Genomic DNA, 57,671 nt, shown 5'->3' with positions numbered 1-57,671 from the left:
GTGCCACGTTGTCAAAAACCGATAATTCATCAATTAGGTTAAACGACTGAAATATAAAACCAATATGAAGGTTTCTAAGTTCAGCTTGCTGATCCATATCGAGGGTTTTTGTGTCGACTTCTTTAATGAAATAGTCGCCAGCAGTTGGGCTATCAAGTAGGCCTAATAATGACAGCAGTGTCGATTTACCACAGCCAGATGGGCCGCTAATGCAGATATAGTCACCTTGGTTAATATTCAGGCTGATGTCTTTTAATGCATAGGTTTCAACATTTTGGCCGCGATAAACTTTGGCGATTTTGTTTAATGAGATAAGCGTATTGGTTTTCATAAACTGTCCTGTTCGATTTTTATTGTTGCCAAATGCTGCCATTTAGAAAGGTCTGAAATGATCAGCTGTTCGCCCACGGTGGCACCGCTTAAAAGTTGAATTTGATTGTCACTGAGTGTACCAAATTCGATATTGGTTGGCGTTGCTAACTGGGTATTTGGATTAAGTTTAAACAGCGTGGCTTCGCTGTGTGCTTGTGCTTTTTGTGGCACGTTAATGGTTAATGCATCGGGAATAATGTTGCTAACCACATAGCCTTCAATGCTTAAATCGGGGCGGGCATTGGCAGGCAGAGTGCCTTGTAAATCAAGTTCGATAATAACTCGACCATCGGTAACGATAGGGTCAATTCGGGTGACTTTGGCATCAACTTCACCGTGGCTAGCTTGGCTAAAGGTATTTACTTTTGCTGCCATATTAAGTGCCACTTTTTCGGCATCAGCTTGCTTCACGCTTAGCTCTGCTTTGAGTGCTTTATTTGAGCCAACCACCGCAAGGCGGGTGCCCGGCACGAGGTTTTGGCCGAGTTCAACATTCAACTCTTGCAGCATGCCATCGATGCCTGCCGTTATTTGCAGCTGATCAAAAGCGTGCTGCTCAACTTGATAATTAAGCTCAAATTGGCTTAATAGTTCTTGCTGTATTTTGCTGCGTTGTAAGTGCATTTCTTTAAGCTGTGCAAGGCGTTGCTGCTCGATACTTACGCGCTCTGTAAGCTGTGCAACGTTTAGCATGCTTCGTTTGTAATCGAGGCTTGAAACAATTCCTTGCTCGATCAGTTTGCTTTCGGCATCGACTCTAAGCTCTGCGCTTTGCAGCTCACTTTTTAATATGGCGAGATTTGCTTGGCGCTCAAGTAGCTCACTTTGCTGATTAATTGTTTGCTCATTCACACTGGCTTTTTGGCGAGCAAGCTCTAGCCGAGCAACCGATAAACGCTGCGCTTGCTGTGGGTTTACTAGGCTTAAAATCACCGTGTCTTTTTTAACGATAGTGCCGGGATAAACGTGGATAGCTTCGACCATTGCAGTGTCGGTATTGGTTAAATAACGTTGATACTTTGGCTTTAAACGGCCAAAGCCACGTATTTTTACCACAAAATCGGCTTGTTCTACGGTTGCTATTTGCAGTTGGCTTGCAGCAACCACGGTTGGGGTCGCCCATTGATACGCCATTAAAGCGCCAAGAGCTGACACGCCAATAGCTGCACCAAAAAGCCATTTTTTAGCTTTTGATTGCTGAGGTTTGCGTTTTAGTGTGCTGTCTAAATCCATTGGCTATATTTCATTGTATTGTAGGTTTAGCAACACAAAAGCGAGGAACGTGCCAAGGTTTAATTTATTGGTTTTAAAGGTTTTGTTGTTTTTAGGTGAGATGGGTTTTCCCACTTTTGGGATTAATAAAATCAAAAGTGGGACAGATATAAAGTGCAGTCTACTGTAGTAACTTTGCAAGCTTAGCCAGCTGCTTTTTAGCATGTGTGTTATCAGGTTTAAGCTTTAACACATGGTTATAATTGGCGGTTGCTTGCTTGAGATCACCGAGGTACCAGTATGCCTCTGCTAAGCTATCAAAGGTATTGTAACTATGTGGGTAAAGGTGCGTATTTAGTTTAAAAATCGCTAACGCTTCATTGAGTTTGTCTTGGTTAATAAGCGAATAACCCCATAAGTTAATATCGCTTTCAGTAAATTGGATCTGCTCGTCTTTAGCTAATTGATCCGCAGCTGTAATTGCATTTTCATAGCCTTGCACTTCAAGAACTTGCCATAAGCGTTTAATATTTTTCGCTAAACCAAAGCCATTTTCTTGTTTCATTTCAGGGATATAAAAGCCCGCAATTTCATCTACAAATTGCGATGGCATTGCGCCAATCAAGTTGGTTAAGATTACTATCGACATATTATCTTCAGGGTAAACAAAGATACCTGCTCTGTTACCACCTATGGCAGCTAATGCCGGATGTTCTTCTCGTCCCATTACAGGCCAACCAAGACTGTAGCCATTTAAGCGCTGATTAAAGCCTTGAGTATGACCATTTTTTAGTCGAGTCGGGGTCCACATTTGTTGAATACTTTGTGCATTAATAAATTGATTTGTTTGTAATGCCACTAGCCAATTTGCTAGCTCAGTTGCTGTTGAGGCCATACCTGCGGCGGTTTGTAGCATTGGTGAGAAAATGGCTTCTCTTGAATTTATTAGTTCATTACCTTGCTTTTCGTATCGTCTAGCCGAGTGTTTTACAACATTGTTGAGATTGCCAAAGCCCGCTTCAAGTGTTCTGTTCATCTCAGTTTTTTGTAACTGGTTTTTTGCTATAAATTGCTGAAATGGCATCCCAGATAACTTATTAATTAACTTACCAATAATGACGTAGTTTGTTTGGTTATATTTAAAACGGGTGCCGGTTTCGAACTCTAATGGTTTGGTTTGTACTTGTTGCCATGCGTCATCGGGTCCTTGAGCTGAGATTAGATTGGCAATTTCATCTTTTATTATGTCAGGTAAGCCTGATGTATGGCTCATTAATTCTCTTGTTGTTATAGCGTGCCACTGAGTTGGCAGCTCGGGTAGGTAAGTGCCAATAGGCGCATTAAGGTCTAATTTCTTTTGCTCAACAAGCTGCATCAGTGCCACACCAACAAAGGCTTTAGTTGCGGAATTAATCACAAATAAAGTGTCGGCATCAACTGCAATATTATCTTCAATATTTGCAACTCCGTAGCTGGCAACTTTAATTACTTTATTATCTCGAACGACTGCAAGTTGTAGCCCGGGAATATTTCTTTTTTGCATTAACTCAACCAGCCATTGGTCAAGCTCATCTGCATGTGCAGAAAAGGCACTTAAAATAAGCGATAGAAGAGTAATCGTTGGAAGGATTAATTTTTTGCCAAGTTTTTTGCAAGCTGTGTACACGATGTTGTCCTTAGTGTTCATTTGTATCTATTATTTTTACTTAGATAGTTTTTGATGTGAGCACTAAAGCGAGGAATATGCCAATCTTTAAAGTATTGAAGTTAATGGCTTTTATTGTTTTTCTTGGTTTTAAAATTCCCATTTATGGGAATTTTAAATTAAAACTGGGAGTGAATGCTTAAATTAGCTTTCTTCGATTTTGCCAACTTGCGAAAGCTGATTAAACAAAATGCCCGCTTGGGTGCGGTTATAAACATTTAGTTTGCGTAAAATCGCTGACACATGTTGTTTGATTGTGGTTTCTTGAATCGACATTTCAAAGGCGATTTGTTTATTCAATAAACCGTCGGCAATCATCGCTAGTACGCGGTATTGCTGTGGAGTTAGTTTTTCAAGGTTGCGAGCAAATTCACTTTGTTCGTCGTTGATCACTACATCGGTTAAATCTACTTCAGGTGGTAACCAAGTGTCGCCGTTGAGTACATGACTAATAGCTTCGCTGATGACATCCAAAGAAGATGACTTAGGAATGTAGCCTGCAGCGCCAAGACTCATTGCTTGTTTTATTATGGCTGGTGTCTCATTGGCAGAGACCATAATCACTAAGATATCTGGGTAGTGGTTACGTAATTGCGAAAGGGCTTGTAGGCCATTTGCACCAGGGATGGTGAGGTCTAAAAATATCAGTTCAATCTCAGGGTGAGCGCTTAACAGTGCAAACAAACCATCAATGTCACTGGTTTCTTTGATATGTTCTTCTGGCACTGATGTCGCGGCAGCTTGACGCAATGCACTTCTAAATAACGGGTGATCATCGGCGATTATGGTGTTCACAGCTAAAGACATTCCCTCGATTCTCCAATGCGTTATGTTATAAGTGATTTTGCGTTTTGAAACAAGGTTTGCCTGAAGGTAAGTTTCAGACAAACCTTTCTCACACAAGGATTTAGGTTCTATTTTAGAAACGGTAACCAACAGTGAAGGCTACAGTGCGAGGGTCGCCGTAGTAACCGATCAGCGTATTATCACCACCTAAACCTGGGGTGTATTTGCTGGTATCTGTTGGGTCTGTTGGATCAGGCGCTACGAACTGGTAACCACCAATCATGTACTCTTCATCCGTTAAGTTTTTACCGTAAAGACCTGCAGTCCAGTGGCCATCAGTGCTGTACCAAGTGATACCCATATTAAAGATACCGTAAGCATCTTGCGTTAATAGGCTATCTTCTTCGAATAGTGCGTAGTCACCTCTGTGGTAGTAGTTACCATTGATAACAAAGTCACCCATTTCTGTGTACATACGGTATGTTGCACCCAGATTAAAGGTTAAGTCAGGTGTGTTTGATACACTAAAGCGATCTGATTTATCGAATGCTTCACCCGTTTCTGGGTTGTAGTCAATTACGTTATCAAAGCTACTATCGATGTAACCTACTGACGCATCAAAACTGAGTGACTCTGTTGCAACATAGTTAAGCTCAAGCTCAATACCATCTGATGTTGACTCACCAATGTTACCTAAGCGTTGGTTTAGATCTGATGCGCTGTCGCCCGGTAATACCGAAATATATTGACGGTCTTTATGATCAAGGGTGAATAGCGTTACGTTTGCACGTAAGTTGTTGTTCCACTCACTCTTCATGCCGATTTCGAATGAATCAACGATTTCTGGTTTTGCTGCTGGCTCTGCAGTAGTTGCACGTGGGTTGAAAGTACCTGACTTAAAGCCTTGCGCATAACTTGCAAAGAACATGATGTCGTTTGAATATTGGTATTCAACACCTGCACGCGGTGTGAAACGTGACCACTCTTCTTCATCATCGAGCACCGTTGGTACAAGTTGGCCTTCTGGTCGAGTGTAACCTGGCACCCAACCTGACTCTGGATAAACAATGTCAAAGATGAGGCCGTTGTTAACCTGTGCTTCTTTTTTATCTTTGGTGTAACGCGCGCCAAGTGTCATTGACCATTTATCGGTTAAATCAATCGAGCCTTGAATATAGGCTGCTTTACTGTTTGAGTTACTACAACCGCTTACTTCACGAGTCAGGCCTGGTGCACCTAGGCTTTGACCTAAGATACCTAAAATAGCCTCAAATTGACCACATGATTCACCATCATAATAGTAAAGGCCTGATACAAGCTTGTAGTTATCCCCTTGATGATTTAGCTGTAACTCGTGAGTGGTTTGCTCATCATCGTAAATAGCCGGTACATCGAAAATTGGCAACGAGGTATTGTCAAAGTCGATATTTGTTGGAGAGTAACTTTCGCGGCTTGAACCTATGTATTTAATACTTGTGCTATCACTCATATCCCAACGTGCAGTCAGGCTGTAGCCTTCAAGTTCAACTTTGTTCCATGTAGGCAAGCTGGTGTATGAGTCATACACGCTGTTTGGCACTGGCGCATCAGTTAGTAGACTAGGCAGTAAACGATAGCCGCCTTTCGCGTTAGATTTATCTTCTGTTTTATCCCACGCTAAGCGGAAGAAAAGGTCATCGGTCGGTGTGTACTCTAAGGTAACACGAGCTGCGGTTACGTCTTTGTTGTAGTTTTCGCGGTCTTGGTTATCAAGAGCCGATGTTAAAAACTCACCAAAGCCATCACGATTTAGCGTTGCAAAACCAAACCCTACGTAAAGCTTTTCGTCAACAATCGGTAATTGGCCGGTAATTTTTAAATCTTTTTGGTTATAGCTACCTACAGTGCCTTGAATGTTTAACGTCGCATCACCGCTCATTTCTTTGGTGACGTATTTAATTGCACCACCAATGGTATTTTTACCGTAAAGCGTCCCTTGTGGACCACGTAATACTTCGATTTGTTGCACATCAAGAAGGTCAAGTACGGCACCTTGAGGGCGAGCAAGGTAGACATCATCAATATAGATACCTACACCCGGCTCATAACCCCAAAGTGGATCTTGCTGACCTACACCACGAATAAACGCGGTAATAGTAGAGTTTGTACCACGGCTTGCTTGCAAGGTGGTATTTGGCGAGAACTGCTGAACTTCGGTCATAACGACGATGCCGTTTTCTGCCAGTTCTTCAGCACCCACTGAAGTGACTGCGACAGGAACTTCTTGCAAGTTTTCAACAGTTTTACGTGCTGTTACCTGAATGCGTTCAAGTTCCCCTTTTTTTGCTGCAGGTTCGGCTTGTTCTGCCGCTTGAGCACTGACACCTGCCAAAGCAAGTGATACAGCCAGAGTAAGTGGCGCGACTTTTGGGTTAAGCTTTATCATGTTGTATTCCTTGTTATTGTTGTCATTAGTCTTATGGCCACTCACATTGATGTTGCCGAAGACTTAATAAGATTTGCCCGTGTCACCTGTCAGTTAATGTAGAAGATAGTTGCAAAAATTGAATTAGTACCATAGTGCTATACCCGCCACAGCCCTTTATTTATCAAGCAATTAAGCTATTTTTAAAGCAGATAGTACCTTAGTGTTATGTATTTTTTGAACGCTTAGGGTAAGACTGAAGGCATTATTCCGATGTCACCTCATCTGTGTAATAACAATAATTATAGGAATGTCTATGCTGAGCATGATAGGACTGTTAGGCGGTTTGATACTGCTGATCATTTTAACGCTGCGTGGGGTAAATTTATTTATCGCTGCGCCAATCTGTGCACTATTAGTTGCACTTAGTAGTGGCATGGCCATTTTCCCTGTATCGGCAGATACAAACTTTATTAACGCCTATATGGATGGCTTTGCAGGCTTCTTAAGTGCGTGGTTCTTTATGTTCTTACTGGGGTCGTTATTCGGTAAGTTCATGGAAGACACCGGTGCTGCTGACAGTGTTGCAAGTTACATTGTGGGTAAACTAGGTATGAAGCACGCCGTTCTTGCGGTTGTGATTGCCTGTGCAGTTTTAACCTACGGTGGCGTGAGCGTCTTTATCGTTGCGTTTTCTGTTTATCCAATGGCATTAAGTCTGTTTAAAGATGCAAACTTACCGCGCCGCTTTATTCCAGCAACGCTGGCATTTGGTTCGGTGACCTTTACCATGACCTCAGCAGGTTCGCCAGAAATTCAAAACTGGATCCCGGTTAAGCACCTTGGCACATCGCCTTATGCAGCATGGGAAGTGAGCTTAGTGGTGGCTATATTCATGGCGACAGCAGGTTACTTTTGGTTAAACAAGATGATCAAAAAGGCCGTTGCTAACGGCGAGACCTTTGAAGCGCGTGATGATGACCCTGTCATTATTGAGCGTCGTCGTCCGCATCCAATTACGGGTGTGATCCCGCTGATCGTGGTGCTACTTTTATCATTTACGCTACATGATGTACTACAGCAAACAGCGCTTATTGTTGCCTTACTTGGTGGTGTACTGAGTATTGTGATTATTAACTTCAAGCATTTTCACGATATGGGTAACGCGATTAATGTTGGTACAACTGGCGCTTTAGTGGCAATCGGTAATACCGCTGCTGTGGTTGGCTTTGGCGCTGTGGCGAAAGTATCACCAGCATTTACCGCCGCTGTCGATGTGATGACCCATATGCCGGGGAATGAGTTGGTTGGTGCTGCGGTTGCGGTCAGTGTAATTGCTGGCTTAACAGGCTCTGCTTCAGGCGGGCAAGCCATTGCATTACCTCTTGTCGCACCGGGTTATTTAGACATGGGTGTAAACCCTGAACAACTGCACCGAGTAGTGGCAATTAGCTCTGGAGCCCTCGATACCTTGCCGCATAATGGTTATGTGGTCACTACAATACGCGCTATCTGTAAAGAAACGCATCAACGAGCGTATTGGTCAATGGCAGCGCTGACTGCGGTTATTCCGCTTATCGGTGTCGCATTGGCACTCGGACTCTTTATTTTCTTTTAAGGAACAGCAATGAAAACCAAATTAATAATTTTGCTATGGCTAGTTGTATTTAGTAGCACTGCGTTTGGCGCTGCCAACAATGCCGACACCATGCTGGTGGAAAAACAGCATTTTACGACAAAAGATTTTACCACTGTGTCTGGTGTGACTTTAGAGCAAGTGGACATTGGTTGGGAAAGTTACGGAAAACTAAACGCCAATAAAGATAACGTGATTTTAATAACCCATTACTTCTCTGGTACTTCTCATGCCGCAGGTAAATATAAAGCGGATGATGCCTTACCGGGTTATTGGGATGCGATTATCGGCCCAGGTAAAGCTATCGATACCAATAAATATTATGTGATTAGCTCAGATACTTTAGTGAATGCCAACTGGCATGATCCGAATGTCATCACTACAGGCCCTGCGTCAACTAATCCAAAAACAGGTAAACCATATGGTTTAGATTTTCCTGTGGTTACGATTACTGACTTTGTGAATGTGCAAAAGCGCTTACTCGACAGCCTAGGTATCACTAAGTTACATGCTGTGATGGGTGCATCAATGGGGTCGTTTCAAGCACTTGAGTGGGCAACACGTTACCCAGATAAAGTAGAGCGTTTAATTCATGTGATTGGCGCTGCAACCATGGATGCATGGACAGTCGCTGCACTTGAAAAATGGGCGTTACCAATTCGTTTAGATAAAAATTGGCAGCAAGGTAATTACTACGGCAAAGAGCGCCCATTAGATGGCTTAGCAGCAACCATGCTTAATATTACGCAAGATGCGATGCATCCAATTATTTATAACGCGAGCTTCCCTGACTTTAATGTATTGGATGAAGGTGCGTTAAAAGACATTCGCACCTTGCCTAAGTTAAACCAAGTACTCGCTCAGCGCGCAATGGCACGAGCTAAAACGCAAGATGCCAACCATGTACTTTATTTGGTCCGGGCATCACAACTATTTACCGCTGGTATGCAAAGCGATTTAACAACGGCACTTAAAAATGTCTCTGCCAAAACATTATTACTACCCGCAACGAACGACTTACTGCTTCGCCCTGAAAACATGCGCACCGTGTTTGACACAATGAAAGCAGCAGGTAAAGACGTTGAGATTTCAGAAATTGAAGGGGGCTGGGGACACCTTGATGGCATTTTCTCAATCGCCCCGAAAGCGCAGCTTATCATTGAGTTTTTAGAGGAGTAGCCCGATGAGCAAAACAGTTTTAATTACCGGTGCAGCAAGTGGTATTGGTCTCTATGTTGCCCAGCAACTGGCGATGCAAGGTCACACTATTATTGTGACTGATTTAAATCAGCAAGCAGCACAACAAGCGGCAGCAGGCATTGTTGAACAAGGCGGCAGCGCCGAAGGGTATGCACTAAATGTGGCAGATAGTGATGCAATAGAGCAGTTTTTCACTGAGCTTAATCAGCCAATTGATGTACTTATTAATAATGCGGGTATTCAGCACGTTGCGAAGCTTGAAGATTTTCCGGCTGATAAATGGCAGTTCTTACAGCAAGTTATGCTGGTTGGCCCGGCGATGATGACTAAGGCGGTACTCCCTCGCATGCGTGAGCAAGATTTTGGTCGCATCATTAATATTGGTTCAATCCATGCGATGGTGGCATCTAAATATAAGTCGGCTTATATCGCTGCAAAACATGGCTTAATCGGCTTTGCTAAAACCATGGCACTCGAAACTGGCGATGCCAATATCACGATTAATACCGTGTGCCCAGCCTATGTAAAAACGCCGCTTGTGGAGCAACAAATAGCCTCGCAAGCCAAAGAACATGGCATTTCTGAGCAACAAGTGATCGACACGATTATGCTAGCACCGATGCCGAAAAAAGCATTTATCGGCTTAGATGAGATCCTGCATACCGTTAGTTTTTTAATGGCCGATGCAGCACGCAATATTACCGCCCAAGCAATCGCCATTGATGGCGGTTGGACTGCACAATAGGAGGAGCCAATGGCAGGTTTTGATAAAGTAGTTACAAGTTATAGCGAAGCGATGGCTGGCCTTGAAGATGGCATGACAGTGATAGCCGGTGGTTTTGGTTTATGCGGTATTCCTGAAGGACTGATTGCGCAAATTAAACATCAAGGCACCCGTGGTTTAACCGTGGTATCGAATAACTGTGGTGTTGATGGTTTTGGTTTAGGGGTGCTACTTGAGGATAAGCAAATCAGCAAGATGGTTGCCTCTTACGTTGGTGAAAACGCGCTATTTGAGCAGCAGCTATTAAATGGTGAACTAGAAGTTGAGCTCACACCGCAAGGCACCTTAGCTGAAAAAATGCGTGCTGGCGGTGCGGGCATTCCTGCATTTTATACCGCAACTGGCGTGGGTACTCCTGTGGCTGACGGTAAAGAAACCCGCAATATTAATGGTCGTGACTATTTATTGGAGCCAAGCATTACTGGCGACTTTGCGATAGTTAAAGCGTGGAAAGCAGATCGCTACGGTAACTGCATTTATCGTCATACGGCGATGAACTTTAACCCAATGGCAGCAACCGCTGGCAAAATTACGGTTCTTGAAGTTGAAGAAATTGTTGAGCCAGGGGAGCTAGAGCCAAGCCAAATTCACACGCCGGGTATCTATATTGACCGGGTGATTAAAGGTGAATTTGAAAAGCGCATCGAGAAAGTTACCACTAAGCAAGAGAATCAATAAGGAGCACGCTGATGGCATTATCACGAGAACAAATCGCTAAACGCGTGGCGATGGAACTACAGGATGGTTACTACGTTAACTTAGGTATAGGTATTCCAACCTTGGTCGCTAATTATGTCCCTGATGGCATCGAAGTGATGCTGCAATCTGAAAATGGTTTACTCGGTATGGGGCCATACCCAAGTGCAGACCAAGTTGATGCTGATATGATCAACGCAGGTAAAGAAACGGTCACCGCTGCAACGGGGGCGGCTATTTTTAGCTCTGCTGAAAGCTTTGCCATGATCCGTGGTGGCCACGTTGATTTAACCGTGCTGGGTGCGTTTGAAGTTGACCAAAACGGCAACATTGCCAGTTGGATGATCCCGAAAAAGCTGGTTAAAGGCATGGGCGGTGCGATGGATTTAGTGGCTGGCGCTAAAAACATTATTTGTACTATGACCCATGCTAATAAGCATGGCGAATCAAAACTGCTGACCGAATGTAGTTTGCCGTTAACGGGTGTTGGTTGTATCAATAAAGTGATCACCGATTTGGCACTTTTAGAAATTAAAGACGGTGCATTTCATTTATTAGAGCGTGCCCCAGGAGTCTCGGTTGATGAGATTATTGCTAAGACACAGGGCAAGCTGATTGTCTCTGGTGACATTCCTGAGATGACCTTTAGCTAGTTTTGCAACTTTTAAGCAGCTAATTTGCCTAGATTTTATACTAAACCCCAATAATGTGCTTTTTGTTCATGAATTTTATGAGCAAAAAGCCATTTATCACCATCAATGCAACTTACCCCCTAAACATTTCGTTAATCTATCGTTAACACTATGCTCCAAACCAGATCGCCGATTGCAGTAGGCCGATCAACGACAACAAATAATTATAATCTGGTGTGGAGTAATTCATGAAAGCTAGTAACACACAGCTCGCTTTAGCCGTTGCAGCGGCGTTAGCAAGTACATCAGCATTCGCACAAAGCGACACTGAAAAACTACAACAACAACTCGATGCACTTCAAAAAGAAGTGGATTCATTAAAAACATCTAGCGGCTTCAACTTAGAATTTGGGGGTCGCGTACAACTTGATTACAACTATTTCGACGGTGCTTACAATGCCAACAATGATGGCGCAGGAGGCAGCGACTTCTTCCCACGTCGTATCCGTACTTATGTTGAAAGTGAACATGGCAACTGGGATCACAAATTACTACTCGAATTTTCTGAAGGCACGGCTGAAATCGTCTTAGCGCGGGTACGTTATGCATTCGACAACGGCTTAAAAATAAAAGCCGGTAAAATCCGTGAAGACATGTCGCTCAATGCGCTAACTAGTTCTAAACACATAAATACCATTGAGCGCAGCACCCTTGCTAATACCTTCTCGCCTTTCTTCCGCTGGGGTATCTCGGCTTATCAATACTTCAAAGACTCAGGCTTACGTTACGCGGTGGGTGTTTACAAAAACGACGCGTTTGGTGCATCGGGCCATGACGAAGATGATAAACTAACATTGGCTATAACAGGTCGCTTAACTTGGTCAAGTGCAGCGCCGGGTGATGTGATTCATATAGGTGCTTGGCACTCTTATCGTGATATGGGCGGCAATGACTTAAGCGCTCGTTTTGCCCGTGGTGAAGTGCGTGAAACCAATGTTCGCTTAGTGGATTACGCAGTCGGTGGTAAAACCGCAGCGCTAAATAGCATGTCACAAAGCGGTCTTGAATTTGCCTACCAAGCGAATGCATTCACTTTAGAGGCTGAATATGCCAGCCGTTACCTCGATACGGTTGATAGTAGCAACGAACTTGATGGTGAGCGTTTTGATGGCTTTCATGTTTCGGCGAGTTATTTCTTAGGCGGTGAGCAGCGCCGTTACAAAGCAGGTTCAGCGTTATTTGTACAACCAAAAGGGATTAAAGATGCATGGGAGCTTGTTGCCCGTGTGTCACAAATGAATGCCAGCAGCAAACAACAAGGTACCGACGTAACCACTTATACATTAGGCACATCATATTACCTAAGCAGCGATATTAAATTTATGGGCAACCTGATTTACAGCGATGTTGACGGTGCCGGTGCTTCTACGCTGGTTGGTGATGAAGATTCAGGTATGGGCATCAGTGCTCGTATGCAGTACTTATTTTAGGAGTCGTGCATTATGACTATGTTTAAATCATTAAAAAGATCTGTTTTAGCAGCTTCATTATTAGTAGCCAGCCCACTGGCATTAGCAAACTTACACTTTTTGGTACCGGGTGGCCCAGGCGGCGGTTGGGATACCACAGCACGTGGTGTTGGTGAAGCAATGGTAAAAGCGGGCATTGAAGATAATGCATCGTTTCAGAATATGTCGGGCGGCGGGGGGGGCCGTGCAATTGCTTACTTGATTGAGTCGGGCACTAAAAAAGGCGATATGTTGATGGTTAACTCAACGCCTATCGTACTGCGTGCATTATCAGGCAAAATTCCTTACAGCTATCGCGATTTAACACCAGTTGCCAGCATGATTGCTGATTATGGTGCATTTGTGGTGCGCAATGACTCGCCATTTAAAACATGGCAAGACGTTATTGATGCAATGAAAAAAGACCCAGGCTCTGTAAAAGTAGCAGGTGGCTCTGCGCGCGGCAGCATGGATCACTTAGTGGCTGCACAAGCGGTTAAAGCGGCGGGGCTTGATGGTCGTCGATTACGTTACATTCCTTATGATGCTGGTGGTAAAGCGAAGGCAGGTTTATTGTCGGGCGAGGTCAACTTACTTTCAACAGGCTTAAGTGAAGCACTCGAAGTCGCAAATGGTGGTCAGGCACGTATTTTAGCGGTTACTTCTGCCGATAAATTGCCTGATTACCCAGCAATTCCAACCTTAAAGTCGCTAGGTTACGACATGGAATTCGTAAACTGGCGCGGCTTTTTTGCAACCCCAGACTTACCAGCAGACAAACTAGCCCAGTACACAGAAAAGCTACGTAAGTTGCAACAAACCCCTGAGTGGGAAGCGGTTCGTGCCCGCAATGGTTGGCTAAATCTATTTCAAGAAAAAGATGCGTTTATTAAATCGCTTGAGCAGCAAGAAGCGCAATTACGCGTTGTAATGAAAGAGCTTGGTTTTATCCGAGGCTAAGGTTAGACAATGTTAAACCGTGAACTAATAGGACCAAGTTTATTCTTGGTCCTCTTTACCCTCTACGCCCTTGTGGCTTGGCAAATTCCACTTATGCCATTTGAAGAGTACGAAAGCGTTACTTCTGCAACCTTACCAAAAGTGTATGCAGTATTCGGGATCGTGGTGTGCGTGCTATCGATCGGTGCCAACTTATTAAAGCAAGCGCCAACAGAAAAAGCAGAGCTACTCAGTAAGGGCAACTTACTACGTACTTTTGCATTGTTGGTGTTGATGGTTGCTTATAGCGCCATGCTTGAACCGTTCGGCTTTTTAATTGCCACCAGTGCCTTTTTAATTGCTGGCTTTTTTATTATGGGTGAGCGCCGTAAGACGGTGTTGTTGTTTGCTTCTGTACCTGTGGCTGTGGTTTTTTGGTTTTTAATGACACAAGTACTGGGCATTTACTTAGTACCTGGCAATTTGTGGAGTTAAGTTATGCTTGATGGAATTATGTTAGGTTTGTCGACCGTACTCGACTGGAACAACTTGTTATATGTGATTATTGGCTGCTTTGTTGGCACGTTCATCGGTATGCTACCTGGGCTTGGTCCAATTACTGCGATTGCGTTGATGATCCCGATCACTTACAGCATTGGTGCTGATTCGGGCATGATTTTAATGGCGGGTGTTTACTACGGGGCTATATTCGGTGGCTCTACTTCTTCTATTTTAATTAATGCGCCGGGCGTGGCGGGGACGGTAGCGTCATCATTTGATGGCTACCCGCTAGCAAAACAGGGTAAGGCAGGTAAAGCCCTTGCTATTGCAGCTTATTCATCCTTTATAGGCGGTACGATTGGCGCCATTTTATTGATGGTGGCAGCGCCATTATTAGCGAAAGTGTCATTAAGCTTTCAATCGCCTGATTATGTTGTACTGATGTTTTTAGGCTTAACGGCCATTGCCGCATTCTCTAATAAAGGGCAATTTTTAAAAGCTATGATGATGACGGTATTTGGTTTAATGCTGGCTACAATTGGTATTGATCCCTCTTCAGGTACCGAGCGCTTTACCTTTGGCCAAGCTGATTTATTAGATGGAATTAGCTTTTTATTGGTGGCAATGGCAACGTTCGCGCTGGCAGAGGCACTGATTAATGTGGCGCGCCCTGAAGCTGAACCTGATAAAAAAATTGATGATCCTGATACGCCAAAAATCGGTTCAACAAAACTAACCAAAGAAGAAGTAAAAGATATGGCTCCTGTGGTTGGCCGTTCATCTTTACTTGGTTTTATTGTCGGTGTTTTACCGGGCGCAGGGGCAACGATTGCCAGCTTTATGGCCTATGCCACTGAACGCAACCTTGCTCCAAAGGCACTAAAAGATAAGTTTGGTAAGGGCTCGATGCGTGGCTTAGCCGCACCTGAGTCAGCTAATAATGCAGCTTGTACGGGCTCATTTGTACCATTACTGACTTTAGGTATTCCGGGCTCTGGTACCACAGCAATTATGCTAGGTGCATTAATTGCCTACGGTATTCAGCCGGGCCCTATGTTAATGCAAGAAAACCCAAGCGTGTTTTGGGCAGTCATTGTCAGTATGTATTTTGGCAATATTGTACTGCTGATTTTGAATCTGCCGTTGATCCCGTATTTCGCTAAAGTGCTGGCGATGCCTAAATCTGTGCTGACAGTGATGATTCTATTCTTCAGCTTAATTGGTGTGTATTTAGTGTCATTTAACACCTTTGATTTATTTATGATGGTGGGCTTTGCGCTGGTGGCCTTGGTGCTTAGATTGTTAGCATTCCCGATGGCGCCTTTATTACTTGGCTTTATCCTCGGTGATATGATTGAGCGAAACTTCCGCCGTGCCATGATGATTTCAGATGGCTCGCTGAGCTTTTTATGGGACCGCCCATTAACACTGAGTATTTTTGTGATTTCGATTTTAGTGTTGTTGTTCCCACTGAAAGACTATATTGTCCAACGTCGTAAAGACAAAGCAGCTACGCAAGCAGAGCAACATGCGTAGAACAAGGCACTGATATGAGATACACCAATAAGCTAAACCCATTTCAGCATATGGTTAAAAAACCTAAGCGCTTAGAAACGCGACTCATCATTTGGGTTACCGGTCTATGTGTTTTGCAAGCTGTGTTGTTTGGCGCTTTGGTGTATCAGATCACTGCAGAAAGCTTGCATAGCCACATGGGTGATAAAGCACTTTCGCTCGCAACCAGCATTGCCTCACGAGATGACGTGCAAAATGCATTACAAACCAAGCAAGGGCTTGATGAGTTAAATACGCAAATAGAGCATATTCGTGAACTCACCGCAGCGAGCTTTATTGTTATCGGTGATAGGAATACCCGCCGTATTGTTCATCCCGACTCTGACAAGCTGGGTAAGCCTATGGTGGGTGGTGATAGTAAAGCGGCGCTACGTGGTGAGCGGTATGTCTCGATTGCAAAAGGGAGTTTGGGCGAATCTATCCGTGGCAAAGTACCCGTGCTTTCAGAGCAGGGCGAAGTTATCGGCTTGGTTTCGGTTGGCTTTTTAGTGCAATCAATTGAACCGCTTATTCGTGCTCGTAGTGCTGAAATCATGCTTTGGGGCTTGTTGTTAGTTGGTTTAAGTATTTTGGCTGCGGTGTATATCGGTCAACGGGTACGTAATGCTATTTTTGGTTTACAGCCTGACGAAATAGCACGGTTGTTCTCTGAGCAAGATGCTATTTTGAATACCGTTCGTAGTGGCATTATCGCCCTCGATCCTGAAGGTAACGTACGTAACTTAAACCAGCGCGCTTGCGAAATCCTCGGTAAACCGACCAGCTGTATCCATCAGCCACTTAAGCTTGAAGATTTGCTTCCTGAACATGCTGAATTTTTAATGCATAACCAACAGCGTCCGATTGTTGGTTTTGAATTATTTGCCGCCGATAAACGCATTGTGTTGTCGCGATATGCATTGCAAGTGCAAGGTGAGGCTGATGGTATTTTGCTGAGTATGCGCCCTGCGGATGAGCTTGAATATTTATCGCAGCAATTAACCAAAGTACAAGCTTTTGCTGAGTTATTACGAGTGCAAACTCATGATTACTCAAACAAGCTAAACTTAATTGGTGCGTTAATTCAAATGGGGCAAACAGAGCAGGCCATTGAGTTAATTGGTCAAGAAAGCAAAGGCTCGCAAGCGCAGATCCATCACTTACTCGAAAGGATCCAAGATCCAGTGCTAGCTGGTTTACTGGTCGGTAAATACCACAAAGCCCGTGAACTTAATGTAATCCTTGAGCTTAATCCAGACAGCTTACTAGGATCGATCACCCGTAAAGATATGCTAGAGCGGGTTGTCTCGATACTTGGCAATTTGATTGATAACGCAATTGAAGCTGCTATTAGAGCCAGTGATACACGTACCCCTAAGGTTCGTGTTACGGTTGACGAAACCAGTAAAACATTATTGTTTGATGTTGAAGACAGTGGCTTTGGTTTAGGCGATGACAAGGATGTAGTATTTACACCACAATACAGCTCTAAGTCAGGGGCTGAACATGGTATTGGCCTTTATTTGGTTAAAACCAACTTAGATTCGTGTCGTGGTAGTTTAGAAATAGGTGAGTCTGATCTCATGGGTGCACGTTTAAGTGTCTACATTCCAAAATAATAAAAACGATCAGCCTATAAATAAAAGGTAAAGAACATGACTTACTCGGTTGTCATTGTTGAAGACGAAGTAGAAGTTGCCCAGTTATTGGCGCAATACTTATTACTTCCTCATGGCGTTGCTGGCCAACAAGGGGCACGGCAAACACTGCGTCAGGGGCAATATCAGGTTGTGGGTATTGCAGGCAATCTTGCCACAGCGAAAGCACTGTTATCGGCAATTAATGCTGATTTAATTTTGCTAGATATTCATTTACCTGATGGCAATGGTCTTGATTTACTCAATGAACTACGCCGCGAAGAAATGAAAAGCGAAGTAATGCTGTTAACTGCAGCAAAAGAAGTAGAAACTCTTGAAAAGGCTATGCAGCTTGGTGCCTGTGATTTCTTGGTTAAACCATTAATGCTAAATCGCTTAGATCAAGCGCTGGCAAGATTTGAAGCGAGACAACAATGTTTGTTGGGTGCTGATGAAGTTACCCAGTCAATGGTTGATACTTTATTTGGATCGCAAGAACAATTAAAAGCGCCAGTTAGGTTACCAAAAGGGGTGGATCAGCTCACTTTGCAAAAGATCTTAAAGGCTTTTAAAGCGAATATTGGCACGGCTTTTACTGCTCAGCAAATGGGTGATTTAGTGGGGGTTAGTCGCTCAACAGCCCGACGTTATCTGGAATATCTGCTTGAGGCTGAGCAAGTCAGTGCTGATCAAAGCTACGGAAGTATTGGCCGACCCGAGCGCTGTTACAAAATGACAAACAGCTAATTGCATCATTTATCGGGTAAATTACCGTTCAATTAACGATTTTAGTCATATAAATTCATTAATCGGCACGATAAAAAGTGCCGCTTATCCTGAGCATAGAAAAATTTTATAAAATTGATTGCATTTTAAGCGACTTCGATGGTGATGTTCGCTTTAAGTAATGCTATACTCCCGCCGAATAATTTTTCGACTTTATTAAGAGTAAAATAATGGCAGATTTATCGAAGTACAGAAATATTGGTATTTTCGCCCACGTTGACGCGGGTAAAACTACCACCACTGAGCGTATCCTTAAGCTTACGGGTAAAATTCATAAGACTGGTGAGGTACACGACGGTGAGTCTACGACTGACTTCATGGAACAAGAAGCTGAGCGCGGTATTACAATCCAATCAGCAGCTGTAACTTGTGAGTGGAAAGGCCACCGCTTAAACGTTATCGATACTCCGGGACACGTTGACTTCACAGTAGAAGTATACCGTTCACTTAAAGTATTAGACGGTGGTATCGGTGTATTCTGTGGTTCTGGTGGTGTTGAGCCACAGTCAGAAACTAACTGGCGTTATGCGAACGAATCAGAAGTTGCACGTGTAATCTTCGTAAACAAACTAGACCGTATGGGTGCTGACTTCTACCGTGTAGTTGGTCAAGTTGAAAAAGTACTTGGTGCTAACCCACTAGTTATGACTTTACCAATTGGTATCGAAGACCAATTCTGTGGTGTTGTAGACGTACTTGAGAAAAAAGCATACGTTTGGGACGAGACAGGTCTTCCTGAAAACTACGAAGTACAAGACGTTCCAGCTGACATGGTAGACAAAGTTGAAGAGTACCATGAGATGTTAGTTGAGTCTGCTGTTGAGCAAGACGACGACCTAATGGAAGCGTACATGGAAGGTGAAATGCCTTCACTAGAGCAAATCAAAGCGTGTATCCGTAAAGGTACTCGTGACCTTGCTTTCTTCCCAACTTTCTGTGGTTCTGCATTCAAAAACAAAGGTATGCAATTAGTACTAGACGCGGTTGTAGATTACCTACCTGCGCCTACAGAAGTTGATCCACAGCCTCTAACTGATCCTGAAACAGGTGAGCCTACTGGTGAAGTTGCAACTGTTGATGCAGATGCGCCACTTAAAGCGTTAGCGTTCAAGATCATGGACGACCGTTTCGGTGCACTTACGTTCATCCGTATCTACGCTGGTCGTATGAAAAAAGGTGATACAGTACTTAACTCTGCAACTGGTAAAACAGAGCGTATCGGCCGTATGGTTGAGATGCAAGCTGACGAGCGTACTGAGCTTACTGAAGCACAAGCGGGTGACATCATCGCTGTTGTTGGTATGAAGAACGTTCAAACTGGTCACACTCTATGTGATCCTAAGCACGAATGTACTCTTGAAGCGATGATCTTCCCTGATCCAGTTATCTCAATCGCTGTTGCTCCTAAAGACAAAGGCGGTAACGAGAAGATGGGTATCGCGATCGGTAAGATGGTTGCAGAAGATCCTTCATTCCAAGTTGAAACTGACGAAGATTCAGGCGAAACCATCCTTAAAGGTATGGGTGAGCTTCACTTAGATATCAAAGTAGATATCCTTAAGCGTACTTACGGCGTAGACCTAATCGTTGGTCAACCTCAGGTTGCTTACCGTGAAACTATCACGAAAGAAATCGAAGATAGCTACACGCACAAGAAACAATCTGGTGGTTCTGGTCAATTCGGTAAGATCGATTACCGCATCAAGCCAGGTGAGCCTAACTCAGGTTTCACATTCACGTCTTCAGTTGTTGGTGGTAACGTTCCTAAGGAATTCTGGCCTGCAGTTGAGAAAGGCTTCGCATCAATGATGCAAGAAGGTGTTCTAGCTGGCTTCCCAGTGTTAGACGTTGAAGTTGAACTTTTCGACGGTGCTTTCCACGCAGTTGACTCATCAGCAATCGCGTTCGAAATCGCTGCTAAAGGCGCTTTCCGTCAGTCTATCCCTAAAGCGGGCGCACAACTTCTTGAGCCAATCATGAAAGTTGACGTGTTCACTCCAGAAGACAACGTGGGTGACGTAATCGGTGACCTTAACCGTCGTCGTGGTATGATCAAAGACCAAGAAGCAGGCGCAATGGGCGTTCGCATCAAGGGTGAAGTACCACTTTCAGAAATGTTCGGTTACATCGGTCACTTACGTACTATCACGTCTGGTCGTGGTCAGTTCTCTATGGAGTTCTCACACTACGCACCATGTCCACAGAACGTAGCTGAAACTGTAATCGCTGCAGAAAAAGAGAAAAAAGCTGCTAAGTAATTAGCCTTTTAACTTCTTTAAAAAAACCCGCACTTGTTGCGGGTTTTTTATTTCCTCAAAATCGATCACTTAATTAAGTGTACTGGTATTAACCTTTTATTCAGTCCTTCTTGATTATTGTATCCACCGCAACTCATCCTTTAGTTATTATTTTTGTTTTTCGTTGATTCTAAAGTGTGGGTTGGTGTTTTTTAATATTATTTTCATACAAAATTAATGTTGAGATAAAAGACAGTACTTTTAGGGAGTTGCACTCTAAAAGTAGAAAGACGCAGGCTAAGTCGTTTTTATTCGCTTGTGTACCTATTTTGACCTGTGTAGAATTGCAAAATCAACCTGTTTTTTAGTTATTTTGTATTAATTTTCACCTTTTAACTATCAATTAAAGATTTATACTCATGAAAACGATTAAGTTAGGTCCGAATTGGATTTTACAAGGAAGCACGATCGCACTGGCTATACTTATTGCATTGATAAGCAGTTTTTTTGATGCTTCGTTATTAATTTTTATATTACCTGTGTTGCTTTTTTTTCCGGTATTGAGCTTGTTAGGGATGCGTTTTTTGTATTGTTACAATGCGGGAATATGCTATTCATTGGGCATAGGCAAGCGTTATATCAATGCTGAAGACATCAAGGGTGTAGAGTTTAAATCAACGACCTTTATGACAATATTTAAGGTTTTTCTTGAGAATGGTAAAACATATAGCTTTTTTAATTGGCAAATCGATGAGCAGCAACAGAGCGCAATAACAGCTCTCTACCAACCAGATGAGCAACGTAAAGAAGCAATTTAAGCATCCTGTTACTCCATTAAAAAATTAAAAAGGCCGCAAAAGCGGCCTTTTTAGTTATTGATTTTGCAGTCTATTTTTTCATACGACGGCGTAATACAAATGGTAAAGAAAGTAAGCTTAACCAAGCAAATGAACCTGAATCATTATCTTTCGGCTGTTCTTCAACTTCGTCAGGAGTATCATCTGCTTCATCGTTAGTGATATTGATGTTAAGTTGCTGCTCTTGTGACAAGTTACCCGCACTATCTTCAGCACGAACCATGAGTGTTAATGTATCTTGTTGTTCGTAATCAAGTACTTTAGCTACAGTGATTTCACCTGTTGCGCTGATTGCGATTGCATCAGCATGCTCACCAGTAATATTAAAGCTTACAACAGGTGTGTAATCAGCATCACCATCAGAGAATACAAGTTGTCCAATAACAGTACCTACCTCGCTATTTTCAACAATATTAAACGTTTGGTTTGCCTCGATTACTGGCGCCTGCTCTGCAGGAATAGGCTCTGCAGATTTAATATCAACAATCACAGGATCATGGTCTGATGCACGGTATGCGTTATCAGCATAAAGACCAGCTTGCTGTGTTGAAGACTTAAATTCAAGGTTATAGTCTAGGCTGATTGGTTCGTCCGCATTAATGTGCCAATCTGTCGCCGCAACGACTTTGCCAAGTAATGACTCAGATACTAGTGCGTGGTCAAGGCTACCAATTCTGCCAGAGAAGCTATAAGAGTAACCTAAGGTGTCGCCGTCTAATTCAGCAACTGCACTCTTAAGGCCTTTATCTGCAAATGCACGGATTGGATCTTCCATTGCATAAGCGTTCATATCACCTACTAAGATGATGTCTTCATCTTCAATGTCAGTTGGGTAAGTCGCTAACCAATCGGCATACGCATTGGCACCTGCAACACGGATTTCATTCCAACATGCTTGGCCATCACCTAAGTCAGCATTGTTGCCCTCAGCGCTGCCACAGCCACCTTTAGATTTTAAGTGTGCAACTGCAACCGTGAAGATTTCTTCGCTTTCAAGCGATTGGAAGCTTTGTGCAATTGGCGGGCGATTGCTGTAATCGAAAGGTGCTACTGTGGTATGAGCAGCCTTACCAACTTCAGTTACTTTATTTGAGCGATAAATCAGTGCTGTTGTGATTGCATCAGTACCAATTTGATCAACTTCAAAGTCCACAAAAGCGTAACTATTTTCTGTATCTTCATCATTGAGTGCTGCAACGAGGGTGGCGATAGCACTGTTTTCACCGAAACCATCGTTTTCGATTTCCATTAAACCGATTACATCCGCCTGAATAGCAGTGATTGCGCTAACGATTTTCGCTTGCTGACGAATAAACTCTTCTTCGCTGTCTGCTCCACGGCTTGTTGGGAAGCCACCGCCTTGACCGTCGCCATTAAAGTAGTTTAATACGTTAAAGCTAGCTACTCGTAAATCAGCACCTTCTGCAAGCTCTGGTGCATCTGTACGCGGGTTTGATGCAATAAACTCAGGTTGTACTGTCGGGTGAATACGGTAACGGTCGAAGCTGTAGCCCATCACACCGGTAATAGTATTAACATTGTCACCTAAACGTAATGTGTTATAGGCATCAAGACCAGTGCCAGGATAGGCAATTGGGTCAAGATTTTGTTTTGTTGAACCATCATCAAGTAAGATTTGTTTTTTCAGGTTTTCAGTTTCAACAGCATTGGCTGCATCGCCTGGCAGCGCAACTTGAGTACCTTGGTATAAACGTTCAGTACCTAAGTCAACTTCACCATAGCGACCAAGACCGTAGTTGTTATTAACCACGAGAGGTTGCGCTATGGTAACTAACATACCTTCGTAAGCTTCAAGGTCTGCAACGTTGGCAACTGGCAGAGTGATAGCGGTTGCATCGGTAGATAAACCTGTCGCACAGATCTCTACTTGGCTAACATCGCCTAGCTGTGTTGCGCTGAAGTATTCAGCCACGCTACCTTTAACACGTACGTGGTCACCAACAGCAACGTCGGTATCTGCGAAATAAACGAATACACCTTCAGAGGTAAGTGGGTTTGTATCAACATCAGCAGCCAGTGAGCTAATGAAGAAACCTTTTAGTTGCTCATCACCTTGGAAGTCAGCTGTAACAACACCTTCAACTTCGACCTCAGTGTTAATTAGTGGGCTATCACCCCCTTCACCTTGAATTGCGCTAATTAGCGTTTTTGTTGCGCCACACTCAAGTGGTGTTACTGGATCGGGTTCAGGTGTTGGCTCTGTGCTATTACCGTATAAACCAATATTGCTGAAATCGTCTTGGTCGAATTGTTGCCACTCATCGCTTGGATTGAATGCTGATGTTGCATCAGTACGACCCGTGGTCACGCTTGCTTTACGGCGTAGAGTTTTATTTTGTGTAGAAACGCCGCCTTCATTCCATGCTGAACCTGGATCAACACCTAGTTGGCCAAAGCTATCAACAATTGCGCCGTCTTTAGTAAGAACTAATGCATCATCACCGTTGAAATAAGTGATTGTTGATTCGGTATTGCCTTTTGCTTTTAATTCATCTGCAGAGCTTGGGTTTACAATAACGTAAGTCGCATTTGCGGCAAGTGTACCAGTTAAATCTAAGGTGTTATTAGGAGCACTAAGATCGCCATTACCATTTGAGTATAAAGAAATGGTGTAACCATCAAGCGATAGTTCTGCACCTGAGGTGTTGTATAGTTCTACCGCTTTATTGTTAGAACTTCCTTCAACGTATTCAGAGATGATTAGGTTAGCTGAAGCCGGCGCGCTCAGGCTTGCAATTACAAGCGCGAGCGGCGTCAATTTAGTCTTTATCATTATTTTTCCCGTGTATGTAAGTTAATAGTCCCAAAATGGGACACATACTTTAAGGAAAATCTATGACAAATTAAATACAAATTGTTAATAAAACGGTAATAGTTGTACCGTTTTATATATCTAACTTAGCGTTGGTTGTTTTTCAACCATTGGGCTGCTTGTTTAGCAAAGTAAGTAAGAATGCCATCGGCGCCAGCACGTTTAAATGCTAATAACGACTCCATGATTATTGCTTCTTCTGCAAGCCAGCCGTTATCAATAGCCGCTTTATGCATGGCATATTCACCGCTCACTTGATAAGCAAATGTTGGTACGCCAAACTCGTCTTTCACACGACGTACAACATCTAAATATGGCATGCCAGGTTTAACCATAACCATATCTGCACCCTCTTGTAGATCTAACGCTACTTCACGCAAGGCTTCATCTGAATTTGCTGGATCCATTTGATAGGTTTTTTTGTCGGCACCTTTTAAATTACCTGCTGAGCCTACCGCATCACGGAATGGTCCATAATAGCTTGAAGCGTATTTAGCAGAGTAAGCCATAATGCGAGTATGGATATGGCCTTCGGCTTCTAATGCTTCACGAATTGCACCGATGCGACCATCCATCATGTCTGAAGGTGCAACTACATCAGCGCCTGCTTCAGCATGTGACAATGCTTGCTTAACTAAAATTTCAGTTGTTACATCATTAATCACATAACCATTTTCATCAATGATGCCATCCTGACCATGCACGGTGAAAGGGTCAAGCGCAACATCAGTGATCACACCAAGTTCAGGAAATGCTTCTTTTAATGCACGTACTGTTCGCTGCGCTAATGCATCTGGGTTATAGGCTTCTTCAGCCAGCAACGATTTTTTATCGCTCGGTGTTACTGGGAAAATCGCCACTGCTGGCACACCTAATTCAACGAGTTCTTTTGCTTCTTCAAGTAGTAAATCAATAGAAAGACGGTCAATGCCTGGCATAGACTCAATGGCTTCGCGGCGGTTTTTACCTTCTAACACAAATACAGGAAAAATAAGGTCATTAACGGTTAGTTGGTTTTCAGCCATTAGGCGACGAGAGAAGTCATCACGACGCATGCGGCGCATACGTGTATAAGGGAAAAGGTCGAGTCCTGATTGGGCCATTCGTTGTGTACTCCTAGTCTGGTAGAGGATAACTCACTACCCGATTACGCCCTGTTTGCTTGGCATGATATAAGGCTTTATCGGCATAGTCAGTAAATAAACTTGGATGATTGATGTCATCAGCTATTGCACTGTAAACACCTGCGCTTAAAGTAAATTTGAGCGTTGTTCCGGCCACTATTATATCAGCATTCTCAGCCGAATTGCGTATTTGTTCAGCAATTTCTATGGCTCCATCGAGTGGAGTATTGGGTAAAAGTACTACAAATTCTTCACCGCCATAACGAGCAACTTCATCAAGTGGCCGTTTTAAATGTGCTTTGATGATATTGGCAGCTGCTTGAATTGTTTGATCACCGGTTAAATGGCCATAAGTATCATTAATTGCTTTAAAATGATCGATATCGAACATAATAATGGCCAATGGCGTTTGTTCTCGGCGAGAGCGACGAACATCCATTAGTAGTTTCTTATCAAAGTAACGGCGGTTTTTGGTTTTGGTCAGCGCATCTTCCATATTGAGCTGTTCAAGTTCGCGGTTTTTCTCCTCAAGCTCGCGCAGAGTGACTTGTAGCTCGAAAGTACGTTCTTCAATATTGGCTTCTAGGTTTTGTCGCGCTTGTTCTTGAAGCTCTAAGCGTTCTTGCATCAGGATATCTTGTGCTTTACTTTGCGCCAAAGCTGTCTGTTGTGCGGCTACTTCTGCATCTCGTTGCATTATAAAAAGCTTTATAACAGCATAGCTCAAACTCAAGCTGCAAATTAAAAAGAAAATGAAGATCAGAGATTGCTCATTGATATATAAATTGAATGGATTAAATACAGCAAATGCACTGTAAATAATGGCAGAACAAAATGCTAATAGCCCAATAATAAAGGCAATACATGGCTGTTTATAGTCGCGATTAAACTGCTTAATTGCTATCGCTGTGAAGGCAAATAGCAGAATAGGTAAGCTTAATAAGCATAGCGAAATTGCAACATAAACAGGTAAAAGCCATAACACGAAAGTGGTGGCAACAACACTCCATGCAAACCAATTTTGCACGCGGCTTAAGCGAGTCTTTTCTGCTCTAAAAATGTAACGTTGTAAGGGGACAAACAGTGCACAGCAAATAAAAAACAAGCTTGGAATTGTTAATTGCTGAAATGATGCCCCACTAGGTTGCAGGTAACGATAGCCAAAGCCATAAAGGTAGGCGAGTGATAGCCATAACAACATCAGCAAAAAGCCAGTATAGGCAAAATAGCTGCGCCTTGAAAAACCATAAAGCACTAAATTAGTGATTGCTAAAGAGAGAATAAAACCCACCAGTAAACCATAAAGTAAATTGAATTTACTCTTATGTTTTAGGTACTCAGAGGGTTCCCACAGACTTAAAGGCACTCTTAGGCCGCCGTTATTTTTAACTCTTAAATAAACAACTGAATGACTTGCTTTAGGAAGCGTCAAAGACACGAGGAGTGATTCATTCTTAATTTGTCGATTTTCTAAAGGAAGTGCATCACCAATTCGCGTGCTGAATTTGACATGATCACCTTGCAGGTGAAATACACTCACTTCGTCTAGTAACGGGTTATCAATAGATAAAATCAGCGGCAAGTCATGTAACGATGTATTTTCAATTGGCAGCTTTAGCCACAAAGGACTTAAGTTCATACCTAGGTTGAGCGTTTTGCCATGGTTAGTTTGCCAAGACACGTTATGATTCGTTAATGCTTGTTGCTTTGTAATGGGATCAAGCGTGTACTCAACATTTAGCGAATGAAGAGACTTAAAGTGTGGGCCAACGGTAATCGAGTTAGCCAGCAAGTAGGGAGTAAAAAAAACAACGAAGAGTAAGCCACATAGTGACCATAGGCGCTTCATCTTAACCCTTAGTGGTAAATAATTGCTGAAAGTTTAGTGTAGTGTGTTTTGCGACATCAGTAAATTCACAGCCTTTTAAATCAGCAATTTGCTGACATATATAAGGAAGGTTCTGAGGCTCATTGCGGCGAGACTTAGGCTTTGGTCTGATATTTCGAGGTATTAAGAAAGGGGAGTCTGTTTCTATCAGTAATCGTTCGAGAGGAATAGCAGGAATGAGTGCCTGTAATTGCTCGCCTCTTCGTTCATCACAGACCCAACCCGTAACACCAATATAAAGCCCCAACGCTAGGTAATTCTGTAATGCAGTTTCATCACCTGTAAAGCAGTGTAGAACGCCTCGGACCTTATGTTCGTTCAAGATTGCAAGCATATCTTCACTGGCATCTCGCTCATGCAGATATACGGGCATATCTAGCTGCTCAGCCAGTTGAAGTTGTCGCCTAAATACATTGCGTTGAATATCTCGAGGAGAGAAATCACGATTATAATCAAGGCCGCACTCACCTATAGCCACAACTTCATTATGTTGACTAAGGGAAATTAACTGCTCTTCCAGCCGATCATCTGCGGTTTTTGCATCGTGGGGGTGAACTCCTGCTGTGCTAAGCTGCGAAAATTGCTTAGCAAGGCTCAGAGAAGCTTGGCTGCTTTGTAAATCGCAGCCAATCAATAGCATTTGTGTTACACCGGCATCGCTTGCACGTTGTAACACTTCTTGGTGACGGTCATCAAACTGATGATTGCTAAGGTTGACACCTGCATCAACCAGTTGAATGTTCATTAATCTGTTCGTTTAACGCGAATCGAGCGGTTTTGACCTTCAATCCTTAATAAGAATGAATTGAAAACACCACGCTCAATAATTACAGTTTCATTAACTTTCAGTTTTATTTTATCAGAGCCGATTTGACGCCATTGTTGACCATTTTCAAGTTCGATGATTAGCTCGCCATAAGGCGCTGTTTTTACGCTTTTAACGATGGCGTTAATTTGATCATCGTTTACTTTTGCAACTTCTTTATGCTCTAAACCAAAGTCTTCATTTTTTGTTTTTACAATTTGCTCGCTTTGTTTAGTTGCAACTGTTGCTGCGGCCTCAGTAGTCGCAGTGGTAGCTGCACTAGCTGCGCTAGCTGCAGAGCTCATTTTAGGCTGCTCAATTTGTTGCTTTTTTATCGGCTTAGATAGCGACTTACCTGCCATTACATTGTCGTAACAAAGTAAACGGTTAAAGTCGTTTTCAACAAAAGTACAGGCTTGTAATGCCTGTAAGTTAACCTCGTTTGCTTGGGCAGTACCAGCAATTGTTAGAAGAGCGACGAAAGGGATGAGTTGTTTTTTCATTTTATTCCTCTGATTCCTGTTGAGGTTTGGCGGTATAAAATGCAGCCAAAATTATGCCTAATTCAAATAGTAACAGCATAGGTAATGCTAGTAATGTTTGTGACAATACATCGGGTGGAGTTAAGAACATAGCAATCACAAATACACCTACCACGATATAAGGCCGTTTTTCTTTTAAACTTTTCGTTGTTGTTGCGCCACTCCAGCATAACAGCATGATGGCAACAGGTATTTCAAACGCAATACCAAAAGCAAAAAACAGTTTTAAAGCAAAACTTAAATAGCTACTAATATCAGGCGCTAATGTAATCATATCAGGGCCAGTACTCGTGAAAAACCCTAAAATAATCGGCAACACCACAAAGTAGCAAAATGCGATACCACTATAAAATAGCAAGATGCTAGAGGCCAAAATAGGCATGAGCATACGCTTTTCATGTTGATACAAGCCTGGTGCTATAAAACTCCAAACTTGATGCAGTATCATAGGAATAGCAGCAAATAACGCCACAAATAAAGTAAGTTTAAACGGTGCAATAAAGGGAGATGTAACATCCGTTGCGATCATGGTGGCAGTGCTAGGCAAATTTGCAATAAGTGGTGCTGCAATAAAATCATAAATATCGTTGGCAAAGTACACCAAGCTAATAAATATAATCAAAATGCTTAACAAAGCTTTCATGAGTCGATTTCGTAACTCAATTAAGTGGCCAACAAAGCCTGTGTGAGCTTGCTCGGTCATAGTTTACTATTCATCATCGTTGTTATTGACCACAAAAACAGAGTTTAAATTCACTTTTTTTCGTCATTATTATTAGTTTCTGCTTTTTCAGGCGTGTCTTTTTTGTAACTGTGGGTGACTGACTGAGCAGCCTTTTGAAGTTCGTTTACAGAGTCTTGCAGCTCTGGTGACAGTTCTTGCAAGTTTTGTTGCTCTGCTTTTTTTAAATTTTCGTGAAGCTCATGGATACGGAGTTCTTCGTTCACTTCAGCTTTCACTGAGTTGGCGACTGACTTTAACGTTTTTATCCAGCGGCTTACTGTACGAATTGCCACAGGCAAACGCTCAGGGCCTAATACAATTAGACCCACGATCAGTACGACAACAAGTTCCCACATCCCCATGTTGATTAAGCCTTATGGTCGTCTTTGCTTTTCTCTACGGTTTCTTTGCTTTGCGTGTTAGAAGCTTGTTCTATTTTCTCGCTTTTAGCGTTAGCTTGGTCATCATCAGACACCGCTTTTTTAAAGCCTTTTACTGCGCTACCTAAATCACCGCCGATGCCACGAAGTTTTTTTGTGCCAAATAACAACACGATGATTGCCAAAATAATGATTAATTGCCAAATACTGATACCACCAAAACCCATGGGTTACTCCGTTTTTTATCAAATTTATTGAATAGACTTGTTTCGATTATACTCACCAAAACATAAATAGCACTTAGTTTATGCGCTACGCCATGCTGCAATAAAGCCTGCTACAGCAAGGCCTGCCGTAATTGCACTGGCGACTAGGTCATGCTGTAAATAACATAAGCCTGAAACAATCAAACAGCTACCAGCAAAGATACTTAGTAACAAAGGCTTAGCTGATTGCGGTGCTGGCAATTGTACAGGTTGTTGTTGACGTTTTAAGTTTTGATAAATTAAATCTGGTAATTCGGGCATTTTTTCTGCCCAAAATGGCAAATTCGCATACATTTTTTTCATTACAGCAAGCGGACCAACTTGTTCTTTGACCCAATCTTCTAGAAAAGGTTTAGCGGTTTTCCATAAATCAAGCTGCGGATACAGTTGTCTGCCAAGGCCTTCAACATACAACAGCGTCTTTTGTAGTAACACTAATTGTGGTTGAACCTGCATATTAAAGCGACGAGCCGTATTAAACAGGTTGACTAACACATGGCCAAAAGAAATTTCTGCCAGTGGTTTATTGAAAATTGGCTCACATACGGTACGAATCGCAAATTCAAACTCTTCAATGCTGGTATCGGCGGGTACCCAGCCAGAATCAACGTGCAGTTGCGCTACTTGGCGGTAATCACGATTGAAAAAGGCAATAAAGTTTTCTGCTAAATAACGCTTATCTTCGCGATTAAGGGTGCCTACAATACCGCAATCAATGCCGATGTATTTTGGGTTGTGTGGGTTTTCACGAGACACGAAGATATTACCCGGGTGCATATCTGCATGGAAAAAACTGTCACGGAAAACTTGCGTAAAAAACACTTCGACACCGCGTTCAGCCAGCAACTGCATATTGGTATTTTGTGCAAGCAGTGCGTCGGTATCTGACACCGGAATACCGTAAATACGCTCCATAACTAATACGTTATTACGGCTAAAATCGCTGTAAACAAAAGGAATGTAGAGTGATTCAGAATCTTCAAAGTTACGGCGTAGCTGAATCGCATTCGCCCCCTCGCGCATTAAGTCGAGCTCATCCAGCAAGGTTTTTTTGTATTCGTTTACAACCTCGATAGGGCGCAAACGTTTTGCTTCTTTTAATAATTTAGCAACTAAGCGTGCGACTTTTTGCATTAGCATTAAGTCGGCATCAATTTGCTCTTTAATATTTGGGCGAATGACCTTAATGACAACATCTTGAGGTGCGCCATGCTCATCAATTAAGGTTGCTGTGTGAACTTGTGCAATCGAAGCTGATGCCAGAGGTGTTTGCGAAAAGTCACTAAACAACTCACTGATATCATTGATACCCAGTGCTTTTTCGATAAGTTGCTGAGCAAGCTCACCTTCAAATGGTTCAACCTGATCTTGAAGTAATGCAAGCTCTAACGCGACATCATGAGGGAGTAAATCACGGCGTGTCGATAGCATTTGCCCAAACTTGATCCACACTGGGCCAAGTTCTTGCAAAGCAAGTCGAAGGCGCATACCAGCAGGTTTATCTTTATGCTGGTTACGTAACCAAAATAAGCTGCCACGGGCGAGCTTTGCAAACCAAGGCACTCTTTTTCGCGGAATTAATTCGTCTAAGCCATAGCTCAGTAGCGTTTTTGTAATGTAATAAAGACGAGCAGACGACACACAAGTTCCTTAGCGCATTAGCGTGACTGTAACAGCGCGTTAATTCGCATCTCTAATTGAGATACTTGGCTTTTTAATTGGCGATTTTGCTGTTTGAATTCAGCAAGTTCTAGTGGGTGAATCGTCACCGCTAGCTCATCTTGGCAAAGCGCTGTTAAGGTATTTTCTAGCTTACTTTTTGTTTGTAGCCCACGGCGTTTTAAGGCTTGTAAAGAGAGCCATAGTTGCTGCGCTGGGGCATCGCCAATATAACGAGAAAAGTGTTCAGGCCAGTCAATATTAAGCTCTGCGAAAGCATTGCTAAAGCCTTGCGCAAGATTTAAATCGCCTTGTAAATCGAGTTTATCTTGGCGAATTAGCTGGGTAAGCATTGATGGATCTTTAAGGGCCAACAAGGTGTTGATATCGGCGCTGATCATGCAATCAAAACTGCGCTCTTGCGTACTGTATAAGTGAATTTGCTCGTCGCTGTAAACGCACAAAATGGACTGTTGCCAATCGCGTATTTCAATTAAAAGTTGCTTGTCAGCAATGCTGGCAAGCTTGTTTTTAACAGCGGGATCTAATTGCAACACATGATTAATAATGCGTTCTACAAGTGACAACAGAGCGTTAGCTAACATCACATTACCTGCTTAGGTTTAATATTTAAAACCACGGTGTAAAGCAACAATACCACCCGTTAGATTTTGATAAGTGGTTTGTTCAAAGCCGGCATCTTCCATCATAGCCTTTAACGTTTCTTGATCTGGGTGCATACGGATTGATTCAGCAAGATACTGATAAGACTCGCTGTCATTCGCTACCAGTTCACCCATTTTAGGTAAGATATTGAATGAGTAAAAGTCATACGCTTTGCTCAGCACTTCATGCTCAGGCTTAGAAAACTCAAGCACTAGCAAGCGACCGCCAGGCTTAAGGATGCGGTACATTGAACGTAATGCTTTATCTTTATCGGTGACATTACGTAGCCCAAATGCAATCGTGATTAAGTCAAAGCTATTATCAGGAAATGGCAATGCTTCGGCATTCATTTGCACGTATTCAATATTGCCTACGCGGCCTAAGTTGCGAAGTTTTTCGCGACCAACTTTGAGCATTGAAGAGTTAATATCGCCTAAGATAACTTGACCGGTTTCGCCAACTAACTGACTAAATTTAGCGGTTAAATCGCCAGTACCGCCAGCAAGGTCTAATACGTAGTGGCCTTTACGAACACCTGAACTTGCAATAGTTTGGCGTTTCCATAAACGATGAATACCGAATGACATTAAGTCATTCATAACGTCATATTTTGCTGCGACTGAGTGAAATACATCAGCAACCATCGATGCTTTGTCGTTTTCAGCAACGGTTTTATAGCCAAAATGCGTGGTCTTTTCTTGATTCTCGTTCATGATTAATCTCTATCGTGGCAATAAAGACTAGTGTACTTGATTGTAGCTATGGGGTGCAATTTGATTATAACTAAATCATCAGATTAGCGTTGTATTTAATGACTTAGAACAGGATTAGATGTTATTGACCTGCAATATAGCTACTCTGACCCAATGATTTTGCTTTTGCTGCTGCTAATGAGGCTTTTCGTGCTAGGTAATTAAAATCATTACCTTCTTCGTGCTTTGCTATACCCAAAGCGAGCGTGATAGCAGGTAATTTGGTGCCATTTTTTGAACTAACAAAACGCAGCTTTTCAACACCATTACGTACTTTTTCAGCGATTAAATTTGCTGTTTCAGGCTCAATGTCTGCAAGAAGGATAGTAAATTCGTCTTTGCCAGTACGACCCGGTAAACCGCTCTCTAATACATACTTTTGAACTTGTTTGGCAACTTTACTCAAAATCACTTCACCAATCACATCACCATAGTTGCTTATAAAGTGTTCAAGGTTTTCAATTTGAATTGATATGGCACACACCGCCTTGTTTTGCCCAATCCATAATTGCGTTTGCTGATTTAAGTAATGGCGTTTATATAACCCGGTTTGTGGATCAGTGATGGGTTGTTTACGAAGTTGAGTGAGCTGTTTTTGGGTTTTTTCTTGGAGTGATTTAGCTTTTGCAATTTCTTGTTTAAATTGTCGGTGCTGATTTAGTAATACTTCAGACTGCTTGCTAAGCATTTTCAGTGCGTGGCGAGTTTGCTCTAGGTTATTTTCATCTATGGCATGCACGCAATCAGTAACTTGATCAGCAAAGCGGATCATGTTTTGCTCATTCGTATTCGCATTACGAGATAATGAGTTTATAACGGAGTCGACATTACGAACAATTGCTGTATTCATTTTATAGCCTTGTTCCATAAAATCGAAATACAGTTGTTCTACGTAAACGCTGTCGATCGTTTTCTTTTGAGCAATAGCACGGTCTATTGCGGTATTGAGTTTTTGGTTAGCTTGGCTGACATAGGTATAAACGACGTGGTAGTTAAGTGGTGACGGCGGTAATGAATGATGTTCTAAAAAGATACATACCTTCGTCATTTTTTCTTGAGCAATAGCCATGGAATCATGGAACATCATTTTTCAATACCACTAAATACGCATATCAACTAATTAATCATCTTGTCCCTAAAGTGCATTTGCTTCCAAGCATAAATACTGAGTCTACAGTAATCTGTAATCAGTCTATTTAAAAGCAAAATTGCCAAATTTGGAACTTAAATTTGTTTTGTTTGGGTCTATTAGCTGATTTTCTCTACAACTTTGCCATGTATAAGCATAAATTGTTTAAAGCTTGTTCATTCGTTGCGTCAGTTGGGCGTTTATTTGAGCGTAATTAATCTGAGCTTGGTCGCATTTGCTTGGGTTTTAATCTGAGCTGAGCTAATTTAGCTGCACAGATCAAAACGAATAAGAAAGTTATGAAACACTCATTATCGCAAACTGTAAATCGATCGCTAATTGCTGTTGCGTTAGCTTGCACTTTAAGTGCCTGTCAGGTTACCAAAATTGACGCTGATCAGCAGTTTAATCAAGTTGCAGAAGAAATTGTTAACTATCGTCAAAGTATTAGCCCTTATGGAAAGGAAAATGGCGTTGACGGTTATTTACTGGAAAACTTGTCGGCTGAATTTTTAGAGAAAAAGTACAAAAAGAATACTCAATTACTTGCCGAGCTAGACGCTATCGACCGTGATAAATTATCGGAAGAAAATCGCATTAACCTGACTATTTTGCGTGGCCAAGTGCAAAATAGTGTCGATGAATATGTGTTTAATGCGCACTATATGCCGCTGACTTCTGAGTACGGTTTTCACTCTAGCTTATCATTTATGATTTCCAGCTCAGATTACACAAAAGCAAAAGATTACCAGCTATATCTTGCAAAATTGCAGCAAATTCCCCGCTATTTCTCACAAAATATCGGTTGGATGCGCAAAGGGCTTGAGGTGGGGCTAACCCAACCTAAGGCTGTGTTAGAAGGCTATCAAGACTCAATCACGGCTTATATTGTTGATGATGCTACTAAGTCTGAATTCTACAAACCATTTTTAAATAACACTGCGGGCCTGAGCGATAGCGAATTTGCAGCCCTACAAAAGCAAGCGCAAACCATTATCAAAGAGCAGGTTATTCCAGCTTATCAAGGTTACTTAACCTTCTTTAATAATGAATATCAACCGGGTGCACGTACAGAAATTGGTATTTCAAGTACGCCAAACGGTAAAGCGTTTTACGAAAATCGCGCAAGGTACTACACCACCACAGATATGACGCCAAAAGAAATTCATGAGTTGGGTTTACAAGAAGTCGCGCGTATTCGTGCAGAAATGGAAAAAATTATTGAGCAAGTAGGCTTTGAAGGCTCGTTTGCTGATTTTGTCCACTTTTTACGTACTGATCCGCAATTTTACGCAAAAACACCTGAAGAGCTACTAAAAGAAGCGTCTTACATTGCCAAGAAAATGGATGCGCAGTTACCTAAGTTGTTCCACACCTTGCCGAGAATGCCGTATGGTGTTGCACCGGTGCCAGCGAGCATAGCTCCAAAATATACAACGGGGCGTTACTCAGGGTCTCGTCGTGATGACCAAGCAGGTTACTACTGGGTTAATACCTATGCGTTAGATAAGCGCCCGTTGTATGTACTTGAAGCATTAACTTTGCACGAAGCTGTACCAGGGCATCATTTACAAATTTCACTTAATGCTGAGCTTGAGTCATTGCCAAGTTATCGCCGTAATGCATATTTGTCGGCATTTGGTGAAGGTTGGGGCCTATATTCGGAGTTTTTAGGTATCGAAGCGGGCTTTTATCAAGACCCATACAGTGATTTTGGTCGTTTGACTTATGAAATGTGGCGTGCAGCACGTTTAGTGGTTGATACAGGTATGCATATGTATGGCTGGAGCCGCGAACGCGCAATGCAGTTTATGAGCGAAAACACCGCGCTTTCATTGCATAACGTGAAGACCGAAACTGACCGTTATATTTCATGGCCTGCACAAGCGTTGTCATACAAAATTGGTGAGCTAACCATTAAACGTTTACGCCACGAAGCTGAGCAAGCACTTGGTCAAGATTTCGATATTCGTGAATTTCACCATCAAATATTACGACATGGCTCAGTGCCAATGTCGGTGCTTGAAGAGCAAATTCAACTTTACATTAAAGCTGAATTAGCCAAACGAGCAGCATAGCAGTATAAAAGACGAAAAGGCGTGATTTACATCACGCCTTTTTTGTTTATTGCACGTAATATAAACACCTTATATGCTTTGAAAGATGTCATTTCACAAAGGGGCCTTGGATGAGTGATTTTATAATTTTTAGTATCGATGTATTTGCCAGTTTATTTATTTTTGCACTAGGGATCGGATTACTGGTGATTGTGTGCTTTTACATTAGTGATGTGACGCAATCTAAGCAGGCGATTCGCCGTAATTACCCGGTGATAGGACGTTTTCGCTATTTCTTTGAACGCCAAGGTGAATTCTTTCGTCAGTACTTCTTTGCTATGGATAGGGAAGAGTTACCATTTAACCGCGCAGAGCGAAGCTGGGTTTATCGTGCAGCAAAAAATGTTGATCGCACTACTGCGTTTGGTTCAACACAAAGCCTAGAAGCCACAGGGACTGTGATGTTTATGAACTGCGCCTTCCCAAAACTGGATGAAGAGGCGTTAGAGCCAAGTTATGTCACCTTAGGTCCATACTGTGAGAAGCCCTATTCTACCAATGCATTATTCAATATTTCGGGCATGAGTTTTGGCGCTTTATCAAAACCCGCTGTGCGTGCTTTATCACGAGGTGCAAAATTAGCCGGTTGTTGGATGAATACGGGGGAAGGTGGACTGAGTCCTTATCATCTCGAAGGGGGGGCTGATATTGTATTTCAGATTGGTACGGCAAAATATGGTGTGCGTGATGAGCAAGGTAAGCTAAGTTTAGAAAAACTAAAAGCAATTGCCGAGCATGAACAAGTTAAGATGTTCGAAATTAAAATGAGCCAAGGCGCAAAACCGGGCAAAGGCGGTATGTTGCCTGGGCGCAAAGTAACCGCTGAAATCGCCAAAATTCGGGGGATCCCCGAAGGGCATGACTCGATTAGCCCTAATGGCCATCCAGAAATAAAAGAACCAGCCCACTTACTCGATATGATTTCGACAGTTCGAGAAACAACAGGTAAACCAACAGGTTTTAAAGCAGTGATTGGTGAATACACTTGGCTTGAAACCTTGTTCAGTGAAATTAATAATCGAGGCATTGAATCAGCGCCTGATTTTATCACGATCGATAGTGCCGACGGTGGAACGGGCGCAGCGCCTCAGCCGTTAATGGACTCTGTCGGTTTACCGCTGCGTGAAAGCTTACCTCTTGTTGTAGACCTTTTGAAAAAACATGGTCTAAGAGAGCGTGTAAAGGTTATCGCATCGGGTAAGTTAATTGTGCCATCAAAAGTTGCTTGGGCATTAGCGCTGGGTGCTGACTTTATTGTTTCGGCTCGTGGTCACATGTTCTCGCTTGGCTGCATTCAAGCTCTACAATGTAATAAAGATACTTGTCCTACAGGTATTACGACCCACAATGAGCGCTTACAACGAGGTTTAGATGTCACAGACAAGGCTCAGCGTGTTGCTAACTATAATAAATATATTCATTATGGGGCAGGTTTGATTGCCCATTCATGTGGTGTATCCAGTGCCAGAGAATTGGCTCGTCATCATGTGCGCGTAGTGCAAGAAAATGGCTTGTCTGAGCCGCTAGATAAAATGTACGAGCATTATCAGTAAAGTATTTAGAAAGGCGCGTTTAGCGCCTTTGTTTTTAGTTTAGCAAGCTAACCAGTAAAGAGAAAAACTCATCTTTATTATTGCAGCTTGTCGCGTTAAGCATTAACTGCTCTCCGAGTACCAGCGTTTGTTGTTGCACAGCAAGGCGAGCGCCTACATCGTCAATGCCATCGATATCGGCAACATGGGCTAAACCTATGGTGCGGCGAATAAGCTCAGCGCCACAATAACCAATCGCATCGTGTAATACTTGTTGTAAATAATCTTCAGTAAAAGCGCGGTTTGCAAAGCTAATATCTGTTGCTTCGTTACTTGCTAGGGTTAGCCAATGTTGTTCAAATTGGCTGTAACAATCCTGCAAGCAAGTTAGAAGGTGGGTTTGATATTGACGGCGTGCTGCCTGATTTGTAATACGGCCATTTTGCGCGCAGTAATTAAGCAATAAATTGCCCATAAAAGAGCCGATATCGAAACCAACAGGGCCAAAAAATCCGAACTCTGGGTCGATCATTTTGGTGGTGTTTGTATCGACAAAAATACTGCCGCTATGCATATCACCGTGTAATAAAGTTTGCGGACAAGATAAGAATTTAGCTTTTAATTTGGCTGCGGCTAGTTTTAAAGCGTCATTATTGCGAATGCTTTCGACGTGCTCATTAAGCTCAGCAGCGAAATTATTGCGCTCATGCTCAATGTAAGGGTCAGTAAAGAATAAATCTTCAGTGATCTTACATAAATCAGGGTTGATAAACTGACTCACTTTGGCTTTTTTATCTTCAGCAGATAAATAGAAGTCTGAGTTATAAAAACCAGTACGACTCAAATACAGTGCGACATGACTTGCCAGTAGCGGAAATTGCTCTGCGTTGATTTGCGCGCCTCGTAAAATCTGCAAATGCCCTAAATCTTCCAGCACTGTTAAGGCAAGTTCTGCATTATGGTGCAAAATAGCGACAGTATGTTCTGGGCATAAGGCACCGTGATTAATAAGCACATCAGCTTCTATGCGTGCGCGATCAAGTGATAATGGCCATGATTCGCCTACGCAACGAGCATAGGGAAGGGCTTGTTTTAAAATAACACTATTATTGTGTTGATCCGTTACACGAAAAACCAGATTTAAGTTTCCGTCTCCAAACTCGTATGCAGTCAGTATTGCATCAGCAGGGAAAACTGAAATCAGTTCACTTTTAACAAGTTCTTTAATGTAATCAACAGCATGCTCTGAAGTGAAGGCGGTGTAATCAGCCATGGCTCTATCTCATAAAACAATAAACTTTAAGCATTCTATACTTTTAACCATTTAGATGTCCATACATCTAGCTTGTTAGTTGTCAAAACTGATGTAAAATAACTATTCACTTAAATTAGTTTTTCATTAGTAATTCGGATTCAGTATGCAAGATCTCATCGCCAGCAGTATTAAATATCAGCAAGGTACGTTAACCGTACTTGACCAGTATTTGTTGCCACATCAACAGCATTGGCATGTGTGCAATGATGTTGAAACGATGAAAGATTTAATTTTGACACTGAAAATTCGTGGTGCACCGTTAATAGGTTTAGGCGCTAGTTTACTCGTTGCACATTTAGCAGAGCAGGGCATGAGCCAAGCCTCACTCGCTATCGCCATAGATGAGCTAGAAGCAACCCGTCCAACAGCTGTTAATCTAATGCACTGTATGGCCAAGTTACGTACAGCACTGACAGAGACTGATTATGTTGCTGCTGTTGTCGCGACTGCTGAACAGTTATTTAAAGAAGATATTGCACTTTGCGATAGTATGGCTGAACGTGGTGCGGCTTTGGTGGCCAAAGGCGACAATATTTTAACTCATTGCAATACTGGCGCATTAGCAACAGCAGGTGTGGGTACTGCATTAGGAGTGATTTATAAAGCGCAGCAACGCTATGGTGATATTCATGTTTGGGTTGATGAGACACGACCGTTACTGCAAGGCGGCCGTTTAACTGCCTTTGAACTTGAGCGTTGGCAAATTCCTTATACTTTGATTTGCGATAACATGGCAGCTAGCTTAATGGCGGCAGGTAAGGTTGATAAGATTTTTGTAGGCGCTGATCGCATTGCTGCAAACGGTGATTTTGCTAACAAAGTGGGCACTTATAATCTTGCTGTATTAGCGCATTTTCATAACATTCCATTTTATGTTGTTGCGCCATTGACTACGCTTGATACGCAAACGACATGTGGTAATGACATTGAAATTGAGCAGCGCAGTGTAAATGAAGTGCGCGGTGTTAGTGGTAGTTTTGGTGAAGCAATGTGGGCACCGACTAATGCACAGGTTTATAACCCAGCGTTTGATGTAACACCTGCTAACTTAGTAACAGGTTGGGTGCTCGATACCGGGGTTTATAACCAAGCAGATATCGAGCAAGGTATTTTAAAGCAGTTAAAATAGCGGATTTATTCAGCGCTTTTTTCTGTGTAAAGCTCAATGCTGTTTTGACTGTTTGCTGTTAAGAATGAAATTGCGAGCTTGTCATTACTTGCATTGAGCTGGCTAATAAAGTGCAAAGGCTGCATTTGCAGAGCTAATTCGACATCCTGCGGGTTTGCTAATTTAATGCTATATACTTCAGTTTCCGTGGCAATATACAAGCTGTGTTGGTTGCTTGTCATTGAGATAATTGAAGGCTTCAGCTCGGTTAACTTATCTGGCGTTGTTAGTTCACTGTAAGTATTGCTGTCACTATCTAAAAGCAGGTATTTTTCATATTTAGAATGCACTATTAGCTGAGTTTCGTCATACCAAGCAATTGCCAAAGGGGTGTCGATGGTACTTTTGACAACTTCATCGCTGTTAGTATGCAAAATCATTACTTGGTTTTGTAGGCTACTAAGCTCGGTATAAATAACGGCAATCTTATTACCTCTGACAGCTGCCAGTTTAGTGTTCCCTGGTAGCGTCCAATGCTTAATTTCTGAAAAATCATTCGCATTTAGTAGCGTTAATTGCTGATTGGTTTTATTAAAGCTCACAAGTTTACTACTGCTACTATTTGCAGCAATAATCGCAGTATCTTCCCCAAGCTTATCGGTTATATCGATATATTGGTTGTCTTTTCGAAGCCAGTGTTGGCGTTTGTAGTATTCAAAATCCGCGAAATACACATCATTATTAGTTAATGCAACTAAGTCATCCTCATGCTTATTTGCAGTCGCAATATAGCTCATTTGTTTTGATTTTAAGTCAAATAAAGCTGCATCACTGTCGTGTATATCTGTGCTAATTAGCACGCTATGTTTATTAAGAGGGTAAGCGTAATTAGCTCGTTTTACAGGGGCTTTAATAGGTTGCCCGCGGCTCATGGTATCAAACGAAAATGATTCAATCGTCAATTTACCGCGGTTATACCAAACAAGCGAGTTGCTTTGCTCATCGTAAGTCGCAGCCCAAGAGCGGTAATTGTTAGTTGTTAATAGCTTTAGTGAGCTGCCGTCTAAATTAGCCATGTAAATTTCTGCTTGGGCAACATTATGGCGTTCAAAAATAATGCGGCTAGGGTTTTGAATCGTCGTTAATATAAAGTCCCCCGTGCCTGTAATATTAGGTGAGGTAATGCGAATCTCTTCACCTGTTTTTAAATCTTGTGCATACAAAGCATATAGGTGAGTTAAACCACGGTAATTATTACGCCTTGTAATTGCCACATTGCCGACTTCCATGTATTGGCTTGGGGTGCGGTTTAGTACAGATTGATTTGTTCGAGGCTTTATTAGTGCTTCGTTAGATAGCAGGTTACTCGCTTGCCAAGTAATACAATCGTTGTAATCATCCCCTTCACATGAACCATAAAATAAGCGTTCACCGTCTTCAGACCAACCTTGTAAAAATAGCTCCCCTGATGCAATCTGGTACTCTCGTTTAGTTGTTAAGTCGACAACATAAAGGTGTTTCTTATCATTTTGCAGTATGTAAGCCAGTTTCGTTTTGTCTTGGCTTAGCAATAACCGATAGTGCGTGCCTTTATGCCAAGTAATGGTTTCGGCTTGAAGATCTAAAAATGGTGCTTGCTCTTGGGCTTCGACATTGGCTTGGGGCTGTTGTATATACAACCAGGTGGCAGCAATCAATAAACTTAATACTAAGGCAACAAAAGGCCATGGCCAGCGCGATGAGTTAGTGTTTTTCTCGCTGATGGTGTTAGTGTATAGGTGAGGTTTTGTTTCTTCATTTGCCGCTACTACTGGTTCAGCAATAGGTGCCTGCTCAAGAGGTCGCACTGCAATGAATAAGCTGTAGCCTTTACGATAATGGGTTTTAATGGTTTGACCTGGCTGTTTCTCTGATTTGAGTACTTTTCTTAGTTCAGAGATAGCTCGGTTTATAGCATTGTCATCAACAAAACTTTGTTGCCAAATATTTTCAACCAGTTCTTGGCGAGTAATTATTCGCTCGTTATTTTCAATAAAAAAGCAGAGCAATTTAAAAAGCAAAGGTTCTAATTCGCGGGTGTGAACACCGTCACTGATAGTTTGCTGTTTTATATTAAGTTGCCATTCGCCAACAAAAATAACATTATCGCGTAAGGGTGAAAGTGCCGACCCCATTTTTAGTCCTTTAGCAAATAATTAGTACTTATTAATGGGGTCGATAATAACAGAAGTTGTACTGTAATTGGGTTTTTTTGTTTTATTTTTGTAAATTAAAGACTATTTTTTGCAACATATACCCACGCATTAGTATGGCAGAGGAATTTTTCTGCAATGCGTTGATAGTCGTCCACTTCGTATTTATCTGCTTGTGCAAGCTCTTGCTCTGTAATTAAGTAGATTGTGCCGCTCACAGAGTCGCTTTCATTACCTGTTTTTAATAATGCAGGATGAAAACGTTGCCCACTGCTTTTAAGTACGGCCTCGTCGGTGATCTCTACTTCGCCAACTACATACCCTGTCAGCGTGGCTGGTTGACCTTCGAGCAAACGCCCAAAGGTATCTAACTGAACTTGTGGGTACTGCAAGGTACCGTACGAAAATAGCTTTTCCATATTAATCCAAAAGGGGAAAGTTGTTAGCAATATCAGACTCAGTACTTTGCGCGACCCAGCCTTCGGTATTATTGAATAAGCGAATTGCTGTGAATTCAGGATCACTGCCCATATCAAACCAATGTGGTGTAAGCTCAGGTACTGAAATCAGGTCGCCTTGTTGGCAAAGAACTTGATACACTTTATCGCCCAAGTGTAGGCAAAATAAACCTTGGCCTTTCACAAAAAAGCGCACTTCATCTTCACTATGAGTATGTTCAAATAAGAACTTGCTGCGTAATTCGCTGGCATTTGGGTTCCCTTTTGCAAGCGAAATAACATCCACTGTTTGATAGCCACCTTCAGCCTTAAGGCGTTCTATATCGCTAGCATAGGCAGTTAAAATAGCGTCATGACTGGTGTCTTGATCAATCTGTGCCGTTGCTTGCCATTGCTCAAAGCGAACGCCAACCGCATTAAGCTCTCTAGCAATAGCGCTTAAATCTTCACTATGAAACAGTATGTTATCTGCGTTTGTATCATTAAAAATAGTTAATTGACTCATACTAAAAGCTCCGCGCTGAATGCTGTGAAATCGTTAATATTTGGGTGGATATCACTTGCTTCTTGGCCATCTCGAATAAGGTGAAGCGTTCGCAGACCTGCCGCTTTTGCAGCATCAAGCTCTGCTTCCACATCACTTAAGAACAGCACCTCTTCAGCGTCAAAAGGCAGTTCAGCAATAATATTCTCATAAGAGCTTTGCTGTTGTTTTGCGCCTACTTTAGTATCGAAGTAACCACTGAATAAAGGTCTAACATCACCATAATCAGAAAACTCAAAAATCAGGTGTTGGGCTTTTACTGACCCAGATGAGTACACATAGAGACTTTTGCCCGCTTGTTTTTGGGCTTGTAAAAAGTCATAAGCATCAGGGTAAAGGTGTCCAGTAAAATCACCATTTTCGTAGCCAGTTTGCCAAATTAATCCTTGTAATTGCTTAAGTGGAGTAATTTTTTGGTCCGTTTCTATCCAATGAATTAAATGCTTAATAACCGTGTCAATATCGGCTTCTGGTTGTTCAATATGTGCTTTAACAGCATCAATTTGGGCTGCAACTTCTGGGTCTGTTTGATGTGACTTTACAAACTCGGGTAACTGCCCTGCAGCGTAAGGGAATAAGACGTCTTTGACAAAAGAAATGCGGGTAATTGTGCCTTCAATATCGGTTAAAATCGCTTTGATCATGGCTGAACTCCAGCTTGAATGCCTTCTAGTTTTAAGCGCTCAAGTTCACAGCTAAACAAAAACTCTAAGCCTTCTAAATGACGCAGTACTTCTTTGATATCGCGACCAACCACGTATAAACCGTGGCCGCGGATTAATACGGCATGCTCAATAGGGGTGTGAAGGTGATGATCACTGACAAGTAAACTTAAACGGTCGATGTCTTGGTCGTTATCAAAAATAGGAATACTTAGCGTATCTAAATGCGATTTAACACCACTTAAAGACTTTTGCATTTCGTAGCCGTGTAAGTTGATAGTATGGCCTTTAATAACACGCGATAACACGGTTGCCGCTACCGAATGAGTGTGTAAGACATAGTTTGCTGATGGGATCAGCTTATACATATTTAGATGCAGCTCAGTTTCAGCTGAAGGATTACCTGAGCCTTTAGTGCGATTACCTTCATGATCAAATTCAATAAACGCATGAGTGCCGAGTTGGCCTTTATCGAAGCCACTTGCTGTGACAACATAGCCACTTGCTGTGCGGGCTGAAAAGTTACCACCAGTAGCAGGGACCCAACCGCGTTGACTTACCCATTTACCGGCTTCAATTAGTTCTGAAATAGCGGTATTGTTATGCATATATTCCTCGACATTCTAAAAGTTATTTAGACGGCTATACATCTGTTTTAAGCAATGATAGCATCGCTTCGGGCGCAAAACCATCTTTAAGGAACCTCTGTGTTTGAAAGTAAATTGCCGAATTTAGGCACCAGCATTTTTAGTCAAATGACCGCTCTGGCAAATAAGTACCAAGCGCTTAACTTATCTCAGGGTTTTCCTGAGTTTGATGCACCTGAATTGCTAAAAAAACAGCTTAATCATTATGTACTTGAGGGGGTAAATCAATATGCACCTTCAAGTGGTGTTGCAAGGCTGCAGCAGCAAATAGCCGCACTGATTGCTAGAAAATACCATAACAACATAAATTATGAGCAACAAGTTACTGTCACTTCAGGAGCAACAGAGGCATTGTTCGTGGCGATTCAAGCACTTGTCAAAGAGGGTGAAGAAGTTGTGGTGTTTGACCCCGCTTATGATTCGTACCAGCCAGCAATCGAACTTGCCGGTGGTCGCTCAGTTCACGTTGCCTTGCATGCGCCAGATTACAAAATTGATTGGCAAGCCGTAGCCGATGTCATTACAGACAAAACGCGTGTCATCATTATCAACACGCCACATAACCCAAGCGGTAAAATCTTTAAAACAGAAGATATTAATGCCCTTAAAGCACTTGTTACTAAGCATGATTTATATGTAATTAGTGATGAAGTGTATGAGCACATCACCTTTGATGGCGCTTTGCATTTAAGTGCGCTGACCGACCCTGAGTTATTTGCACGCAGTTTTGTGATCTCAAGCTTTGGCAAAACCTTTCACAGCACCGGCTGGAAGATGGGTTATTGTGTTGCGCCTGCTCAGCTAATGGTGGAGTTTCGTAAAATTCACCAATACGTGACTTTTTCAAGCTTTACGCCTGCCCAGCATGCACTAGCCGATATGCTTGAGTTAGAGCCTGAGCATGTTGATGAACTGAACCTTTTTTATCAACAAAAACGCGATTTACTTAGCGAAGCACTAGCACACAGTCGCTTTAAAATATTACCAAGTGAAGGCACCTACTTTTTGCTACTCGATTATAGTGATGTGTCTGATCTTGATGATGTTGAGTTTTGCCAATGGCTGGTTGAGCAAGCGGGTGTTGCAGCTGTACCACTCAGTGTGTTTTATAACAGCGCAAGCAGCGACAAAGTGATTCGTTTATGTTTTGCTAAAAATGATGACACATTAAAACGTGCCGCGGAGATTTTATGTCAACTTTAACCTTAGCTTTAGTGCAGTCATCACTGCATTGGCTTGATAAAAGCGCGAATCTTGCACACTTTACTGAGCAGCTTAATGGCTTAAAAGAGCAAGTTGATTTAATTGTCTTGCCAGAAACATTTGCTACTGGTTTTGCGATTAATCTAGATTGCAGTGAGCCTGAGCAAGGTGAGGTACTTAGCTGGTTAAAAGCCACAGCTAAGCAAAAAAATGCTGTGGTTGCAGGCTCTGTTTTAGTCGCAAAAGGTGATAAAAAGGCCAATCGCTTTTATTGGGCTTGGCCAAACGGCGAAGTAAAGTATTACGACAAACGCCATTTATTCTGTTTAGGTAACGAAGGCAATTTTGTTGCAGCGGGTACACAGCGCGAGATATTCACTATTAATGATTTTCGCATTTTACCGCAAGTGTGTTACGACCTTCGCTTTCCTGTATTTCAGCGTAATTGCAACGACTACGATGTGATGATAAACGTAGCTAATTGGCCCGCTGCTCGTCGCCATGTGTGGGATACCCTGTTAAAAGCACGCGCAATGGAAAACCTCTGTTATGTCGTAGGCGTCAATCGCATTGGCGCTGATGGTAATGATGTTGCCCACAGCGGAGGCACTGCTGTATATGATTTTAAAGGTGATACCTTGGCAGCGCTTGAAGATAACCAATCGGGTATCATTATTCAGCGCTTAGAAAAATCACCTTTAGATGACTTTAGAAAGGCTTTTCCTGCTCATTTAGACGCTGATCAATTTCAGTTACTGTAATTGCTCGAAGAAGCCTACTCAAAAATTTGTTAAACTCATGGTTGGATAATTTACTTTAAGCAATCATGAGTCGCAAAATCACCCCCGTTATTCTTGCTGGTGGCATAGGTTCTCGTTTATGGCCTTTGTCACGTAAAGCGATGCCTAAGCAGTTTTTACCTTTGCTTAGCGACAAGTCACTGTTACAGAGCGCGCTTTTACGTGTGGCTGACTCACGATTTAATGCGCCGATTTTAGTATGCAATGAAGAGCACCGTTTTATTGCTAAAGCGCAAATTGCAGAAATCACAGATAGCTATACTTTACTGCTGGAGCCTGAAGGTAAAAATACCGCGCCAGCGATTGCCTTAGCAGCTGAATTTGCATTGCAAAATGGCCTAAAAGATCCCTTACTAGTCATGCCTGCTGATCACCACATAAGTGATTTTGATAAGCTTATTGCATGCTTAGATAATGCTATAGCGCTTTGCCAGCAACAACAGTTAGTGACCTTTGCCATTACACCCACTGAGCCACATACTGGTTATGGTTATATTCGCCAAGGTGAGCAGTTAGCCCATGAAGGCTGCTTTAAGGTGGCTGAATTTAAAGAAAAACCAGCCCGGCAATTAGCCGAGAAATACCTTGCCAGTGGTGAATATGGCTGGAATAGCGGCATGTTCTTATTTTTGCCGGATGTGTATTTAAGCGAACTTAATCGTTTTGCGCCAAAGATTGCTGACAGTGTCGCAAAGGCGGCAAGCTTTACTGCAGATTTAGGTTTTCAACGGCCTGTAGCGAATGCGCTTACAGCATGCCCAAGTGATTCCATTGATTATGCTATTTTGGAGCGTAGCGCTAACGTTGCTGTTATTCCTGTTGATTTAAATTGGAGTGATGTTGGCAGCTTTTCAGCACTCTCTAAAATCGCTGAAAAAGACTGTCATGGTAACTATTTAGCCTCGCAAGGCGTGAGTTTAGATAGCGAAAATAATCTACTCATCAGCGAAGCCGACCACACTATTGCGGCGCTCGGCGTGAGTAATCAAGCAATTATTCATACTCATGATGCCACTTTAGTGGCAGATAAAAGTGCGCTCGATAAGCTTCCTGATTTACTTAAGCAGCTTGCTGTTATTGATAATGACAAATTGACTCACCATCAAGCGGTATTCAGACCTTGGGGCAACTATCGAACTTTAATTGAAAGTACTGGCTTTAAGGTAAAGAAAATAATCGTCAACAGCGGTGCAAAACTCTCAACTCAACGCCATCAGCACCGTGCAGAGCATTGGGTTGTCGTATCTGGAGTGGCAAGTGTGCGAGTAGGTGATGACGAGTTTGAGCTAACAGCCGATCAATCTTGTTATATTGCGGCTAAACAATTACATAGCCTCGCTAATCAACAAGCCACACCTCTGATCGTTATTGAAGTACAAACCGGTGCAATACTTGATGAAAGCGACATCGAGCGGTTTGATGATAGGTATGGTAGGGACTAGCTATAAGTTTTAACTAAATTGAGCCGGTTGTTTCTTTATTGAGAACAGCCGGCTTAAACTTTTATTGGTTAGGTTTTAACGTTTCCGCTTTCCTTAAGTTAATTCACTTCTTACATGTTTTAAGTAGGCTTGAAGGCTGTCTTGCCACAGCACAAGTGTATCTGTAAGCGAGTCTTTAAGAGGTTTGTTGTCGAGTAACTTACGCTCTATTTTTTTAAGCTCTAAGCCGTAACGGTTAAAGCCTAATTGCAAAGCGGTACTGGCTTGGCGGTGGAGAAGCTTGATGCACTGTTCTTTATCATCTTCTACAAGTTGTTGACAGCGAATCAACTTGTTACGAGCTGATAAAACAAATTCGTTGTAGATTGATGATACTTCATCTTCATTAAATGAGCTTACAAGTGTCGCTGCAGCCGTTTCATCGTACAAAGTGTCGCGCAGCTCGACAGCTATGCTCGCAGCCTGGTTCGTTTGCGAATCGCTAAGTGCTTGGCGTAGCTTTTGTTGCTTTATTGGTTTTCCGACAATATCTTTAATTCCCAGCGCCAAGTATTCTTTTATTTCATCGGGGCTAAGGCTTGCTGTAAAGGCAAGCACCGGTGTTCGTTGATTTAAGTGGTCAACAGTTTTGAGTTTTTTTAATACATCCTGCCCACTGAGATCAGGTAAATTCATATCAAGTAACACTACGTCAAAGTGGTGCTTTTGCATTAACTCTATAGCGCTTTTACCATCTTTTGCGAGCTTAATTTTGTGCTCGTCATCGGCCATAAATTCGATAGCAATTTTTTGGTTTAGATCGAGATCTTCGACCAATAAAACGTCAAGCCCAGTTACATAGTCTTTTGATTGGTGGCGCTGTTCAACAAGACTTAGCTCACCAATCGCAAGTGAAATATCGAAACTAAAAGTACTGCCTTTATTTAGCTCACTGGTAATATTAAGTTTACTTCCAAGCTTCTCGAGTAATCGGCTTGTTATTGCCAAACCAAGTCCCGTGCCGCCTTTTTCTTTACCTGCACTGCTTTGTACATAGGGTTCTGTGAGAAAGATAATTTCTTCGTCTTCGATACCCGGACCTGAGTCGATAACACTGATGCGAACAAGATGATCTAATTGTCTTTCTTTAAGTAACGTTACATGTATTTTTACTGCGCCGTGGTCTGTAAATTTAATCGCATTACCCACTAAGTTAATAATAACTTGTCTTAGTTTTTGCTGGTCGCAGTAGTAACATGCTTGAGCAGGTAAATCGTAAATAAGCTCAAACTTTAAATGTTTTTGTTCTGCAAGTGGGCTTAGCAGTAAGCATAAATTGTTTAACCAAGTTTTAAACTCAACATCTTCTTCATAAAGCGCTTCATCACGCTGATCTAGACTTGCATAATCAAGGACTTTATCAACCAGTAAATTGAGAGATTCTGCAGAGTTGATAATCGCTTCACAGTAAGGTTTATCGCGAGGATCACTTGATTGGTTCATGATAAGTTGTGCACTCCCTAAAATACCATTTAGGGGGGTGCGAATTTCATGGCTAATTGTTGACAAAAATAAGCCGCGAATTTCAAGGTCTTTTTGTGCTTTTTCAGTGAGTTGATTTAAATTCTGTTCTCGGCGTTCATTACATAATAATGCCATACCCGTGGCATAAAACATGGGTGCGATAACGCCGTTAATGAATAGGGTAATACTAAACCAGTTTGCCGATAATAAGTCTGCTTTAGCAATATCGCCCATTAATAAAGTGCGGCCAGTAAAAATAGCAAGAATAATGCTGAGTATTAAAATATAGACAATGCTGCCATTAGGGTAGTTTTTGCGGCCATTGCGAATGAACAGTGCCAATAAGAACAGCGCTTCGATAACATGCTGTAAATCAGAAACTAAAATGCGACTTCTTAACTCTGAATTGTCAGTAGAGAGGTAGATCATAAGTAGCGCAAATGCTGCAGTTATACCGACAAAAGCTTTGAAACCGACACATTTAGCATTGAAAAATTGGCAAACGGCAAGAACATGAATGATCGAGGCACAAAAAAGTAGTGAGTTGGCAATCGATATACTGGCTACATTATTAATATGACCATGTAATGCAAAACTCATTACTGATGCAAACATGACAAGAGGGTAGAAAATATAAAGAAGTGTACCTGGGGTATTATTATTTGTTCGCCAGGTTAAATAGTTCAGTAACGTCATTACCGCCATCATAGCGGCGCTTACATAATATAAAGTAGCTGAATCTAGCATTATTTTTCCGGCAGTCTGCAGTCAGCTTGAGAATAAGGTCTATTGCCATGTATATCAACTACAAGATACAAAAACAGACGCTAGTAGCGTCTGTTTAACTTAGTAGGGTGTATTGTAGCAATTGGCAATAATACTTGACGAAGCGTATTGGTTTTAACGGATCTCGTCAGGAATATTTTGCTGTGCCCATGACAATAACTCGATACGGTTACGGCATTTGGTTTTTCTGAATGCACTATACAAGTGAGTTTTTACTGTGTGTGGGCTAATGCTTAAGTCTTCAGCAATCTCTTTATTTTTCGAACCTTTACTCATTAGTGAAATAATTGCTTTTTCACGTTTAGTAAGTTTAACCGGCTCGATGTCGCCATCTGTCAGTTTATGTAAGGCATCTTTATTAAACTGCAGCATGCGATTTAATGCATTACACATGATTTCGCGGCGATACCATAATTGATCTTCCAGCAACAAACGAATGCCTTTCATTAACACATCAGCATTGTCTGTTGTGTAAAAAACACCACGGATACCACTTAATAGAGCACGGTTAGCTAATTCAGGGTTTTCATCTAAATTGAATAATACGATATCGCATTTCATGCGCAGATGAACGAGTTGCTCTTTAAGCTTACCCCATGGATCAGTGCTTGATGTTTCAATGAATAACAAGCGTGTGCCTTCAGGTACTTCAGAAATATCAGTACCAGATGTGACGTCTAGCCCCTGTGTTTTTAAAAGTGGTTCTAATACATTAACACCAATTGTGTTAACCGGTTCTGGATCTAATAATAAAAAGGCTGAACTACTCATATATATACACTCTTGAATAAAGTTGACAGTTTCATCCTACCACGCAATCCACCCCTTTCGTATTAGAAATTTCTGAGAGTTGTGCAGGAAAAGTGCAGTTTGTGTCTATTTTGTGTCAAATAATACAGTTAGTTAACTTAATGCAACGTGTTAACTAACTGATATATATATAGTATAGTTCAAATTAATATGTTTGTACTACTTTTTACAGTTATTTACATATTAAAGTGCTAGATGCTTTCTTTCATCTTATCTTGGTAAGGAGGCCAACCCATTGGTTTGCCCGCTAACATGTGTAGGTGTATATGGTACACCGTTTGCCCGCCATGTTCGTTACAATTCATCACAACACGAAAGCCATCCTCACTAAAACCAAATTGCTTAGCTAGTTTTGCAGCAACGACATACAAGTGACCAACCAAGTGGGCATTTTCTTCTGTAACGTCATTAACAGTCGCAATTGGTGTTTTGGGAATGATCAATACATGAAAGGGGGCTTGTGGATTAATGTCTTTAAAAGCCAGTGATAACTCGTCTTCATAGACAATATCGGCAGGGATCTCGCGATTAATAATCTTTGTAAAAATAGTCTCTTGGCTCATACTTAGCTCTCTTATAAATGTGGTTAAATGACCGCCCACTAATGACAAACTTTATTTGCAGTGTCAAACTGAAACTGCCACAAGTTGAACAACCAAGGAGTGAACATGCGTAAGTTAGTATTACTGAGTAGTGTGTTAATGCTATTGAATAGTGTTAGCAGTGTAGCCGAGACTATTCACTTTCCAGAAGAGCTTGTACCGTTACAAGTGGGAGATCGCCTTATTGAGCAATCATTTTTTAGCCGTGTTGATGATGTTGAGCTTGCCCCAGGTACCTATCAGCTGAAAATGAAATACACAGATCTATATGAGCAAGGTTATGACGACCATCAGGTTGTAGAGTCAGAGCCTTTTTGGGTTGAAGTGACGGTTGAAAATGGCAAAGACTATGATGTTGTATTTAATCGCGCCAGTAATGCTGTAGCAGCGCAGGTGTTTGCTGAGTCACCTCAAGTGAGTCTAAAAGCGAAAGGCAGTGAGCTTGCGATGCCGTTATCAATTGTTAGTTATCGTGCACAGTCAACGTCAGCGCAAGCTGTTGCGACAGCGCCTGTTGCAAGTTCAAGTAGTAAGCCTGCGACAGCGGTGCCAGTTACCTTACCTGCAAAAGTACCAGGTGGGCAGGCTGGATTAAAAAATATGCCAAATGCAGCGGCAATGTTAGAGTTTTGGTGGCAACAAGCGAGCCCTGAAGAGCGTCGGGCATTCTTACAAAAGGTAAGCAACTAAATCTAATTATTAAAAAAGGCGCTGATATCAGCGCCTTTTTTGGGTTTAGTGACTTACTTTGCAAATAAGTCGTCAACTGTACCTTGTGCAAGAGGGTGGTAACCCGGACGTGCTTTTAAGTACACATCATGCGCCCAGTCTTTTTTACCGTTCTTAATAAGTGCTTTATATAGTGGCACAATTAATTTACGGCGACCGATGCCAGAGAGGTGCTTATCAAGTGCAGGGTAAATTGGTTGATAACCATTACCTACCGCTAGCATAAACCATGCGAAAGCGCGCTCAGCATTAGTTGACTGTGTTAAGTTGAATTGCTTATCAAGCTCAGTCATTTTTTCAATGCTTAAATCGCGAGGTAGATTATTTAAAAAGTGTAGCCACTCATGAACAGACCAATCTGCTGTTGGTAATTGAGCTGCGCTAATCTCACCGTTTAACCATGTTTTGGTTACAGCATCAACTTTATCGAAGGCATCAGAGGTTGGATTTGGTGCATCACTTGGCAAACCTGGCTCAAAAATCCACTCATTAACTTTATCCATGCTGACCACGCCTGGGTATTTGTCGATCAGGTTTGCTTTTAAGTAAGTAACAAATTGAGCGGTTGTAAGAGACTTAAACGCAAATTGATCAAAGTAACCTTTTACAAATGGGTCAAACTTGTCACGACCATATTTGTTTTCTAGATAGATTAAGAAAAGTTGACCTTTAGTGTAAGGCACTGAGCTAAATGCATCATCAGGATCGCGGCCATTTAGTTTTAAGTTAAGGCGCGTATCTGGTGCTGGTAGCGTTTTAAGTAATGCACGTAAGCCTGCTGCATCAAGTGCTTGTTCCATCACTGCACGGTCACGGCCAAACACTTCTTCCATGATGCGGTTTTCAACGTAAGACGTGAAGCCTTCGTTTAGCCATAAATCTTCCCACGTTGCATTGGTAACTAAGTTACCAGACCAAGAGTGAGCAAGCTCGTGAGCAATTAGGTTTACTAAGCTTTTATCGCCGGCAACAACCGTTGGTGTGATGAATGACAAGCGTGGGTTTTCCATGCCACCGAATGGGAAGCTTGGTGGCAGCATTAATAAGTCGTAACGACCCCATGCGTATTCGCCATACATTGCGTTAGTTTTGTCGATCATCGCTTGTGTGTCGTTAAACTCCGCAACCGACGCATCTAAAATTGTTGGCTCAGCAAAAATACCGGTTTGCTTAGACATGGCTTTAAATTCTAAATTACCCGCACCAATTGCGATTAAGTATGGCGAAATGGGTTGTGGCATATCGAATAAGTAGTCGCCGTCTTTATAAAGCGCATCTTTATTGTCAGCACTCATAACTGCACGAATGTCTTTAGGAGTGTGAATACGTGCTGAGTAAGTTACGCGCATTGCAGGCGTATCTTGTACAGGGATCCAACTACGAGCATGAATTGCTTGTGATTGGCTGTACATAAATGGGTGTGACTTACTGGCTGTTTGCTCTGGTGTTAACCACTGTAAACCTGAAGCTTCTGGGCGGCTGTTGTAGTAGATACGTGCTTTAACCGCTTGGCTTTTAAATTTAATTGTTAATTTTGAGCCCTTCACGTCATCACGTGCAGCAAGGGTGAAGTCAGCTTTGTGCCAGCTGCCTTTTTTATCTTGATACATTACTTTGTCGATATCTAAATCGCGAGTATCAAGTACAAGTGTTTTGCTGTTCGCATTGTGCCAATCTAGCGTATGCTCAACAAAACCCTCTAGTTGTTTGTCATCAAAATCAACATCTAAATCTAGTAGTAGGTGAGTGGTTGTTACGTCATCTAAGTTTGCGTAAGTGTGCTGGCTGATTGCATCTGCAGTTGCTTGAGAGCAAGCACCGGCCATAGCAAGACTTAAAAGTAATGGTTTAAACTTCATAATAACCCTGGAACACAAATGAAAAAGAGCCCGTTTTATAACATGATTAGTGCAGTGGGTTGAGTGATTTTTACAATCTAATGCGTATTTTGCGACGATAGGTTACACTAATGCGATTAGTTACCGGTAACCTTTGAGGCGTTTTGTGGCTCAGTCCCTGCAATCTTTTCATACCTTTTCTTTGCCAAGCCAATGCCAGCATTTTTATCAAATTGATGAAGTGAATCAGCTTTTAAGCACAGACTTTTCGTCTCCCTTTTGTATTTTAGGTGAAGGCAGTAATACGGTGTTTTTATCTGACTACCAAGGTTCTGTCGTTCACATGAACACGAAGGGCATAAATATAGAGCAGCAAAGTGATGGCTTTTTATTGCATATAGCGGCCGGAGAAAACTGGCATCAATTAGTCGCTATGACCATTGCCAATGACATGCCAGGGCTTGAAAACCTTGCTTTAATCCCCGGTACCGTTGGTGCTGCGCCAGTGCAAAATATTGGTGCTTATGGTGTGGAGCTCGAAAAGTTTGTTAGTTATGTTGAGTACTTTGATATTGCTACCAAAACGATAAACCGTTTAACAAAAGACGAATGCCAATTTGGCTATCGTGACTCTATCTTTAAACATGCACTTAAAAATAAAGCGGTGATTACTCAAGTCGGGTTACTGCTCCCTAAAAAGTGGCAACCAGTGCTTAGTTATGGGCCATTGCAACAGCTTACAACTCCTTCGCCACAGCAGGTGTTTGAACAAATCATCACAACTAGAAACAGCAAACTACCAAACCCAAGTGAACTTGCTAATGCGGGAAGTTTTTTTAAAAACCCAGTGATCTCTAATGAACAACTAGCGTTACTTCTAAAACAGTACCCTGAGCTACCTCATTACTATGTTGATGCTGAACATCATAAGGTTGCCGCAGGGTGGTTGATTGAACATGCTGGGTTAAAAGGCTATCAAGTTGCAGGAATTGAAGTTCATCAGCAGCAAGCGTTAGTGCTCGTGAATCACGGCAATAGCACTGGAGATGATTTAATTGCCATGGTGAAACATGTTCAGCAACAAGTCTGGCAAAATTACAAAATTGCGCTACAACACGAGGTGCGACTGATTGATGCCGATCGTGAGTGTCACATTGAATTGGGAGCTTCATCATGAAAGCGCCAGATGGTAACAAATTAGCTATTTTGCAAGCGCTCAATCAAGGTGGTTTTGTTTCTGGCCAGCAATTAGGAGAGCAATTAGGTATTAGCCGTGCTGCTGTTGGTAAACATATTCATTCTTTGCAGGAAATGGGCCTAGATATCTTTAAAGTAACGGGTAAAGGGTATTGCCTGAACAATAATGCAGGGTTTCTAAATCAACAAGCGATTACTGAGCAGTATAACAAACTAGGTGGTAACACAGCCAACGTTGAGGTGCAGCCAATTATTGATTCAACCAACAGTGAATTAATGCGCCGTCTTCAAAGTGATGTTCCGTTAACATCTGGCACTGTACTGGTTGCGGAAATGCAACAAGCAGGAAAAGGCCGTCGCGGCCGAGTATGGCAATCACCATTTGGCGCTAATTTATACTTTAGTTACTTCTGGCGCTTGGATGATGGCTTACAGGCGGCGATGGGAGTGTCGATTGCAGTAGGGCTAGCTGTATATGATGCCTTAAAAGCTTTGTATCAAATTGATGTTGAGCTTAAGTGGCCAAACGATATTTATATAAACAGAGAAAAACTGGCGGGTGTTCTCGTTGAACTTGATGGGCAACCACAAGGACCCTGTCAATTAGTGATTGGTATTGGCATAAATCTACATATGCCCGAAAGTGTCAGCCAACACATTGACCAAGCGTGGACCGACCTGAGTCAGCATGTTCAACAGTTAGATAAGAATAAACTCGCTGCTTATTTGTGTATTTGTTTAGAACAGCGATTAGCGCAGTACCAGCAGTCAGGGCTAAACGAGATGTACATACAATGGAATAGCTTAAATGCATTTGCTAAAGAGTGTGTCGAGCTAAATACAGGGCATCGTAGCTGGCGAGGAATTTGTGAAGGGATTGATAGCCAAGGTGGTATCCGCATTCGCCAAGACGGAGAGGTAAAGAGTTACTATGGTGGTGAGATTTCATTGCGTAAGGCAGATAAATGAGACTGTTAGTTGATGTAGGTAATACTGCTATTAAAGCTGTTTTATATAATCAGGGCTGTTACAAACAGTGTGAACTGAACGCGCTGCCTTGGCCGCAAATTAATGACATGGTGTTTGCTTGTGTAGGCAGTACCGAGTCGCTTGCTCCTCTTATTAAGCTAGCCGAGCAACATAAAGTTACCGTGTACGAGGCAAAAGTAAGCGCTAAACTTGAGAATTTAAAATGTGCCTACGAGCACTTTACCAATTTAGGCATTGATCGTTGGCTTGCACTAATTGCTGCATATGTGGAGCTGCCAAAGCAACACTGTATTGTGGTCGATGCTGGCACCGCAACAACGATTGATGTATTAAACAGCGAAGGAGAACACCTTGGCGGGTGGATTTTGCCTGGGCTTGATTTAATGACAACCTCATTAACGCAAAATACGCAAAAAGTGTTCGATGATGGGCAAACTCCATTTGCTGCAGAGTTAGGCCGAAATACCCCTAATGGTTTAAAAAACGGTGCGCTTGTTGCGACTGTAGGGGCAATTGAGCAAGCTAAGCGTCATCTTAATAATGAAAATAGCTGCTTATTATTCGCTGGTGGCTATGGAAAGTTGTTGGCCGAGCAGTTCGCTGAGAGTGAGTTTGACAGTCAGCTTGTTTTTAAAGGACTGAATTACTGGTTAGAATTAACACTAAAACAGTAAAAAAGCCTATATTTGCCTGAATAGTGAGCGTTTAACACATAAAATCACATTTTTTTTGATTTTATTGTTGCATCACAATAAACCTTACCTTAGAATCTCGTCCCGTACTAAAGCAGTGCCGACTTAGCTCAGTTGGTAGAGCAACTGACTTGTAATCAGTAGGTCATCCGTTCAACTCGGATAGTCGGCACCACTTTCCTTTTACCGGAAGTGACTTAGTAAAGAATTTTCGTGGAGGGGTTCCCGAGCGGCCAAAGGGATCAGACTGTAAATCTGACGGCTCAGCCTTCGCTGGTTCGAATCCAGCT

The 57,671-nt window shown here is 42.2% G+C and carries 50 protein-coding genes and 1 tRNA gene (1 of these 51 running past the window's edge); 24 read left to right on the top strand and 27 right to left on the bottom strand.

From position 1 onward, the window contains the following. The 5 genes from ACSFVZ_RS09405 to ACSFVZ_RS09385 all read right to left on the bottom strand — a co-directional run. Positions 1 to 331, bottom strand: partial view of an ABC transporter ATP-binding protein gene (locus ACSFVZ_RS09405; RefSeq protein WP_135922992.1) — the 5' portion only. 422 nt of this gene lie to the left of the window's left edge; 331 of the gene's 753 nt are visible here — the first part of the coding sequence; it begins with the start codon at positions 329 to 331; its stop codon lies beyond the left edge, outside the window. Next, positions 328 to 1,605, bottom strand: coding sequence for an efflux RND transporter periplasmic adaptor subunit (locus ACSFVZ_RS09400; RefSeq protein WP_135922991.1), 1,278 nt, complete (start codon positions 1,603 to 1,605; stop codon positions 328 to 330). Before ACSFVZ_RS09400 ends, ACSFVZ_RS09405 begins: the two co-directional genes overlap by 4 nt. A 160-nt stretch (positions 1,606 to 1,765) precedes the next feature. Further along, positions 1,766 to 3,271 carry a serine hydrolase gene (locus tag ACSFVZ_RS09395; RefSeq protein WP_435558678.1) on the bottom strand — a complete coding sequence of 502 codons (1,506 nt, stop codon included), beginning with the start codon at positions 3,269 to 3,271 and terminating at the stop codon, positions 1,766 to 1,768. Between the two features lie 162 nt (positions 3,272 to 3,433). Then, positions 3,434 to 4,096 carry a response regulator transcription factor gene (locus tag ACSFVZ_RS09390; RefSeq protein WP_054552322.1) on the bottom strand — a complete coding sequence of 221 codons (663 nt, stop codon included), beginning with the start codon at positions 4,094 to 4,096 and terminating at the stop codon, positions 3,434 to 3,436. Between the two features lie 112 nt (positions 4,097 to 4,208). Beyond that, on the bottom strand, positions 4,209 to 6,500 hold the full coding sequence (locus ACSFVZ_RS09385; protein WP_138558105.1) for a TonB-dependent receptor: 2,292 nt from the start codon (positions 6,498 to 6,500) through the stop codon (positions 4,209 to 4,211). Between the two features lie 295 nt (positions 6,501 to 6,795). Between ACSFVZ_RS09385 and ACSFVZ_RS09380 the strand changes: the two genes are divergently transcribed. From ACSFVZ_RS09380 to ACSFVZ_RS09320, 13 genes are all read left to right on the top strand, one after another. Next, positions 6,796 to 8,097, top strand: coding sequence for a GntP family permease (locus ACSFVZ_RS09380; protein ID WP_054552324.1), 1,302 nt, complete (start codon positions 6,796 to 6,798; stop codon positions 8,095 to 8,097). A gap of 9 nt (positions 8,098 to 8,106) precedes the next feature. Beyond that, complete coding sequence (locus ACSFVZ_RS09375; protein ID WP_435558676.1) at positions 8,107 to 9,294, top strand: E22 family MetX-like putative esterase; 1,188 nt, start codon at positions 8,107 to 8,109, stop codon at positions 9,292 to 9,294. Positions 9,295 to 9,298: 4 nt separating this feature from the next. After that, positions 9,299 to 10,060: a 3-hydroxybutyrate dehydrogenase gene (locus ACSFVZ_RS09370; RefSeq protein WP_054552326.1), complete on the top strand. Its 762-nt coding sequence runs from the start codon at positions 9,299 to 9,301 to the stop codon at positions 10,058 to 10,060. Positions 10,061 to 10,069: 9 nt separating this feature from the next. Next, positions 10,070 to 10,777 (top strand): CoA transferase subunit A, encoded by a 708-nt coding sequence (locus tag ACSFVZ_RS09365; protein WP_119853699.1) that lies wholly within the window; start codon positions 10,070 to 10,072, stop codon positions 10,775 to 10,777. Between the two features lie 11 nt (positions 10,778 to 10,788). After that, positions 10,789 to 11,448: a 3-oxoacid CoA-transferase subunit B gene (locus ACSFVZ_RS09360; protein WP_130050233.1), complete on the top strand. Its 660-nt coding sequence runs from the start codon at positions 10,789 to 10,791 to the stop codon at positions 11,446 to 11,448. A 227-nt stretch (positions 11,449 to 11,675) separates the two neighbouring features. Then, complete coding sequence (locus tag ACSFVZ_RS09355; RefSeq protein WP_435558674.1) at positions 11,676 to 12,917, top strand: OprO/OprP family phosphate-selective porin; 1,242 nt, start codon at positions 11,676 to 11,678, stop codon at positions 12,915 to 12,917. Positions 12,918 to 12,929: 12 nt separating this feature from the next. Further along, a complete protein-coding gene (locus ACSFVZ_RS09350) occupies positions 12,930 to 13,895 on the top strand; it encodes a Bug family tripartite tricarboxylate transporter substrate binding protein (RefSeq protein ID WP_435558673.1) in 966 nt (321 codons plus the stop codon). A 9-nt stretch (positions 13,896 to 13,904) separates the two neighbouring features. Then, positions 13,905 to 14,369 (top strand): tripartite tricarboxylate transporter TctB family protein, encoded by a 465-nt coding sequence (locus tag ACSFVZ_RS09345; protein WP_062567509.1) that lies wholly within the window; start codon positions 13,905 to 13,907, stop codon positions 14,367 to 14,369. Positions 14,370 to 14,372: 3 nt separating this feature from the next. Next, positions 14,373 to 15,911, top strand: coding sequence for a tripartite tricarboxylate transporter permease (locus tag ACSFVZ_RS09340; RefSeq protein WP_235383361.1), 1,539 nt, complete (start codon positions 14,373 to 14,375; stop codon positions 15,909 to 15,911). Between the two features lie 14 nt (positions 15,912 to 15,925). After that, positions 15,926 to 17,548 carry an ATP-binding protein gene (locus ACSFVZ_RS09335; RefSeq protein ID WP_281546744.1) on the top strand — a complete coding sequence of 541 codons (1,623 nt, stop codon included), beginning with the start codon at positions 15,926 to 15,928 and terminating at the stop codon, positions 17,546 to 17,548. 36 nt (positions 17,549 to 17,584) lie between these two features. Then, positions 17,585 to 18,313, top strand: coding sequence for a response regulator (locus tag ACSFVZ_RS09330; protein WP_135922982.1), 729 nt, complete (start codon positions 17,585 to 17,587; stop codon positions 18,311 to 18,313). Positions 18,314 to 18,522: 209 nt separating this feature from the next. Next, the gene (gene fusA, locus ACSFVZ_RS09325; protein WP_135922981.1) at positions 18,523 to 20,610 is read left to right on the top strand and encodes an elongation factor G; all 2,088 of its coding nucleotides are present in this window, start codon (positions 18,523 to 18,525) and stop codon (positions 20,608 to 20,610) included. A gap of 398 nt (positions 20,611 to 21,008) precedes the next feature. Further along, entirely contained in the window at positions 21,009 to 21,407 is a 399-nt protein-coding gene (locus tag ACSFVZ_RS09320) for a hypothetical protein (protein WP_135922980.1), read from the top strand. Positions 21,408 to 21,477: 70 nt separating this feature from the next. Here the strand turns inward: ACSFVZ_RS09320 and ACSFVZ_RS09315 are convergent, their stop codons facing one another. From ACSFVZ_RS09315 to ACSFVZ_RS09260, 12 genes are all read right to left on the bottom strand, one after another. Continuing rightward, on the bottom strand, positions 21,478 to 24,240 hold the full coding sequence (locus ACSFVZ_RS09315; RefSeq protein WP_435558671.1) for an ExeM/NucH family extracellular endonuclease: 2,763 nt from the start codon (positions 24,238 to 24,240) through the stop codon (positions 21,478 to 21,480). Positions 24,241 to 24,365: 125 nt separating this feature from the next. Next, the gene (gene hemB, locus ACSFVZ_RS09310; RefSeq protein WP_235383731.1) at positions 24,366 to 25,382 is read right to left on the bottom strand and encodes a porphobilinogen synthase; all 1,017 of its coding nucleotides are present in this window, start codon (positions 25,380 to 25,382) and stop codon (positions 24,366 to 24,368) included. Positions 25,383 to 25,395: 13 nt separating this feature from the next. Further along, positions 25,396 to 27,252, bottom strand: coding sequence for a sensor domain-containing diguanylate cyclase (locus ACSFVZ_RS09305; RefSeq protein WP_435558670.1), 1,857 nt, complete (start codon positions 27,250 to 27,252; stop codon positions 25,396 to 25,398). Position 27,253: 1 nt separating this feature from the next. Further along, complete coding sequence (locus ACSFVZ_RS09300) at positions 27,254 to 28,036, bottom strand: TatD family hydrolase (protein WP_135922976.1); 783 nt, start codon at positions 28,034 to 28,036, stop codon at positions 27,254 to 27,256. Further along, on the bottom strand, positions 28,036 to 28,599 hold the full coding sequence (locus ACSFVZ_RS09295; RefSeq protein ID WP_435558668.1) for a hypothetical protein: 564 nt from the start codon (positions 28,597 to 28,599) through the stop codon (positions 28,036 to 28,038). The genes ACSFVZ_RS09300 and ACSFVZ_RS09295 overlap by 1 nt, the downstream gene beginning before the upstream one ends. Before the next feature lies 1 nt (position 28,600). Beyond that, a complete protein-coding gene (tatC, locus tag ACSFVZ_RS09290; RefSeq protein WP_135922974.1) occupies positions 28,601 to 29,341 on the bottom strand; it encodes a twin-arginine translocase subunit TatC in 741 nt (246 codons plus the stop codon). Between the two features lie 50 nt (positions 29,342 to 29,391). Further along, positions 29,392 to 29,724, bottom strand: coding sequence for a Sec-independent protein translocase protein TatB (gene tatB / locus ACSFVZ_RS09285; protein ID WP_135922973.1), 333 nt, complete (start codon positions 29,722 to 29,724; stop codon positions 29,392 to 29,394). Positions 29,725 to 29,729: 5 nt separating this feature from the next. After that, a complete protein-coding gene (tatA, locus tag ACSFVZ_RS09280; RefSeq protein ID WP_135922972.1) occupies positions 29,730 to 29,969 on the bottom strand; it encodes a twin-arginine translocase TatA/TatE family subunit in 240 nt (79 codons plus the stop codon). Between the two features lie 78 nt (positions 29,970 to 30,047). Then, entirely contained in the window at positions 30,048 to 31,649 is a 1,602-nt protein-coding gene (gene ubiB, locus ACSFVZ_RS09275) for a ubiquinone biosynthesis regulatory protein kinase UbiB (protein ID WP_281546749.1), read from the bottom strand. Between the two features lie 17 nt (positions 31,650 to 31,666). Next, the gene (locus ACSFVZ_RS09270; RefSeq protein ID WP_135922970.1) at positions 31,667 to 32,272 is read right to left on the bottom strand and encodes a ubiquinone biosynthesis accessory factor UbiJ; all 606 of its coding nucleotides are present in this window, start codon (positions 32,270 to 32,272) and stop codon (positions 31,667 to 31,669) included. A gap of 18 nt (positions 32,273 to 32,290) precedes the next feature. Next, on the bottom strand, positions 32,291 to 33,046 hold the full coding sequence (ubiE, locus tag ACSFVZ_RS09265) for a bifunctional demethylmenaquinone methyltransferase/2-methoxy-6-polyprenyl-1,4-benzoquinol methylase UbiE (protein WP_135922969.1): 756 nt from the start codon (positions 33,044 to 33,046) through the stop codon (positions 32,291 to 32,293). A 121-nt stretch (positions 33,047 to 33,167) separates the two neighbouring features. After that, positions 33,168 to 34,154: a GGDEF domain-containing protein gene (locus tag ACSFVZ_RS09260; protein ID WP_435558728.1), complete on the bottom strand. Its 987-nt coding sequence runs from the start codon at positions 34,152 to 34,154 to the stop codon at positions 33,168 to 33,170. Between the two features lie 359 nt (positions 34,155 to 34,513). Between ACSFVZ_RS09260 and ACSFVZ_RS09255 the strand changes: the two genes are divergently transcribed. Continuing rightward, positions 34,514 to 36,292, top strand: coding sequence for a DUF885 domain-containing protein (locus ACSFVZ_RS09255; protein WP_281546750.1), 1,779 nt, complete (start codon positions 34,514 to 34,516; stop codon positions 36,290 to 36,292). Between the two features lie 110 nt (positions 36,293 to 36,402). Next, complete coding sequence (locus ACSFVZ_RS09250; protein ID WP_135922964.1) at positions 36,403 to 37,884, top strand: FMN-binding glutamate synthase family protein; 1,482 nt, start codon at positions 36,403 to 36,405, stop codon at positions 37,882 to 37,884. A 34-nt stretch (positions 37,885 to 37,918) separates the two neighbouring features. On the opposite strand, the gene mtnK is transcribed toward ACSFVZ_RS09250, so the two are convergent. Further along, positions 37,919 to 39,136 (bottom strand): S-methyl-5-thioribose kinase, encoded by a 1,218-nt coding sequence (gene mtnK / locus ACSFVZ_RS09245; RefSeq protein ID WP_199527217.1) that lies wholly within the window; start codon positions 39,134 to 39,136, stop codon positions 37,919 to 37,921. Between the two features lie 145 nt (positions 39,137 to 39,281). Between mtnK and mtnA the strand changes: the two genes are divergently transcribed. Continuing rightward, complete coding sequence (gene mtnA / locus ACSFVZ_RS09240) at positions 39,282 to 40,307, top strand: S-methyl-5-thioribose-1-phosphate isomerase (protein WP_281546752.1); 1,026 nt, start codon at positions 39,282 to 39,284, stop codon at positions 40,305 to 40,307. Positions 40,308 to 40,312: 5 nt separating this feature from the next. Here the strand turns inward: mtnA and ACSFVZ_RS09235 are convergent, their stop codons facing one another. The 5 genes from ACSFVZ_RS09235 to ACSFVZ_RS09215 all read right to left on the bottom strand — a co-directional run bounded on the left by ACSFVZ_RS09235 (position 40,313) and on the right by ACSFVZ_RS09215 (position 44,750). Beyond that, positions 40,313 to 42,460 (bottom strand): winged helix-turn-helix domain-containing protein, encoded by a 2,148-nt coding sequence (locus ACSFVZ_RS09235; protein WP_435558667.1) that lies wholly within the window; start codon positions 42,458 to 42,460, stop codon positions 40,313 to 40,315. Positions 42,461 to 42,555: 95 nt separating this feature from the next. Then, positions 42,556 to 42,897 carry a gamma-glutamylcyclotransferase family protein gene (locus tag ACSFVZ_RS09230; RefSeq protein ID WP_135922960.1) on the bottom strand — a complete coding sequence of 114 codons (342 nt, stop codon included), beginning with the start codon at positions 42,895 to 42,897 and terminating at the stop codon, positions 42,556 to 42,558. 1 nt (position 42,898) lies between these two features. After that, positions 42,899 to 43,441, bottom strand: coding sequence for a 1,2-dihydroxy-3-keto-5-methylthiopentene dioxygenase (locus ACSFVZ_RS09225; protein ID WP_435558666.1), 543 nt, complete (start codon positions 43,439 to 43,441; stop codon positions 42,899 to 42,901). Beyond that, positions 43,438 to 44,124 carry an acireductone synthase gene (gene mtnC / locus ACSFVZ_RS09220; protein WP_435558665.1) on the bottom strand — a complete coding sequence of 229 codons (687 nt, stop codon included), beginning with the start codon at positions 44,122 to 44,124 and terminating at the stop codon, positions 43,438 to 43,440. Before mtnC ends, ACSFVZ_RS09225 begins: the two co-directional genes overlap by 4 nt. Continuing rightward, on the bottom strand, positions 44,121 to 44,750 hold the full coding sequence (locus tag ACSFVZ_RS09215) for a methylthioribulose 1-phosphate dehydratase (protein WP_135922957.1): 630 nt from the start codon (positions 44,748 to 44,750) through the stop codon (positions 44,121 to 44,123). Before ACSFVZ_RS09215 ends, mtnC begins: the two co-directional genes overlap by 4 nt. Positions 44,751 to 44,849: 99 nt before the next feature. Here ACSFVZ_RS09215 and ACSFVZ_RS09210 point away from each other — a divergent pair, with 99 nt between their 5' ends. From ACSFVZ_RS09210 to ACSFVZ_RS09200, 3 genes are all read left to right on the top strand, one after another. After that, entirely contained in the window at positions 44,850 to 45,992 is a 1,143-nt protein-coding gene (locus ACSFVZ_RS09210; protein WP_435558664.1) for a methionine aminotransferase, read from the top strand. Then, positions 45,980 to 46,753 (top strand): amidohydrolase, encoded by a 774-nt coding sequence (locus ACSFVZ_RS09205; protein ID WP_235404111.1) that lies wholly within the window; start codon positions 45,980 to 45,982, stop codon positions 46,751 to 46,753. The genes ACSFVZ_RS09210 and ACSFVZ_RS09205 overlap by 13 nt, the downstream gene beginning before the upstream one ends. A gap of 65 nt (positions 46,754 to 46,818) precedes the next feature. Next, positions 46,819 to 48,234, top strand: coding sequence for a mannose-1-phosphate guanylyltransferase/mannose-6-phosphate isomerase (locus tag ACSFVZ_RS09200; protein WP_235404110.1), 1,416 nt, complete (start codon positions 46,819 to 46,821; stop codon positions 48,232 to 48,234). A gap of 93 nt (positions 48,235 to 48,327) precedes the next feature. Here the strand turns inward: ACSFVZ_RS09200 and ACSFVZ_RS09195 are convergent, their stop codons facing one another. From ACSFVZ_RS09195 to ACSFVZ_RS09185, 3 genes are all read right to left on the bottom strand, one after another. Continuing rightward, positions 48,328 to 50,484 carry an ATP-binding protein gene (locus tag ACSFVZ_RS09195; RefSeq protein ID WP_135922953.1) on the bottom strand — a complete coding sequence of 719 codons (2,157 nt, stop codon included), beginning with the start codon at positions 50,482 to 50,484 and terminating at the stop codon, positions 48,328 to 48,330. Positions 50,485 to 50,637: 153 nt separating this feature from the next. Continuing rightward, positions 50,638 to 51,294: a helix-turn-helix transcriptional regulator gene (locus ACSFVZ_RS09190; RefSeq protein WP_135922952.1), complete on the bottom strand. Its 657-nt coding sequence runs from the start codon at positions 51,292 to 51,294 to the stop codon at positions 50,638 to 50,640. A 230-nt stretch (positions 51,295 to 51,524) separates the two neighbouring features. Then, positions 51,525 to 51,896, bottom strand: a complete 372-nt coding sequence (locus tag ACSFVZ_RS09185; RefSeq protein ID WP_135922951.1) for a histidine triad nucleotide-binding protein — start codon at positions 51,894 to 51,896, stop codon at positions 51,525 to 51,527. A gap of 105 nt (positions 51,897 to 52,001) precedes the next feature. On the opposite strand from ACSFVZ_RS09185, the gene ACSFVZ_RS09180 reads away from it, so the two are divergent. Further along, a complete protein-coding gene (locus ACSFVZ_RS09180; protein ID WP_235383743.1) occupies positions 52,002 to 52,625 on the top strand; it encodes a DUF2057 domain-containing protein in 624 nt (207 codons plus the stop codon). Between the two features lie 53 nt (positions 52,626 to 52,678). On the opposite strand, the gene ACSFVZ_RS09175 is transcribed toward ACSFVZ_RS09180, so the two are convergent. Further along, positions 52,679 to 54,523, bottom strand: coding sequence for a M1 family metallopeptidase (locus tag ACSFVZ_RS09175; protein WP_135922949.1), 1,845 nt, complete (start codon positions 54,521 to 54,523; stop codon positions 52,679 to 52,681). Between the two features lie 145 nt (positions 54,524 to 54,668). On the opposite strand from ACSFVZ_RS09175, the gene murB reads away from it, so the two are divergent. The 4 genes from murB (at position 54,669) to ACSFVZ_RS09155 (ending at position 57,556) form a co-directional block, all read left to right on the top strand. Then, complete coding sequence (murB, locus tag ACSFVZ_RS09170) at positions 54,669 to 55,679, top strand: UDP-N-acetylmuramate dehydrogenase (RefSeq protein ID WP_253039071.1); 1,011 nt, start codon at positions 54,669 to 54,671, stop codon at positions 55,677 to 55,679. After that, on the top strand, positions 55,676 to 56,668 hold the full coding sequence (gene birA, locus ACSFVZ_RS09165; protein WP_253039073.1) for a bifunctional biotin--[acetyl-CoA-carboxylase] ligase/biotin operon repressor BirA: 993 nt from the start codon (positions 55,676 to 55,678) through the stop codon (positions 56,666 to 56,668). Before murB ends, birA begins: the two co-directional genes overlap by 4 nt. Next, entirely contained in the window at positions 56,665 to 57,363 is a 699-nt protein-coding gene (locus tag ACSFVZ_RS09160) for a type III pantothenate kinase (RefSeq protein WP_253039075.1), read from the top strand. Before birA ends, ACSFVZ_RS09160 begins: the two co-directional genes overlap by 4 nt. Positions 57,364 to 57,480: 117 nt before the next feature. Further along, positions 57,481 to 57,556 (top strand) — tRNA-Thr (locus tag ACSFVZ_RS09155). Positions 57,557 to 57,671 lie beyond the last annotated feature (115 nt).

Origin of the sequence: Pseudoalteromonas nanhaiensis, assembly GCF_051235485.1 — a bacterium.
Taxonomy (GTDB): Bacteria; Pseudomonadota; Gammaproteobacteria; order Enterobacterales; family Alteromonadaceae; genus Pseudoalteromonas; species Pseudoalteromonas lipolytica_C.
This window is presented reverse-complemented; position numbering and strand designations above follow the sequence as displayed.

Excerpts from the sequence above, each read along its gene's own strand:
- tatA (WP_135922972.1), bottom strand. The coding sequence starts at position 29,969 with ATGGGTTTTGGTGGTATCAGTATTTGGCAATTAATCATTATTTTGGCA.
- fusA (WP_135922981.1), top strand. The coding sequence starts at position 18,523 with ATGGCAGATTTATCGAAGTACAGAAATATTGGTATTTTCGCCCACGTT.
- ACSFVZ_RS09395 (WP_435558678.1), bottom strand. The coding sequence starts at position 3,271 with ATGAACACTAAGGACAACATCGTGTACACAGCTTGCAAAAAACTTGGC.
- ACSFVZ_RS09320 (WP_135922980.1), top strand. The coding sequence starts at position 21,009 with ATGAAAACGATTAAGTTAGGTCCGAATTGGATTTTACAAGGAAGCACG.
- ACSFVZ_RS09375 (WP_435558676.1), top strand. The coding sequence starts at position 8,107 with ATGAAAACCAAATTAATAATTTTGCTATGGCTAGTTGTATTTAGTAGC.
- ACSFVZ_RS09195 (WP_135922953.1), bottom strand. The coding sequence starts at position 50,484 with ATGCTAGATTCAGCTACTTTATATTATGTAAGCGCCGCTATGATGGCG.
- mtnC (WP_435558665.1), bottom strand. The coding sequence starts at position 44,124 with ATGATCAAAGCGATTTTAACCGATATTGAAGGCACAATTACCCGCATT.
- ACSFVZ_RS09230 (WP_135922960.1), bottom strand. The coding sequence starts at position 42,897 with ATGGAAAAGCTATTTTCGTACGGTACCTTGCAGTACCCACAAGTTCAG.
- ACSFVZ_RS09330 (WP_135922982.1), top strand. The coding sequence starts at position 17,585 with ATGACTTACTCGGTTGTCATTGTTGAAGACGAAGTAGAAGTTGCCCAG.
- ACSFVZ_RS09400 (WP_135922991.1), bottom strand. The coding sequence starts at position 1,605 with ATGGATTTAGACAGCACACTAAAACGCAAACCTCAGCAATCAAAAGCT.
- hemB (WP_235383731.1), bottom strand. The coding sequence starts at position 25,382 with ATGGCCCAATCAGGACTCGACCTTTTCCCTTATACACGTATGCGCCGC.
- ACSFVZ_RS09345 (WP_062567509.1), top strand. The coding sequence starts at position 13,905 with ATGTTAAACCGTGAACTAATAGGACCAAGTTTATTCTTGGTCCTCTTT.
- ACSFVZ_RS09365 (WP_119853699.1), top strand. The coding sequence starts at position 10,070 with ATGGCAGGTTTTGATAAAGTAGTTACAAGTTATAGCGAAGCGATGGCT.
- ACSFVZ_RS09255 (WP_281546750.1), top strand. The coding sequence starts at position 34,514 with ATGAAACACTCATTATCGCAAACTGTAAATCGATCGCTAATTGCTGTT.
- birA (WP_253039073.1), top strand. The coding sequence starts at position 55,676 with ATGAAAGCGCCAGATGGTAACAAATTAGCTATTTTGCAAGCGCTCAAT.
- ACSFVZ_RS09340 (WP_235383361.1), top strand. The coding sequence starts at position 14,373 with ATGCTTGATGGAATTATGTTAGGTTTGTCGACCGTACTCGACTGGAAC.
- tatC (WP_135922974.1), bottom strand. The coding sequence starts at position 29,341 with ATGACCGAGCAAGCTCACACAGGCTTTGTTGGCCACTTAATTGAGTTA.
- ACSFVZ_RS09185 (WP_135922951.1), bottom strand. The coding sequence starts at position 51,896 with ATGAGCCAAGAGACTATTTTTACAAAGATTATTAATCGCGAGATCCCT.
- ACSFVZ_RS09315 (WP_435558671.1), bottom strand. The coding sequence starts at position 24,240 with ATGATAAAGACTAAATTGACGCCGCTCGCGCTTGTAATTGCAAGCCTG.
- ACSFVZ_RS09205 (WP_235404111.1), top strand. The coding sequence starts at position 45,980 with ATGTCAACTTTAACCTTAGCTTTAGTGCAGTCATCACTGCATTGGCTT.
- ACSFVZ_RS09260 (WP_435558728.1), bottom strand. The coding sequence starts at position 34,154 with ATGGCTATTGCTCAAGAAAAAATGACGAAGGTATGTATCTTTTTAGAA.
- ACSFVZ_RS09360 (WP_130050233.1), top strand. The coding sequence starts at position 10,789 with ATGGCATTATCACGAGAACAAATCGCTAAACGCGTGGCGATGGAACTA.
- ACSFVZ_RS09305 (WP_435558670.1), bottom strand. The coding sequence starts at position 27,252 with ATGAAGCGCCTATGGTCACTATGTGGCTTACTCTTCGTTGTTTTTTTT.
- ACSFVZ_RS09250 (WP_135922964.1), top strand. The coding sequence starts at position 36,403 with ATGAGTGATTTTATAATTTTTAGTATCGATGTATTTGCCAGTTTATTT.
- ACSFVZ_RS09300 (WP_135922976.1), bottom strand. The coding sequence starts at position 28,036 with ATGAACATTCAACTGGTTGATGCAGGTGTCAACCTTAGCAATCATCAG.
- mtnK (WP_199527217.1), bottom strand. The coding sequence starts at position 39,136 with ATGGCTGATTACACCGCCTTCACTTCAGAGCATGCTGTTGATTACATT.
- ACSFVZ_RS09215 (WP_135922957.1), bottom strand. The coding sequence starts at position 44,750 with ATGCATAACAATACCGCTATTTCAGAACTAATTGAAGCCGGTAAATGG.
- ACSFVZ_RS09180 (WP_235383743.1), top strand. The coding sequence starts at position 52,002 with ATGCGTAAGTTAGTATTACTGAGTAGTGTGTTAATGCTATTGAATAGT.
- ACSFVZ_RS09385 (WP_138558105.1), bottom strand. The coding sequence starts at position 6,500 with ATGATAAAGCTTAACCCAAAAGTCGCGCCACTTACTCTGGCTGTATCA.
- ACSFVZ_RS09160 (WP_253039075.1), top strand. The coding sequence starts at position 56,665 with ATGAGACTGTTAGTTGATGTAGGTAATACTGCTATTAAAGCTGTTTTA.
- ACSFVZ_RS09370 (WP_054552326.1), top strand. The coding sequence starts at position 9,299 with ATGAGCAAAACAGTTTTAATTACCGGTGCAGCAAGTGGTATTGGTCTC.
- ACSFVZ_RS09380 (WP_054552324.1), top strand. The coding sequence starts at position 6,796 with ATGCTGAGCATGATAGGACTGTTAGGCGGTTTGATACTGCTGATCATT.
- ACSFVZ_RS09175 (WP_135922949.1), bottom strand. The coding sequence starts at position 54,523 with ATGAAGTTTAAACCATTACTTTTAAGTCTTGCTATGGCCGGTGCTTGC.
- ACSFVZ_RS09200 (WP_235404110.1), top strand. The coding sequence starts at position 46,819 with ATGAGTCGCAAAATCACCCCCGTTATTCTTGCTGGTGGCATAGGTTCT.
- ACSFVZ_RS09355 (WP_435558674.1), top strand. The coding sequence starts at position 11,676 with ATGAAAGCTAGTAACACACAGCTCGCTTTAGCCGTTGCAGCGGCGTTA.
- mtnA (WP_281546752.1), top strand. The coding sequence starts at position 39,282 with ATGCAAGATCTCATCGCCAGCAGTATTAAATATCAGCAAGGTACGTTA.
- ACSFVZ_RS09390 (WP_054552322.1), bottom strand. The coding sequence starts at position 4,096 with ATGTCTTTAGCTGTGAACACCATAATCGCCGATGATCACCCGTTATTT.
- ACSFVZ_RS09335 (WP_281546744.1), top strand. The coding sequence starts at position 15,926 with ATGAGATACACCAATAAGCTAAACCCATTTCAGCATATGGTTAAAAAA.
- ACSFVZ_RS09295 (WP_435558668.1), bottom strand. The coding sequence starts at position 28,599 with ATGAAAAAACAACTCATCCCTTTCGTCGCTCTTCTAACAATTGCTGGT.
- tatB (WP_135922973.1), bottom strand. The coding sequence starts at position 29,724 with ATGGGGATGTGGGAACTTGTTGTCGTACTGATCGTGGGTCTAATTGTA.
- ACSFVZ_RS09270 (WP_135922970.1), bottom strand. The coding sequence starts at position 32,272 with ATGTTAGCTAACGCTCTGTTGTCACTTGTAGAACGCATTATTAATCAT.
- ubiE (WP_135922969.1), bottom strand. The coding sequence starts at position 33,046 with ATGAACGAGAATCAAGAAAAGACCACGCATTTTGGCTATAAAACCGTT.
- ACSFVZ_RS09190 (WP_135922952.1), bottom strand. The coding sequence starts at position 51,294 with ATGAGTAGTTCAGCCTTTTTATTATTAGATCCAGAACCGGTTAACACA.
- ACSFVZ_RS09350 (WP_435558673.1), top strand. The coding sequence starts at position 12,930 with ATGACTATGTTTAAATCATTAAAAAGATCTGTTTTAGCAGCTTCATTA.
- ACSFVZ_RS09225 (WP_435558666.1), bottom strand. The coding sequence starts at position 43,441 with ATGAGTCAATTAACTATTTTTAATGATACAAACGCAGATAACATACTG.
- ACSFVZ_RS09235 (WP_435558667.1), bottom strand. The coding sequence starts at position 42,460 with ATGGGGTCGGCACTTTCACCCTTACGCGATAATGTTATTTTTGTTGGC.